This is a genomic window from Diplocloster hominis, assembly GCF_032380655.1.
Taxonomy (GTDB): Bacteria; Bacillota; Clostridia; order Lachnospirales; family Lachnospiraceae; genus Diplocloster; species Diplocloster hominis.
Window position 1 is genome coordinate 1 of sequence record NZ_JAWDIY010000012.1, and the last position, 57,671, is coordinate 57,671.

47 protein-coding genes, 1 tRNA gene and 2 pseudogenes (1 of these 50 running past the window's edge) are annotated in these 57,671 nt (G+C 47.9%); 34 read left to right on the top strand and 16 right to left on the bottom strand.

Annotation, left to right across the window (positions count from 1 at the left end):
- Positions 1 to 779: 779 nt before the first annotated feature.
- The 4 genes from uvrC (at position 780) to proC (ending at position 5,457) form a co-directional block, all read left to right on the top strand.
- Positions 780 to 2,636, top strand: a complete 1,857-nt coding sequence (gene uvrC / locus ABC831_RS12530; protein WP_343248469.1) for an excinuclease ABC subunit UvrC — start codon at positions 780 to 782, stop codon at positions 2,634 to 2,636.
- A gap of 66 nt (positions 2,637 to 2,702) precedes the next feature.
- The gene (hprK, locus tag ABC831_RS12535; protein ID WP_158351472.1) at positions 2,703 to 3,635 is read left to right on the top strand and encodes an HPr(Ser) kinase/phosphatase; all 933 of its coding nucleotides are present in this window, start codon (positions 2,703 to 2,705) and stop codon (positions 3,633 to 3,635) included.
- A 27-nt stretch (positions 3,636 to 3,662) separates the two neighbouring features.
- Positions 3,663 to 4,610 carry an ROK family glucokinase gene (locus ABC831_RS12540; RefSeq protein WP_343248470.1) on the top strand — a complete coding sequence of 316 codons (948 nt, stop codon included), beginning with the start codon at positions 3,663 to 3,665 and terminating at the stop codon, positions 4,608 to 4,610.
- A 52-nt stretch (positions 4,611 to 4,662) separates the two neighbouring features.
- Entirely contained in the window at positions 4,663 to 5,457 is a 795-nt protein-coding gene (proC, locus tag ABC831_RS12545) for a pyrroline-5-carboxylate reductase (RefSeq protein WP_343248471.1), read from the top strand.
- A gap of 82 nt (positions 5,458 to 5,539) precedes the next feature.
- On the opposite strand, the gene ABC831_RS12550 is transcribed toward proC, so the two are convergent.
- The 3 genes from ABC831_RS12550 to ABC831_RS12560 are packed head-to-tail and all read right to left on the bottom strand — an operon-like array spanning position 5,540 to position 10,068.
- The gene (locus ABC831_RS12550; RefSeq protein ID WP_343248472.1) at positions 5,540 to 6,967 is read right to left on the bottom strand and encodes a HAMP domain-containing sensor histidine kinase; all 1,428 of its coding nucleotides are present in this window, start codon (positions 6,965 to 6,967) and stop codon (positions 5,540 to 5,542) included.
- The gene (locus ABC831_RS12555) at positions 6,964 to 7,665 is read right to left on the bottom strand and encodes a response regulator transcription factor (protein ID WP_158341939.1); all 702 of its coding nucleotides are present in this window, start codon (positions 7,663 to 7,665) and stop codon (positions 6,964 to 6,966) included. The genes ABC831_RS12550 and ABC831_RS12555 overlap by 4 nt, the downstream gene beginning before the upstream one ends.
- 27 nt (positions 7,666 to 7,692) lie before the next feature.
- Positions 7,693 to 10,068 (bottom strand): endonuclease MutS2, encoded by a 2,376-nt coding sequence (locus ABC831_RS12560; protein ID WP_343248473.1) that lies wholly within the window; start codon positions 10,066 to 10,068, stop codon positions 7,693 to 7,695.
- Positions 10,069 to 10,259: 191 nt separating this feature from the next.
- Between ABC831_RS12560 and ABC831_RS12565 the strand changes: the two genes are divergently transcribed.
- From ABC831_RS12565 to ABC831_RS12580, 4 genes are all read left to right on the top strand, one after another.
- Positions 10,260 to 11,549, top strand: coding sequence for a S1C family serine protease (locus ABC831_RS12565; protein ID WP_343248474.1), 1,290 nt, complete (start codon positions 10,260 to 10,262; stop codon positions 11,547 to 11,549).
- A gap of 66 nt (positions 11,550 to 11,615) precedes the next feature.
- Positions 11,616 to 12,560, top strand: a complete 945-nt coding sequence (locus ABC831_RS12570) for a 3'-5' exoribonuclease YhaM family protein (protein WP_343248475.1) — start codon at positions 11,616 to 11,618, stop codon at positions 12,558 to 12,560.
- Between the two features lie 176 nt (positions 12,561 to 12,736).
- Positions 12,737 to 14,098 carry a 23S rRNA (uracil(1939)-C(5))-methyltransferase RlmD gene (gene rlmD / locus ABC831_RS12575; protein WP_343248476.1) on the top strand — a complete coding sequence of 454 codons (1,362 nt, stop codon included), beginning with the start codon at positions 12,737 to 12,739 and terminating at the stop codon, positions 14,096 to 14,098.
- A gap of 291 nt (positions 14,099 to 14,389) precedes the next feature.
- Positions 14,390 to 16,252 (top strand): N-6 DNA methylase, encoded by a 1,863-nt coding sequence (locus tag ABC831_RS12580; protein WP_343248477.1) that lies wholly within the window; start codon positions 14,390 to 14,392, stop codon positions 16,250 to 16,252.
- Here ABC831_RS12580 and ABC831_RS12585 read toward each other — a convergent pair.
- Together ABC831_RS12585 and ABC831_RS12590 are read right to left on the bottom strand one after the other, a co-directional pair.
- Positions 16,247 to 16,930: a hypothetical protein gene (locus ABC831_RS12585; RefSeq protein WP_343248478.1), complete on the bottom strand. Its 684-nt coding sequence runs from the start codon at positions 16,928 to 16,930 to the stop codon at positions 16,247 to 16,249. The two genes, ABC831_RS12580 and ABC831_RS12585, sit on opposite strands and share 6 nt — an antisense overlap.
- Positions 16,931 to 16,933: 3 nt before the next feature.
- Positions 16,934 to 17,173, bottom strand: coding sequence for a helix-turn-helix domain-containing protein (locus ABC831_RS12590; protein WP_343248479.1), 240 nt, complete (start codon positions 17,171 to 17,173; stop codon positions 16,934 to 16,936).
- Positions 17,174 to 17,569: 396 nt separating this feature from the next.
- Here ABC831_RS12590 and ABC831_RS12595 point away from each other — a divergent pair, with 396 nt between their 5' ends.
- From ABC831_RS12595 to ABC831_RS12610, 4 genes are all read left to right on the top strand, one after another.
- Positions 17,570 to 17,716: a hypothetical protein gene (locus ABC831_RS12595; RefSeq protein ID WP_343248480.1), complete on the top strand. Its 147-nt coding sequence runs from the start codon at positions 17,570 to 17,572 to the stop codon at positions 17,714 to 17,716.
- Positions 17,717 to 17,847: 131 nt separating this feature from the next.
- Positions 17,848 to 18,057: a DUF1016 N-terminal domain-containing protein gene (locus ABC831_RS12600; RefSeq protein WP_343248481.1), complete on the top strand. Its 210-nt coding sequence runs from the start codon at positions 17,848 to 17,850 to the stop codon at positions 18,055 to 18,057.
- A 78-nt stretch (positions 18,058 to 18,135) separates the two neighbouring features.
- Positions 18,136 to 18,645, top strand: a complete 510-nt coding sequence (locus ABC831_RS12605) for a PDDEXK nuclease domain-containing protein (protein ID WP_343248482.1) — start codon at positions 18,136 to 18,138, stop codon at positions 18,643 to 18,645.
- Between the two features lie 426 nt (positions 18,646 to 19,071).
- A complete protein-coding gene (locus tag ABC831_RS12610; protein ID WP_343248483.1) occupies positions 19,072 to 19,998 on the top strand; it encodes a DUF4268 domain-containing protein in 927 nt (308 codons plus the stop codon).
- A gap of 102 nt (positions 19,999 to 20,100) precedes the next feature.
- Here the strand turns inward: ABC831_RS12610 and ABC831_RS12615 are convergent, their stop codons facing one another.
- Entirely contained in the window at positions 20,101 to 20,505 is a 405-nt protein-coding gene (locus ABC831_RS12615; protein ID WP_343248484.1) for a hypothetical protein, read from the bottom strand.
- Positions 20,506 to 20,509: 4 nt separating this feature from the next.
- Positions 20,510 to 21,196 (bottom strand): hypothetical protein, encoded by a 687-nt coding sequence (locus ABC831_RS12620; protein WP_343248485.1) that lies wholly within the window; start codon positions 21,194 to 21,196, stop codon positions 20,510 to 20,512.
- Between the two features lie 439 nt (positions 21,197 to 21,635).
- On the opposite strand from ABC831_RS12620, the gene ABC831_RS12625 reads away from it, so the two are divergent.
- From ABC831_RS12625 to mnmM, 10 genes and pseudogenes are all read left to right on the top strand, one after another.
- The gene (locus ABC831_RS12625; RefSeq protein ID WP_343248486.1) at positions 21,636 to 21,827 is read left to right on the top strand and encodes a hypothetical protein; all 192 of its coding nucleotides are present in this window, start codon (positions 21,636 to 21,638) and stop codon (positions 21,825 to 21,827) included.
- A 69-nt stretch (positions 21,828 to 21,896) separates the two neighbouring features.
- Positions 21,897 to 22,328 (top strand): DUF3795 domain-containing protein, encoded by a 432-nt coding sequence (locus ABC831_RS12630; protein ID WP_343248487.1) that lies wholly within the window; start codon positions 21,897 to 21,899, stop codon positions 22,326 to 22,328.
- 43 nt (positions 22,329 to 22,371) lie between these two features.
- Positions 22,372 to 22,556: pseudogene (locus ABC831_RS26520) on the top strand (YdeI/OmpD-associated family protein); the annotation flags it as partial.
- Positions 22,556 to 23,497: pseudogene (locus ABC831_RS12635) on the top strand (virulence RhuM family protein). The pseudogenes ABC831_RS26520 and ABC831_RS12635, both read left to right, overlap by 1 nt.
- A gap of 484 nt (positions 23,498 to 23,981) precedes the next feature.
- The gene (locus ABC831_RS12640; protein ID WP_343248488.1) at positions 23,982 to 24,584 is read left to right on the top strand and encodes a sugar O-acetyltransferase; all 603 of its coding nucleotides are present in this window, start codon (positions 23,982 to 23,984) and stop codon (positions 24,582 to 24,584) included.
- Between the two features lie 87 nt (positions 24,585 to 24,671).
- Positions 24,672 to 25,076, top strand: coding sequence for a bacteriohemerythrin (locus tag ABC831_RS12645; protein ID WP_343248489.1), 405 nt, complete (start codon positions 24,672 to 24,674; stop codon positions 25,074 to 25,076).
- Between the two features lie 191 nt (positions 25,077 to 25,267).
- Positions 25,268 to 25,753: an amidase domain-containing protein gene (locus tag ABC831_RS12650; RefSeq protein ID WP_343248490.1), complete on the top strand. Its 486-nt coding sequence runs from the start codon at positions 25,268 to 25,270 to the stop codon at positions 25,751 to 25,753.
- Positions 25,754 to 26,308: 555 nt separating this feature from the next.
- Complete coding sequence (locus ABC831_RS12655; RefSeq protein ID WP_343248491.1) at positions 26,309 to 26,917, top strand: uracil-DNA glycosylase family protein; 609 nt, start codon at positions 26,309 to 26,311, stop codon at positions 26,915 to 26,917.
- A 162-nt stretch (positions 26,918 to 27,079) separates the two neighbouring features.
- Positions 27,080 to 32,413 (top strand): diguanylate cyclase domain-containing protein, encoded by a 5,334-nt coding sequence (locus ABC831_RS12660; RefSeq protein WP_343248492.1) that lies wholly within the window; start codon positions 27,080 to 27,082, stop codon positions 32,411 to 32,413.
- A gap of 87 nt (positions 32,414 to 32,500) precedes the next feature.
- Complete coding sequence (gene mnmM / locus ABC831_RS12665) at positions 32,501 to 33,067, top strand: tRNA 5-(aminomethyl)-2-thiouridylate-methyltransferase MnmM (RefSeq protein ID WP_343248493.1); 567 nt, start codon at positions 32,501 to 32,503, stop codon at positions 33,065 to 33,067.
- A gap of 30 nt (positions 33,068 to 33,097) precedes the next feature.
- Here mnmM and ABC831_RS12670 read toward each other — a convergent pair whose 3' ends face one another.
- The 6 genes from ABC831_RS12670 to ABC831_RS12695 all read right to left on the bottom strand — a co-directional run bounded on the left by ABC831_RS12670 (position 33,098) and on the right by ABC831_RS12695 (position 37,329).
- Positions 33,098 to 34,291 carry a M23 family metallopeptidase gene (locus ABC831_RS12670; protein ID WP_343248494.1) on the bottom strand — a complete coding sequence of 398 codons (1,194 nt, stop codon included), beginning with the start codon at positions 34,289 to 34,291 and terminating at the stop codon, positions 33,098 to 33,100.
- A 179-nt stretch (positions 34,292 to 34,470) separates the two neighbouring features.
- Positions 34,471 to 34,544 (bottom strand) — tRNA-Arg (locus tag ABC831_RS12675).
- Between the two features lie 77 nt (positions 34,545 to 34,621).
- The gene (locus ABC831_RS12680) at positions 34,622 to 35,473 is read right to left on the bottom strand and encodes a DegV family protein (RefSeq protein ID WP_343248495.1); all 852 of its coding nucleotides are present in this window, start codon (positions 35,471 to 35,473) and stop codon (positions 34,622 to 34,624) included.
- Positions 35,474 to 35,594: 121 nt separating this feature from the next.
- On the bottom strand, positions 35,595 to 36,104 hold the full coding sequence (locus ABC831_RS12685; RefSeq protein ID WP_425524587.1) for an O-acetyl-ADP-ribose deacetylase: 510 nt from the start codon (positions 36,102 to 36,104) through the stop codon (positions 35,595 to 35,597).
- On the bottom strand, positions 36,101 to 36,820 hold the full coding sequence (locus ABC831_RS12690; RefSeq protein WP_343248497.1) for a M48 family metallopeptidase: 720 nt from the start codon (positions 36,818 to 36,820) through the stop codon (positions 36,101 to 36,103). The genes ABC831_RS12685 and ABC831_RS12690 overlap by 4 nt, the downstream gene beginning before the upstream one ends.
- Before the next feature lie 38 nt (positions 36,821 to 36,858).
- Entirely contained in the window at positions 36,859 to 37,329 is a 471-nt protein-coding gene (locus tag ABC831_RS12695) for a hypothetical protein (protein WP_343248498.1), read from the bottom strand.
- A 397-nt stretch (positions 37,330 to 37,726) separates the two neighbouring features.
- Between ABC831_RS12695 and ABC831_RS12700 the strand changes: the two genes are divergently transcribed.
- The 8 genes from ABC831_RS12700 (at position 37,727) to ABC831_RS12735 (ending at position 46,120) form a co-directional block, all read left to right on the top strand.
- Positions 37,727 to 38,821, top strand: a complete 1,095-nt coding sequence (locus tag ABC831_RS12700; protein WP_343248499.1) for a 2-oxoacid:acceptor oxidoreductase family protein — start codon at positions 37,727 to 37,729, stop codon at positions 38,819 to 38,821.
- Positions 38,821 to 41,049, top strand: a complete 2,229-nt coding sequence (locus ABC831_RS12705; protein WP_343248500.1) for a thiamine pyrophosphate-dependent enzyme — start codon at positions 38,821 to 38,823, stop codon at positions 41,047 to 41,049. The genes ABC831_RS12700 and ABC831_RS12705 overlap by 1 nt, the downstream gene beginning before the upstream one ends.
- 82 nt (positions 41,050 to 41,131) lie before the next feature.
- Positions 41,132 to 41,728: a rubrerythrin gene (gene rbr / locus ABC831_RS12710; RefSeq protein ID WP_343248501.1), complete on the top strand. Its 597-nt coding sequence runs from the start codon at positions 41,132 to 41,134 to the stop codon at positions 41,726 to 41,728.
- Between the two features lie 81 nt (positions 41,729 to 41,809).
- Entirely contained in the window at positions 41,810 to 42,325 is a 516-nt protein-coding gene (locus tag ABC831_RS12715; RefSeq protein WP_343248502.1) for a DUF4358 domain-containing protein, read from the top strand.
- Between the two features lie 6 nt (positions 42,326 to 42,331).
- Complete coding sequence (locus ABC831_RS12720) at positions 42,332 to 43,789, top strand: MBOAT family O-acyltransferase (protein WP_343248503.1); 1,458 nt, start codon at positions 42,332 to 42,334, stop codon at positions 43,787 to 43,789.
- 14 nt (positions 43,790 to 43,803) lie between these two features.
- Positions 43,804 to 44,964 (top strand): DHHW family protein, encoded by a 1,161-nt coding sequence (locus tag ABC831_RS12725; RefSeq protein ID WP_343248504.1) that lies wholly within the window; start codon positions 43,804 to 43,806, stop codon positions 44,962 to 44,964.
- Between the two features lie 155 nt (positions 44,965 to 45,119).
- Positions 45,120 to 45,563, top strand: a complete 444-nt coding sequence (locus ABC831_RS12730; protein WP_343248505.1) for a hypothetical protein — start codon at positions 45,120 to 45,122, stop codon at positions 45,561 to 45,563.
- A 62-nt stretch (positions 45,564 to 45,625) separates the two neighbouring features.
- Complete coding sequence (locus ABC831_RS12735) at positions 45,626 to 46,120, top strand: DNA-deoxyinosine glycosylase (RefSeq protein WP_343248506.1); 495 nt, start codon at positions 45,626 to 45,628, stop codon at positions 46,118 to 46,120.
- 16 nt (positions 46,121 to 46,136) lie between these two features.
- Here the strand turns inward: ABC831_RS12735 and ABC831_RS12740 are convergent, their stop codons facing one another.
- The 3 genes from ABC831_RS12740 to ABC831_RS12750 are packed head-to-tail and all read right to left on the bottom strand — an operon-like array spanning position 46,137 to position 49,709.
- Positions 46,137 to 47,351, bottom strand: coding sequence for a D-alanine--D-alanine ligase family protein (locus ABC831_RS12740; protein ID WP_343248507.1), 1,215 nt, complete (start codon positions 47,349 to 47,351; stop codon positions 46,137 to 46,139).
- Positions 47,352 to 47,369: 18 nt separating this feature from the next.
- Positions 47,370 to 48,932, bottom strand: coding sequence for a UDP-N-acetylmuramoyl-tripeptide--D-alanyl-D-alanine ligase (locus ABC831_RS12745; protein WP_343248508.1), 1,563 nt, complete (start codon positions 48,930 to 48,932; stop codon positions 47,370 to 47,372).
- A gap of 3 nt (positions 48,933 to 48,935) precedes the next feature.
- Positions 48,936 to 49,709: an alpha/beta fold hydrolase gene (locus tag ABC831_RS12750; protein WP_343248509.1), complete on the bottom strand. Its 774-nt coding sequence runs from the start codon at positions 49,707 to 49,709 to the stop codon at positions 48,936 to 48,938.
- A gap of 1,196 nt (positions 49,710 to 50,905) precedes the next feature.
- Here ABC831_RS12750 and ABC831_RS12755 point away from each other — a divergent pair.
- From ABC831_RS12755 to ABC831_RS12770, 4 genes are all read left to right on the top strand, one after another.
- A complete protein-coding gene (locus ABC831_RS12755; protein ID WP_343248510.1) occupies positions 50,906 to 51,928 on the top strand; it encodes a PLP-dependent cysteine synthase family protein in 1,023 nt (340 codons plus the stop codon).
- A gap of 466 nt (positions 51,929 to 52,394) precedes the next feature.
- On the top strand, positions 52,395 to 53,750 hold the full coding sequence (locus tag ABC831_RS12760) for an MATE family efflux transporter (protein ID WP_343248511.1): 1,356 nt from the start codon (positions 52,395 to 52,397) through the stop codon (positions 53,748 to 53,750).
- Positions 53,751 to 54,008: 258 nt separating this feature from the next.
- Positions 54,009 to 57,083, top strand: a complete 3,075-nt coding sequence (locus ABC831_RS12765; RefSeq protein ID WP_343248512.1) for a PAS domain-containing hybrid sensor histidine kinase/response regulator — start codon at positions 54,009 to 54,011, stop codon at positions 57,081 to 57,083.
- 152 nt (positions 57,084 to 57,235) lie between these two features.
- Positions 57,236 to 57,671 carry the 5' portion of a TetR/AcrR family transcriptional regulator gene (locus ABC831_RS12770; RefSeq protein ID WP_343248513.1) on the top strand. 179 nt of this gene lie beyond the right edge of the window, so 436 of the gene's 615 nt are visible here — the first part of the coding sequence; it begins with the start codon at positions 57,236 to 57,238; its stop codon lies off the right edge, out of view.

The window sequence follows — 57,671 nt, forward strand, 5'->3', positions numbered from 1 at the left end:
CCGAAAGACTGCAGGGAACGCAGTCTTTCGCCACAAACCTGCCGGCCCGATTTCATTAAGATTTCACACGGGCGCCTTATGTGAGGAAGAGGACCATAGACACCGCACCGCGCCCCCTGCCGGACTCCCGGGATACGTCCGTACTGGGCGGCCTCCTGGCGGGGGCACCCTGGTTATCGGACAGGTTCCCGCTTCTTTTGCCCCTCTCCCGAACCGGCCGGCTTCCGGCCCCCACGCTCCCTTTTCTAATATGAGCTAATAATAGGCTAAACGCTATGTTCTATAGAGAATGGTGAAGGATATGTGAATCGCATGTTTGACGATTATATTATGCTTATGATTCACGATCTGTTAAGTAAGCTATATGCCTTCTCAAAGATTTTGTGGATGAAGCTATATCGTAAACAGTTTCCCTGATGTTTTTATAATCGCTGATGACAGAAGAAAAGTGTTTAATGATACATCCACAGCCAGTAATTTTCCAGTAAACATACAGTCGGCACTATCATTTTGGAATTAGCCGCTGTCATCAGTCGATGATAAATCGCAATGCTGCCTTATCGGACATGCAGAGTGACCAAATATTCAACACGACAGTATGATTATAGTTTTGCTGTTTCATCAGCACATGGAACGAAAACATAATTAAAGCAGGGACGGGGTGCCGGGGGAGCGGGGAGCGGCGCCAGTTACTGTGGGCCCCCGCCGCCGCTCCCCGCTCCCCCGGCACCCCGTCCCGGCCCCAAAAAATAAAGTAATCAATCTGCGAGGAAAAGCAAATGTTCGACATCGAGGAAGAATTAAAAAAACTTCCGGGGAAGCCCGGGGTATATATTATGCATGATGATCGGGACGAGATCATCTACGTGGGAAAGGCAGTCAGTCTGAAAAACCGGGTGCGCCAGTATTTTCAGAGCAGCCGGAATAAGGGCGTGAAGATCGAGCAGATGGTCACCCATATCGCCCGGTTTGAATATATTGTCACGGACTCGGAACTGGAGGCTCTGGTTCTGGAGTGTAATCTGATCAAGGAACACCGCCCGAAATATAATACTATGCTGAAGGATGACAAGACCTATCCTTTTATTAAAGTGACGGTACATGAAGACTATCCCAGAATCCTGTTTTCCAGGAGGATGAAGAAGGATAAGAATAAGTATTTTGGCCCGTACAGCAGTGCGGGAGCGGTTAAGGATACTATAGAACTGATCCGGAAGATCTATAAGATCAGAACCTGCAGCCGGAGCCTTCCCCGGGATATCGGGAAGGAGAGACCGTGCCTTTATTACCATATCAAGCAGTGTGATGCGCCCTGTCAGGAGTATATCAGCAAAGAGGATTACCGTGCCAATATCGACGAGGCGATCGAATTCCTGAACGGGAACTATACGCCGGTCTTAAAAATGCTGGAGGAACGGATGATGGCTGCCTCCGAGGCCATGGAGTTCGAGCAGGCTATCGAATACCGGGAGCTTTTAAACAGTGTAAAAAAAGTGGCCCAAAAACAGAAGATCACCAACAGCGTGGGAGAGGAAAAAGATATTATCGCGCTGGCGATCGACGAGCGGGATGCGGTGGCACAGGTGTTTTTTGTCCGGGAAGGCAAGCTGATCGGCAGGGATCATTTTTATCTGACGGTGGCGGTTTCCGACACAAGGGCGCAGGTGCTGAGCAGTTTCCTGAAACAGTTTTATGCCGGGACCCCTTTTATCCCAAAGGAACTATTGATTCAGGATGAGATCGAGGACGCCGCCATCATTGAAGAATGGCTGTCGGGTAAGAAGGGACAGCGGGTACATATCCGGGTACCGAAAAAAGGGACAAAGGAGAAAATGGTGGAGCTGGCCGCGCAGAATGCGCAGCTGGTTCTGAGCCAGGACCGGGAGAGGATCAAACGCGAAGAAGGGCGTACGATCGGCGCCCAGAAGGAGGTGGCCGGCTGGCTGGGATTAAGAGATGTGGTCCGGATCGAGGCCTTCGATATTTCCAATATCAGCGGCTATGATTCCGTGGGTTCCATGATTGTCTATGAAAAAGGCAGACCGAAGCGCAGTGATTACCGAAAGTTTAAGATCAAATGGGTGAAGGGCGCAGATGATTATTCCAGTATGGCGGAGGTACTGACCAGACGTTTTACCCACGGCCTGGAAGAAGAGCGGGAGCTGCAGGAGAAGAACCTGGCCAGTGAACTGGGGAGTTTTACCAAATTTCCGGACCTGATCATGATGGACGGGGGAAAAGGCCAGGTAAATGTGGCGAAACAGGTATTGGACGAACTGGGTCTTACTATTCCTGTCTGCGGCATGGTAAAAGATGATAATCACCGGACCAGAGGGTTATACTATGAAAATGTGGAAATACCCATCGACCGCTCTTCCGAGGGATTCCGGCTGATCACCAGGATACAGGATGAGGCGCACCGTTTCGCTATCGAATATCACCGGATGCTGCGGAGCAAAGGGCAGGTTCACTCGATTCTGGACGATATCGAGGGGATCGGGCCGGCCAGGAGGAAAGCGCTGATGAAACATTATCAGTCTCTGGATGAGATCAAAGCCGCAGAACCGGATGATCTGGCCAAAGTTCCGTCGATGAATGAGGCGGCTGCCCGGAAAGTGTACGAGTTTTTTCATTGATGTTCCAAAGTTGCTATGCTAGAATGATAGATAGTAGTGAATACTGATAAAAAAGGAGCGTCTGCTATGCACAGTGTAAAGCTTACAAAACTGGTAGAGAAAATGAACCTGAAAAACATGACGCCGGATATCGATATGACAGAAATCAAGGTTCATCAACCGGATATCAACCGCCCGGCCCTGCAGCTGACCGGATATTTTGACCATTTCGATTCCGAACGGGTACAGATCATCGGGTATGTGGAATATACCTATCTGCTGTCTCTTAAGACGGAGCGAAAGAAAGAGGTGTACCGCAAACTGTTATCCGCGCAGATCCCGTGCGTCGTATTCTGCCGGGAGTTGCCGCCTGACCAGGAGATCCTGGATGCGGCGAATGAACTGGGGATTCCCATTTTTATGACGGAAAAATCCACCTCCTCCTTTATGGCTGAGGTAATCCGCTGGCTGAACGTAGAGCTGGCGCCTATGATATCCATTCATGGCGTGCTGGTGGATGTATACGGCGAAGGTGTGCTGATTATGGGCGAGAGCGGGATTGGAAAAAGTGAGGCTGCTCTGGAACTGATCAAGCGGGGCCACCGTCTGGTCACCGACGATGTGGTGGAGATCCGCAAAGTAAGCGATGAGACGCTGATTGGTACGGCTCCGGACATTACCAGGCATTTTATAGAACTGAGGGGAATCGGCATCATCGATGTCAAGACCCTGTTCGGTGTGGAGAGTGTCAAGGAAACCCAGTCTATCGATCTGGTAATCAAACTGGAAGAGTGGGAAAAGGATAAAGAATACGACCGTCTGGGGCTGGAGGAGGAATACACGGAATTCCTGGGAAATAAGGTAGTCTGCCATTCCCTGCCGATCCGTCCCGGCCGGAATCTGGCCATTATCGTAGAATCCGCGGCGGTAAACCACCGTCAGAAGAAGATGGGCTATAATGCTGCTCAGGAACTGTACAAGCGGGTACAGAAAAGCCTGGCAAAAAACAGCGAAAAATAAAAGAATAGTGGTTAAAGGAGAAAAGAGATGTTTTGTTTCGGAGTAGATATAGGCGGCACCACAATTAAGCTGGGATTATTTGACCTTCAGGGGGAGGTGTTGGACAAGTGGGAAATCACCACCCGCAAAGAGGACGGAGGAAAAAACATCCTGCCTGATGCGGCAAGGGCCGTACTGAGCAAAATGAACGAAAGATCCCTTTCAAAAGAAGACGTCGCCGGCATTGGAGTCGGCGTTCCTGGTCCTGTGAAAGAGGACGGAACCGTGGAAACAGCGGTGAACCTCGGATGGGACTATATGGATGTACAGGGTACCATGCAAAAAGAGACCGGACTTCCGGTGAAGGTAAGCAACGATGCCAACGTGGCCGCTCTCGGGGAGGCCTGGGTCGGCGGGGCGAAAGGATGTAAAGATGTAATTCTGGCAACTCTGGGAACCGGAGTGGGCGGCGGGCTGATCACCAATGGAAAGATCATAACCGGGGCTCATGGAGCCGGCGGTGAGATCGGGCATATGCATCTGATCGATGATTTCCCCCGTGCCTGTAATTGCGGGAATTATGGATGCCTGGAACAGGTGGCCTCAGCGACCGGAATAACCTACCTGGCCGAGCAGGTTCTGGCAGCCAGCCAGGAGGCTTCTGTGCTGCGGGACAAAAAAGTGTCGGCGAAAGCTGTGTTTGACGCGGTGAAAGAAAATGACGCGCTGGCTATCGAGATCGCGGAGCGGTTTGGAAAATATCTGGGAAAAGCGCTGGCTATGGTTGCAGCTGTGACAGACCCGGAAGTAATTGTAATCGGTGGAGGGGTATCAAAAGCCGGAACAGTCCTGTTGGATTTCGTGGAAAAGAATTATCAGATTTATGCGTTTACGTCGTGCCGTAAAGCTACCTTTGCATTGGCGGAATTAGGGAATGATGCCGGCATATTCGGAGCGGCAAAAATGGCGTTGGATGCCTATGCATCCAGAATATGATTATGATCGGACAGAGGATAAAATTAAGGAAATAAATCAGGAGATGATGGCAATGAAGTTAGGATTTATCGGATGCGGAAATATGGCCTCCGCTATAATGGGAGGAGTGATCCGCAACGGAATCATCCGGCCGGAAGAGATTATTGGGGCGGATTCCTATCAGACCGCCCTGGATAAGGTTTCGGAGACGCTGGGTATACAGGTTACCACAGATAACCGCAAGGTGGCGGAGGAATCCGAGGTGCTGGTGCTCTCGGTGAAGCCGCAGTTCTATGAGGAAGTGATAGCCCAGATCCGAAGCGTTGTGGATGAGAATAAAATTATTATTACCATAGCGCCCGGGAAAACACTGGAATGGCTGGGGCAGAAATTCGAAAAACCGGTGAAGATCGTCCGCACGATGCCGAATACACCTGCCTTAGTGGGAGCGGGAATCACAGCGGCCTGCGCGAATGTCCAGGTGTCGGAGGAAGAATTAGCGTATGTGTGTTCAATCCTCAGGGGATTTGGGGAAGTGGAAGTGATTCCGGAACATCTGATGGACGTGGTTGTGTCTGTCAGCGGAAGTTCTCCGGCCTATGTTTTTATGATGATAGAGGCCATGGCGGACGCTGCCGTGGCGGATGGGATGGCGAGAGCCCAGGCCTATCGATTCGCGTCCCAGGCCGTCATGGGAAGCGCGAAAATGGTTCTGGAAACCGGAAAGCATCCCGGTGAGCTGAAGGACATGGTGTGCTCGCCAGGAGGAACCACCATAGAGGCTGTCCGGGTTCTGGAGGAGAAAGGATTCCGAAGCAGCCTGTTCGAAGCCATGAAAGCCTGCGCCCAAAAAGCGCGGGATATGTAAAAATGGGAGGGGACAGGCACCTTTCTCTACGTAGTTTCTAAAAATCCCCGCTTTACAACCGAAAGGAGCCAGTCCCCTCCCATTATTCTATGTCCGCAGACTTTATATTCCTGGATCTGGGCAATGAGAATATAAATTCCGTCCCAACGCCTTCCGTGCTGATCACATTAATATTTTCTTTGTGAGCCTGTATGATCTCTTTTGTGATCGAGAGTCCCAAACCTGTCCCCTTCTTATCTTTTCCTCTGGAAAGATCCGTCTTATAAAAGCGTTCCCATACCTTCTTCACACTCTCCTTCGGAATTCCGATACCGGTATCCTTTACGGATACGAACACTTTTTCATGCTTTTCGGTGGTCTCCACATAAATGACCGAATCCGGATTGCTGAACTTGATGGCGTTGTCGATCAGATTGTAGAGCACCTGCTGTATTTTCCCCATATCAGCGGAAACATAGAGAACCTTTGAGGAAAAAATCAGCTCTATGGATATGCGCCTGGTAGTACAGGTCCCCTCAAAGGTAGCTGCCGTCTTCTTGATAATACTGTTGATATCAAAATCCGTGATATCCAGCAGCGTCCCCCTGCGGTCAAAATCATTCAGCGTGAGCAGGCCGCTGGTCAGCTTATTCAGACGCTCCGTTTCAAAGAGTACGATATTCAGATATTTTTCCTGCATCTCCGGAGGGATCGTACCGTCCAGGATCGCTTCCACATATCCCTTGATCGAAGTCAGGGGGGAACGGAAATCGTGAGAGATATTGGACACGAATTTTTTCTGATATTCCTCCATCTTAGACAGCTCGGTGGACATATAGTTCAGGGTCGCTGAGAGACGTCCCATCTCATCATCGGTGGTCACAGGCAGCTCATATTTCAGATTTCCGGCCGCATACTGGTTGGCGGCGAAGGTGATCCGCTTTAACGGTTTGGACACCAGGAACGTAAACGCAGCCAGAATCAGCAGGGACAGGAGAAAAATGCCGATCAGGGTGATATAAGAGACGTTCAGCAGCTGATCCCTTTCCTGGCTGATCGCGCTGACCGGATAATGAATCAGCACATACCCTCTGGTTTTGAGATTGAGGGTGATCGGCGAGATGACGCTTAGGACTTCCTCCTGATAACAGTCATAAAAATTACTGATACAATAATATTGATTGCCGGTAAAGGTAGGGTCGAAGTCCTCGATTACCTTCGGACTCTCCAGATTCACCTTTTCCCGGGAATTCAGCAGAATCGTGCCGTCCGTGTCTATGATCCAGACCGGAGCGGACACATAGGTATCCACCGCTTTTAACTGAGTCTGCAGTTCCTCCAGGGACAGCGCCTCCGTGTAATAGTTCTTGGCATAGGTGGAAGCTACAAAGATGGCTTCCCGGTATAAATTATCCGCTTTTTCTTCTTCCAGCTGGTTCAGGGTCAGAGACGAAGTCAGCGTGGCGATAAGAAAAAAACTCAGAAAGCCAAAAATCACATAAGCGATAATAAATTTGGCATAGAGCTTCATTGCTTCACCTCGAATTTATAACCGATCCCCCATACGGTGGACAGACTCCAGGCCTCATGGTCCTTGATCTTCTCCCGGAGACGTTTGATATGTACGTCAACCGTTCGGGTATCCCCGATGTACTCGTATCCCCAGATATGGTCCAGAAGCTGTTCCCGGGTGAATACCTGATTCGGTGAGGAAGCCAGAAAGTACAGAAGCTCCAGTTCCTTGGGCGGCATATCCACAGGCTCCCCGTTGTAGATGACGGAATAGTTGGTCAGATTGATAATCAGATCCGGGTACTCCACATATTTTGCGTCCGGGGTGGGAGCGGCCGGCTTTTCCGGCTGGAACCGGCGCAGAACGGCTTTGACACGGGCCACTAATTCTTTGGAATCAAAGGGCTTGATGATATAGTCATCGGCTCCCAGTTCCAGACCCAGCACTTTGTCGAAGATCTCACCCTTTGCGGAGAGCATGATGATCGGTACGGAAGATTTGTGACGGATCTCACGGCAGACCTGATAGCCGTCGATGCCCGGGAGCATCAGATCCAGCAGGATCAGATTCGGCCGGAAGGTATCGAATATAGTCAGGGCCTCCTCGCCGTCATGGACCATCATGGTTTCGAAACACTCTTTGGTCAGATAAAGTGAGATGAGTTCCGCTATATTTACATCATCATCAACGATTAATATTTTTTGTTTTGCAGCCATATGAATGCCTCCTATTATTTACAGTAATTATTTAAATTCGACGATTGTCACACCGGTCTCGCCCTCACCGAACGCTCCGAGACGGTAAGATTTTACATAACGGGTCCGCTTCAGATGATTATGAACAGCGGTCCGCAGGGCTCCTGTCCCTTTGCCGTGCACGATCCGGACCTGGGGGAGATGGGCCAGATAAGCGTCGTCCAGATATTTGTCCAACGCGCCCATGGCCTCGTCCACCGTCATGCCCAGCAGCTTGATCTCAGGGCTTACCGTGGCGGATTTGGACATTTTGATTTTTCCGGAGCCTGTTTTCTGAAGGTTCGGGCCTGTGATCACCGGTTCATCCACCAGCTCCAGATCTTTGATGTTGACCTGGGACCTTAGGATGCCCATCTGCACGAAAAGGTCTCCCTTGGCGTTGGGCAGCGTACTGACGGTGCCTTTCAGATTCAGGCTTAATACCCTGACGGTATCTCCGATCCTGAAGTCGGCAGGCTTATTGGCCTTGCCGGATTTCTGTTTGGGCTGAATGGTCATGTTCTTCTCTAAACCGGACATCTGATCCCGCAGTTTGGTACGCTCCTGCTCCATCTGTTTCATGGAGATATTGCCCTGGCCGTACTTGTTGAAATTGGAGATCGTCTGATCGGCGACTTCCTTAGCCTCCCGGAGAATGGCATGGGCCTTTTCGTTGGCTTCCCGCAGGATATCGTCCCGGCGCTGGTCCAGTTTATCGTATTTTTGTTCCAGCCGGGTCTTTAAGGACTCGATTTCTTCTTTGTAACGGGTGATTTCCACCTGTTCTTTCTCAATGGTAACCTTGCTGTTTTCCAGATCGGTGATCAGATCTTCGAAATTCTCTTTCGTCTCACTGATCCGGCTTCTGGCGTCGTCGATGATATAATCCGGAAGCCCCAGCTTGGAGGATATCGCGAAGGCATTACTCTTTCCCGGGATTCCGATCAGCAGACGGTACGTGGGACGCAGTGTCTCGATATCAAATTCGCAGCAGGCATTTTCCACACCCTGCGTGGACAGCGCGTATACTTTCAGTTCACTGTAGTGGGTGGTGGCCATGGTGCGGATGTCCCTCTGATGCAGCCAGGAGAGAATCGACATGGCAAGCGCAGCGCCCTCGGTAGGGTCTGTTCCGGCGCCCAGTTCATCGAACAGAACCAGAGACCGGCTGTCGACCTCCTCCAGGATTTTCACAATATTCGTCATATGAGAAGAAAATGTACTGAGCGACTGTTCTATGCTCTGTTCATCTCCGATATCCGCATAAACCTCGTGAAATAGCGCCAGTTCCGACCGGTCGAGGGTGGGAATATGCAGTCCGGCCTGCCCCATCAGGGTCAGAAGGCCGACGGTTTTCAGGGATACGGTTTTTCCGCCGGTATTAGGTCCGGTGACGATCAGCTGGGAAAATTCTTTGCCCAGGTAAATATCGATGGGAACCACCTGCCTGGAATCCAGCAGCGGATGCCGGGCCTTGCGCAGATGCACATATCCCTGTGTGTTGAACACAGGGGCGGTGCCGTTATAGTCCTGAGCCAGTTTGGCACGGGCAAAGATAAAATCCAGCTCGGTCAGAAGTTCAAAATCACTGTGCACTGCCTGGGTTTCTTCCGCTACAAGGGTACTTAGGTTCGCTAAGATTACTTCGATCTCGGCCTGTTCTTTTAAGACCAGCTCCTTGATATCATTGTTCAGACGTACCACGGCCATGGGTTCGATAAAGACTGTGGAGCCGCTGGAGGACTGGTCGTGGATCATACCGGACACCTGGCTGCGGTATTCCGCTTTTACCGGCAGGCAGTAACGGCCGTCCCGCATGGTGATCACTGCGTCCTGCAGATAAGTGCGCACGGAACCATTTACCATGGAATTCAACTGGGTGTGAATCCGGTCGTTGGCGAGCTTAATACCCCGGCGGATCTGGCGGAGCGTACTGCTGGCCTCATCGCTGATCTCTTCCTCGGACAGGATGCACCTGCGGATCTCTGCGGAAATCGCGGAGAGAGGAATGAGACCGTCAAAATAGTCGTCCAGAGAGTCGCGGGTCAGATCGGCATTATCTTTACGGCCATAGGACTTCGCCCGGGCGGCTGTCTCCAGCAGGGTACAGACCGCCAGAAGTTCGATGGCGTTTAAGGAGCTGCCGATTTCCAGCCGTTTCAGGGAACCGCGGACATCCTTGATTCCGCCGAAGGAAGGACTGCCCTTTTTTAGTATACGGCTGAAGGCATCCGATGTCTGAGACTGGAGCAGCCGGATCCGGGACAGGTCATCAGACGGGGTCAGATGACGGCACAGGTCCTTACCGGACTGGGATGCGGCGTGTTCGGTCAGCCGGTCGATAATTTTGTGAAATTCCAATGTATGCAAAGCTTTCGCGTTCATGTTGATCCTCCGTATTGCAGGCAATGCTGAAAATTGTTGTTTACTATCTTTTCATTTTACAATATAATAAGATAAATGAAAAGCTCAATTCCGAGACTTTCTTATGTTTACATTACCTTCATAGATTGTTCATATGTCTTTGCTAAAATTAAAATATTATGGGGTTCCGCTGTACTTAAAGGAGAAGGTTTATGTCAGAGGAAAAAGATAAAGAAGAATTTTCTTTTATGAAGGAAAAAATCAAAGCGAAGCCAATCAACAAGAAAAAGCTGTTGCTTAAGGTGGCTGGTACGATGGTACTGGCTGTCCTTTTTGGGGTTGTGGCTTCTTTTACGTTCGTCATTACCAGTCCCATTGCCGAGAAGAAGTACGGGGAGAAGGAAGAGATCCCCTCTGTCACGATCCCCCGGGATGATGAGGCGGAACAGAATCCGGCGCCTGAGACTACGCCCACACCCACACCGGTACCCTCGAATCCTCCGGCGGTGATCCAGCAGACCGTAGGCATTGAGGTGGATGATTACAGAAAGCTGTATAATAAGCTCTACGAGGTGGCTGTGGGATTGGACAAATCCCTCGTGACCGTAACGGCTGTGAGCAATAACGTGGACTGGTTTAATATCCCCTATACGAATCAGGGAAAAGGTTCCGGTATCATTGTGGCGGAAAATGGGATTGAATATATGATCCTGACGGATGAACGGGTTCTGGAAGGTGCCGAGCAGATTATGGTGACCTTTGCGGATGATGCCCAGGTGGAAGCCACGGTCAAAAAGATCGATCACAATACGGAAATGGCCATTCTAAGCGTGCGGATGGATACGTTGGAAGAAGATACCAGGAACGCGGTGGAAGTGGCTGTACTGGGGAATTCTTTCCAGGTGAGAAAAGGAACGCCGGTGATCGCTGTCGGCAGTCCGTTAGGCTATCCGGATTCCATGTCCATCGGTATGGTGACTTCCGCAGGCAATCAGATCGCCACCTGGGATGCCAATTATACATTGTTTACGACGGATATCCTGGGCAATACCGAGGGAAGCGGTGTCCTGATTAATCTGGACGGCGACGTAATCGGGGTGATCACCCAGGAAAGCAATGATAATTCCAGTGAAAATGTGGTGACTGCTTATTCTATATCAGAGCTGAAAAGTGTGATCGAGCATTTATCGAATGGACTGGATCTGGCGTACATGGGAATCAAGGGAACTCCGGTAACAGACGAGAAGGCCGAGGATGACGGGATGCCGCAGGGGATCTATATTGTCGAGACAGCCCTGGATTCGCCTGCCATGAATATCGGAATCCAAAATGGGGATATTCTGGTTAAGCTGGGCACGGAAGAAGTGAGGGACATGAAGGATGTGCAGAATGTGCTGCTGAATCTTTCCCCCAACCAGTTGGTGACGGCAGTCGTGATGCGTCCGGGAAAAGACGGATATAAGGAACTGACGTATCAGGTTACGCTGGGCGTGAGGGAGTAGTTAGTGGACGGTCCATACAGAGGGCAGAGAAAAAATACAGGTATTAGATAGTTGGAAGGAGACAGCATGAGATACATAGAGACGCTGCGGGATGGAGACAGAATCACAGGGATCTATCTTTGTAAGCACAAGCAGGCAGCATTGACAAAGAACGGGAAGTCCTATGAGAATGTAATTCTGCAGGATAAGACAGGAACGATTGATTCGAAGATTTGGGAGCCGAATTCTCCGGGAATCGGGGATTTTGAGGCGATGGACTATGTGGAGATCGCCGGTGATGTGGTGAGCTACCAGGGCGCGCTGCAATTGAGTATCAAGCGGTCCAGAAAGGCCATGGACGGCAGTTATGACCCGAAGGACTATGTGCCGGTCAGCGAAAAGGACATTGAGGAAATGTACCGTGAGCTGCTGGGATTCATCGGGGGGCTTAAGGACCCTTATCTGAAACGGCTGGCGGCCAGTTTTTTTGTGGAGGATCAGGATTTTGTAAGCAGATTTAAATTTCACTCTGCGGCAAAGAATGTACATCATGGTTTCGTGGGAGGACTGCTGGAGCATACGTTAAGCGTGGCGAAGCTGTGCGATTTTTACTGCGGGGCGTATCCGGTTCTGAACAAAGACCTGTTGATTACAGCTGCGATTTTCCATGATATCGGTAAATTAGATGAGCTGGCCGCATTTCCGGCCAATGACTATACGGATGACGGACAGCTTCTGGGGCATATCGTGATGGGCTGCGAGGAGGTCGGAGCCAGGATTCGGACGATCAGCGGGTTTCCGCCGAAGCTGGCCAGTGAGCTGAAGCATTGTATTCTGGCGCATCATGGAGAGCTGGAGTTCGGATCGCCGAAGAAGCCGGCCTTGGTGGAGGCTGTGGCGCTGAATTTTGCGGATAATACGGATGCGAAGCTGCAGACCATGACAGAGGCTTTTAAGGCGGCGGGAAATAATGACGACTGGCTGGGGTATAACCGGTTGTTTGAATCCAATATCCGGAAAACCAGTAAATAGTCAGACATTTGCGGTATGCCAGAATTGTTGTGGGTGCAGGCTGAGAACAGGTGGTTTTGGATCTGGAAGTATTGGAACAGGCAGATATAGATAAGTTAGTATGGGAACGGGCAGTTTGAGAAAAGATAAACGGGATGTTGGTGGCGCAGCATTCCGTTTTTGTATGAGGTGACAGTATGGTTAAGAAAAATGAAATTTATCAGATCAGATTCGAAGATATGACAACCGAAGGAGACGGAATCGGGAAGGTGGATGGATATCCGCTGTTCGTGAAGGGCGCTCTGACCGGTGATTTGGCTGAGGTGAAAGTGATTAAGGCCAAGAAAACGTATGGGTATGGACGGCTGGTCCGGGTGCTGGAGCCTTCTGCGTTCCGGGTAACTCCGGAATGTGAAGCGGCGGGACCCTGCGGGGGGTGCCAGCTGCAGGCGATGAGCTATGAGGAGCAGCTGAGGTTTAAAGAAAATAAAGTGCGGAATAATCTGCTGCGGATCGGGAAGCTGGAAGAGGTGCCGATGCTGCCCATGATCGGGATGGAGAATCCGTTCCGGTACCGGAATAAGGCACAGTTTCCGATCGGGACGGATAAAGAGGGGAATCCGGTGGCGGGATTCTATGCAGGGAGAACGCATTCTATTATTCCCGTCAGGGATTGCCTGTTAGGTGTTAAGGAAAACCAGGAGATTCTGGATGTGATACTGGGATTTATGAAGGAGTATGGGGTTCCTGCCTATGAGGAGGAGAAAGGGACCGGGCTGGTGCGTCATGTTCTGATCCGGTATGGATTCCATACGGGGGAGATTATGGTCTGTATTGTTATGAATGGGAATCGGCTGCCGCATGGGGAGGTGCTGGCGGACAGGCTTCGGAAGATCGGTGGGATGACCAGTATCTCTTTGAATGTGAATCAGAAGAGAACAAATGTGATACTGGGGACGGAGATGGTGTATCTGTGGGGAGCGGAGTATATTACGGATTATATCGGGGATGTGAAGTTCCGGATCTCACCGCTGTCATTTTATCAGGTGAATCCGGTCCAGACGCGGAAGCTGTATGAGAAGGCACTGGAATTCGCCGGGTTGACCGGCGGGGAGACGGTGTGGGATCTGTATTGCGGAATCGGGACGATTTCACTGTTCCTGGCTCAGATGGCTGGGAAAGTGTACGGTGTGGAGATCGTGCCGGAGGCGATAGCGGACGCCAGGATGAATGCGAAGATGAATGGGATAGAGAATGCGGAGTTTTTCGTGGGGAAGGCGGAAGAGGTGCTGCCGGCATACTATGAGAGGAGCGGGGGGACTGCGGATGTCGTGGTCGTGGACCCGCCCAGGAAGGGATGCGATCGGGCGGTGCTGGATACGATTGCCCGGATGAAGGTGGGACGGGTGGTGTATGTGAGCTGTGATTCGGCTACGCTTGCCAGGGATGTGGCGTATATGAGGGAGTATGGGTATCAGGTGGAGAGGGTGCAGGGGTGTGATATGTTTCCGTTTACGGTGCATGTTGAGACCGTCGTTCTTCTATCACGGAAAGGTTGATTTTATGCGGGTTTGAGAGTGTTTTGGTAAAATCTTCATCTGCGCTTTAACCGGATTTGAGGTGCTGATAGCCTGATTTTGCTGGGGATGGGGTTACGTTAAAATGTATGAAATAAGGCTTTTGCCAAAAGGTATGGTTTCGCTGAAAAGTGTTGTACATTTTGGCAGAATCCTTAATCTTTTAATAAAAGAAGCTCTAGCTAACAAATTTGTGAGTGGTAAATCACAAATTTAGTTGACACGATGTGATGTGATACGTATAATATTCATATAAAAACTAGGAGGCATTACATGAATCAACAAGGAACATTTGATTATCAAGAATGTTTTAAAAATATTTATTATTATTTATATTCTAATGGAAATTCCAGTAGAGCTGAACGAATTGTATCTGATATTACCAAGGTTTTGTTATGTAAATTAATGCTTGAAACTAAATATGAACAGGATATTGAAAAATTAGAAGTAAAAGAGCTATTAAAATCTTTAAAGGAAACATATCCATCTGCATTTGATCAATTTGATGATTTTGCTATGACAGATGAAGATTTAAAGACTGTACTTACAATGCTAAGTAATATTTCATTGTCTAATGCTCCATCACATATTATGGGAGATGCTTTCCAAGCAATTATAGGACCAACAATTAGAGGTGATAAAGGTCAGTTCTTTACGCCAAAATCCTTAGTAAAATGTATGATTAAAATTATTGATCCCAAAGATGGGGAGGTAATTATGGATCCAGCGTGTGGAACAGGTGGATTCTTAACAGAGTCATTTGTATATCAATATAGTAACAATAAGAAAAAAAAGTGCAATAGTACATATATAGGAATTGACAAGGATAAAGATATGTCTGACCTATCTATGGCGGTAACAGAGATTATTACTTGTGGAAGGGCAAAAGTATATAATCAAAATTCTCTAGAAATATTGTGTGATAATAAAAAAAATAGCAATTTGCTCGGAAATGTAGATGTGATATTAACGAACCCTCCATTTGGTTCTAAAATAGGAATTACAGATAAGAGTTTATTAGAGAAATATGAATTTGGATATTCATGGGCATACTCTGACAAAGATAAGACTTGGTACAAAATGAGTAATATTGTAAAAAGTCAAGATCCACAGATTCTATTTGTTGAATTGTGTGTTAAGCTATTAAAAGATGGTGGAAGAATGGCAATTGTTCTTCCAGAAGGAGTGTTTGGAAATAAATCACAGGGATATATTTGGGCATTTTTAAAAGAGTATGGAAATATTGTTGCAATGATAGACTGTCCTAGAAATACGTTTCAACCATCGACAGATACAAAGACAAACGTATTAATATTTGAAAAAAAGAATAAAAGAATAAATAAAGTAAAGATTGCTGTTGCAAAGAATTGTGGTCATGATAGAAGAGGAAGAATTACAAATTCCAATAATGAGCCTTTGCCAGATGATTTTATTTTGATTGGTGATGAATATAGAAAAAAAGAAAGCAAATGGTGGAAAAAAGTAAATTTAAGAGGGATGTATTTTGTGCCTAGATATTTTGAAAATGAAGTAATTCTTTCTCAATATAAAGAAAGCGAAAAATTCATTTCTATTGGAGAGATGGTGGAAAAAGGCTATTTAAATATTCATAGTGGACATGAAGTAGGAAGTGAAGCTTATGGAACGGGGAATGTACCATTTATAAGAACATCAGATTTGATTAATTTTGAATTAGCGTCAGATCCTACCAATTCAGTTAGTGAGGAAATATACGAACAGTATTCCAAACAACAGAGATTAAAAGAAGGTGATATTCTATTTATAGCAGATGGCAGATATAGAATAGGGAAAACGGCAATACTTTGCAAATATAATATTAAATGTATTATTCAAAGTCACATTGATATATTTTCGCTTAGTGAAGAGGCTCCGATAAAGCCGTACGAGTTTGTTTATCTAATTAATTCGCAAATTGTACAAGAGCAAATAAGAAATTTAGTGTTTATTCAGTCAACTTTGGGCACTTTAGGAAATAGAATAAAAGAAATACAAATTCCTTTACCGGTAAGAGATGAAGAGTGGAATAAAAAAATACACGTATTCCAAGAAAATATTGAAACACGTGCAAAAATATTATCACAGTTGAATGAAATTCAGCATTCTTATGAGCTATGATTCAGAGTGAACTCTAGTGGTTATTCCATCTATCCAAGAATAGAATTCTTCAATAGATTTGTTGCCTTGAGCAATGTTACATTCTCTATGACCAAAACCAACATTATCAGAATTATGTATTCTTGGATTTTTATGGCAGGTTTCAATTGCCGCTTTGCCACGAGCTGCTAATTCGAAGAGTCTGAAGTCCAATGGTAATCTGCAAATAACACAAAGAGTAGAATTAGGCTTCATTTTTCCAAACAATTCTTCTAAGTAGTTTTGGATATGGGGTGGTGGTGTAGGGGCATTTTCCATTTGGTATACAAGCCAAGTAAGTTTTGCAGCAACTAAAACACATGAATCATAATCTGCTGCTTTTTCACGAAGTTTTGCAATTACACCAGGTTTTAGTTTAGACATGTCAAGTCCATATTTTAAAAGGGTTTCATCATCCAACATCATAACCCACCTTAAAATACGGTTTGGACCTGCATCTTCACTTTTCCATGCAGCCCCAGTGGTCATAGTTGCATCTCGTTTGATCTTGTTTGCGACAGAAGGAGTAACGGTTTTTAAATGATCTAGAAAAGGAAATTCGGTACATTTTCCTGTATGCCCTTTTGGACAGTGACACTTATGGTTAGCAACTTCTGCATATTGAGAACGTGTGGCTATTGTCTTGTTACAAAAAATCATGATTTATACTTCCTCCTTTGGAATTTGTATTTTTCTTTCAAATTTTAATAATTCAGATGGGGGAACATTAAGTGCTTGGGCAACCTTAACAATATTGTTTAGGCTGACATTGCGGTCACCACGTTCCATAGCACCGATATATGTTCTATGTAAATTACATAACTCTGCTAATTGCTCCTGTGTGATTTGGCGTTCAATCCTCAACGAACGTATATTTTCGCCTAATATTTTTTGATAATCCATATCGCTTTTCCTCCGATGATACGTATACTCATCATTATACATTGCCTAGTTGCAATTGTATGCAGATTATAAGTAGCAATTGCTTCTAGAGTGATCTAATTACAACTGTACCTGTTTTTGTGAAATTTAGCAGAATTAACCGAGGATAGGTAGACTGGCAGCTGAATGATGAAGGATTATAAATATCATGCATGTATTTTTAGGGGTATAGCCATGATTTGTGTGGTGAATATTCTAATATCCACAATAAATTGTCTGCACCCCTCTACCCATCTGCTCACAAAACTATTGCAAATAATTTCGCCATGTAGTATAAGGAATAACTTACACCGCATTGTGAGGTTTGTGTCGAATTATGTCGAAAATAATAGATTGTTCTCGATAGGAGAGTGAATAATGGATGAACGAAAAAGAATGGGAAGAGAAAAAGTAAATGTAATATTCCCAGTAGCATCTAATCACTCGGAGATGAGTGATACGTATATGAAATTTATTGAAGAGATAAAAGAAAAAATATGCAGCAAAGAATATCGGTTGTATTGAAAGCAAATGCGAGTATGATTTGCCTATACTGGAATATTGGCAATGCAATTTTGCAAAGGCAGCGGGAAGAAGGATAGGGAACAAAAATAATTAATCGAATTTCTCAGGATATCAAAGATGTATTTCCAGATATGAAAGGCTTTTCACCAAGAAATATAAAATACATGAGAAAATTTGCTGACACATGGAGAGACTTTGAAATTGTGCAACAGGTTGCTGCACAAATTCCCTGGCGGAGCAATATTGTGTTACTTGATAAATTATCCGACCAGGATAGTCGAATCTGGTATGCAAAAAAGGCATTAGAATATGGCTGGAGCAGTAATATTTTGGATTTATAGATTCAAGGCAAGTTAATAAAGAGAAACGGTAAAAGTGTTAATAACTTTGATACCGCGTTACCGCCGACAGATTCAGATATGGCAAATCATATCTTTAAAGATCCGTATTTATTCGATTTTTTAGGAACAGATATTCCGCGCCGGGAAATTGAGATAGAAAGAAAACTGACAGAACATATTCAAAAATTCCTGCTGGAATTGGGACAGGGATTTGCATTTGTAGGGCGACAGGTTCATTTGGAAGTAGGCGGGCAGGATTTTTATCTGGACTTATTATTTTATCATTTAAAGCTGCGTTGTTATGTCGTTATTGAACTTAAAGCCTGTGATTTTGAACCGGGATTTGTGAGTCAGCTCAATATGTATCAGAATGTCGTGAATGATATTCTGAGGCATCCAGATGATAAGCCGACAATTGGACTTCTTCTTGTGAAGGGGAAGAATAAAACAGTGGTGGAATATTCGTTGCCTGGTTATCAGAGTCCTATTGGGGTTGCTGACTGGCAGGAACAGTTGACGAAGGAATTACCCGATGATTTGCAAAGTAGCCTTCCATTGATTGAGGAAATCGAAAAAGAAATTGGATAGATTTGTGCAACACATTGTTGCACAAATTGAAATATTCGGGTAAACATAGAAGTATACGACAAGGATAAATTGCGTCTTTCGGGTATCCGAATCACCACCTCTACCCATGTTGAGTGCGTTTGTTTAATGACGAGAAATGCGAAGTAAAAGTGCCGAAAAAGCCGATAAAATGGGCATTCTTCGGAAGCGGGCTTTCAGCGTGAGTGAACAGAAAATTTGGAAAATAGGACGAGGTTTCAATAATGCCTTGATGAGATTTTGAAATCTGCCCTATGACTTATTATTCGATATTGGCTTGGTGAGTGCTTAGGACTGCTGGCATAGTGGGAGTGTGTGGGATTATTGACAGCAATCGGAGACACTGAAAGGTAAGCAGAATAGCTGTTGTTTGATATTGATGTCAAAGTGGGCAAGGAGGGATTTGGAGTGATAAATTTAGGGCAGCTTAAAGAGATAAAGGACTTAAGAAAAGTGTGGCCGCACGAAGCATTGGATTTCACACCGTGGCTTGCAGAGGAGGATAATCTTTCTCTGCTGTCAGATGCTGTGGGATTGGAGATTACCGTGGACGAAGCGGAATCAAGTGTCGGCGATTATAATGTGGATATTTATGCGACTGAGACTGGGACGGACAGAAAGATTATTATTGAAAATCAACTGGAAGATACCAACCATGACCATCTTGGCAAGTTGATTACATATGCATCAGGGAAAGCAGCGGATATTGTGATTTGGGTTGTAAAGCGCGCTCGTGAAGAGCACAGGGCGGCAATCGAATGGCTGAATAACCATACGGATGAAAATATTGCATTTTTCCTTTTGGAGGTTAAGTTATTTCAAATCGGCGATTCAGATATTGCTGTAAAATTTGAAGTCATTGAGAAACCCAATGACTGGGCGAAGGAAATTAAGCGTCAAACAAGCAGTTCTCCCACATTGCAGGCGAGATATGATTATTGGGCTGCCTTTAACGAATATGCTTTTCATAATGCGGCGTTTGCTAAGGCCTTTAGCAGAAGAAAAGCCAGCACTGACCATTGGATGACTTTAAGTGTTGGTTCTTCTGCCTGTCATATTGATTTGCTGCAAGTGAGGAAGGACAACAACATTACCGTTGAATGGTATATCACTGACGATAAGGAACTTTATCAGAAATTTTATTCCCACAAGGCGGACATTGAATCGGACATGGGAATGGCACTGGATTGGAGAGAATTGCCGGATAAAAAGGCAAGCAGGATTTTGGTAATTCATGAGGCGGATTTTGATAATAAGGATAAATGGCCAGAGCAGTTTGAATGGATGATGGATGCTGCGATGAAGATGAAAAAGGCGTTTAAGAAGTATTTGTAGAGTATCATTCAGACAGAATATAAAAAATTAGAGAATTAAAGGAGCGCCAACCAATAGGGTGTATGCTCCTTTACTGTCTTGGTTGGACTGTCTAAATGGTATTTAGATGCCACCCTCGATATCAACTTCAAATTTGTCATACATAAAGTCTAGCAGTTCTGCTGCTGTAGGGATATCTCCCGCTTTTTTTATGCGTTCCCAATATCGCTTGTCTTCAGAAATCAGCCCGTCTGCTATATATTCATCAAATACTTTGGAAAGATTATTTTCTGTCATGCCGCAGCGTGCAGCCATATGCCGTAGGACGGTCTTTCCATTAAATTTTATTCCCCATATATGCGAGTTGCTGTATGCCAGACGGATTGACCGGAGAGCCTTTTCTTTGATTCGTTTTACCTTATCAGTGGTTAGATTTTCTGTTTCAGCAACTCTTGTGTATTTCTTTAAATAATAGCATTTCAGAAGGATATTGATTTGTTCTTTGGTTAAAGGCTCATAATTTTCCATAAGTCTATACCATTTCTGTATCTGACGGTATTATATCCAGAAGAAGCTGGAACATCTGCCTGCTGGTTTCAATGTCACGATAGGTTAGTTTATAGAGTAATTCATCCGTAAATCCCTGTGCAAACAAAGCTGAAGCTGGTGCGATAATAAATCGCTGCTTTATCCGTTGGTTTAATTCTTCCAGCATCGATTCGCCAGCTATGTGGGAAATTTGGTCATAAACTTCCTGCACTCGTATGATATCCAACGAGCCGCCAATGTTAGTCACCTGCTCTTTTATAAACTTTCCTGTGGAGTCCACCATTGCTTCGTCTGCCAAAAAGAAAAGCAGTATGCAAAGATTAGTGTAGTGTTCTTGGAAAATCAGTTTGTCTGCATATTGTTCGTAAAGTTCTTTCATTCGTGGGTAGAGCGGATGCTCATGCTGTGGTTCTGTTCCATCCAGAACATGAAACAGCAGACCCTGCAAGTCACCTCCTATTCGGAACCCCTCATCCGCAGATTCGAAGGCAAGTTGGCCGCCGCTCATTCCTTCAAAAATCATGGAGAGGTAGTGCTCCAGCAAATACCCTTGTTTGCCAAGCCGCAGACGAATCTGCTTTGCCAGTTTAAAAATTGACAACAGGGAGTCTTCGGCGACTCTGTTGTCGGTACAGCTAAAGAAGCTGTCTGTGTGATGAAAAATGTTCATGTTATCCCGACCTTTCATTTATAGGGTCGGGTATTTCCCGTATCTTCAAAAGCGCATGCAAAGGCGGAGGACGGAATCCTATTTTCCCATGCACACGCTGTTATTTTGCTTATTGTGCGGCTGTAGCAAATGCGATATAATAGCTTTGTCGTGGTGCCGCTTTTGCGGTTGTGCTGGGTGGTGCAATCACCTTAGTGCAGGACTGATGTGTTGGTAGCACATCAGTCTGCCATGACGTTTTTTATTGTCGGGGAAAACCCGCCGTTGTTATATAAACTCTAAAAAGCCGGATTGTCAAGTCACAGTTTTCTATGGGAAGGGAAATCTTTAATAGTATAAGAGTATAGATATTCCGTGGCTAGACGGTAAGCAGGAACATTCTGAAACTTCAAAATATACACCGCTTGGTGGAATCGAATAACGAAATAGCATTATAAAAATGCACCATAAAAGTAATTACTTTTATGGTGCTAAACAAGAGGATATGATAATTCTTACGTATATTGATGATATAAGAAGAAAGTGGATTTTTACAGAGATTGAGGAGAATCATTTTCATTGGCAGAATGTTACTGTGAAAAATAATGGAGAATGGCATATCAATGCAGAAATGTATGCTGAGCGTATCTAGTAAGTATAGTTCATGGTGAGAAAACTTACCATTTACTGGAACATTAAAATCAGAAAGGGACAATAATCTATGAAAATGCCAGCAGAAAAAATCGATATGATTATGTTCGCCCCCTGTGGAATGAATTGTAAGGTATGCTATAAACATTGCTATCATAAAAAGCCATGTGCCGGATGCCTAAACAGTGATAAAGGAAAACCAGAGCATTGCCGTAAATGCAAGATAAAAGACTGTATTAAAGACAAAGGATTATCCTATTGCTTTGAGTGTTCCGACTATCCGTGCAAGTTGATAAAAAATCTTGAAAAAAGTTATAACAAGAGATATCAAGCAAGCCTTATGGAAAATAGTGAGTTTGTGCGGCAGCATGGGTTAGAAGCGTTTATGGAACAGCAGAAAGAAAAATATACCTGTTCAAAATGCGGCGGTATTATTTCCATTCATGACAGGGAATGCAGCGAGTGTCAAGAAAAGATGGATGATGAAACGTCTGGTTTATAAGATTTGAAAAATGAATGAAGTAAACGATAAGGAGAGATATATCATGAGCGAAACAATGGAATTCCCCAACAGAGAAGAATTTCGTGAATGGCTCCGCGAGCATTGTGCATCAAATGATGGGATTTGGCTTTTGTTCGGCAAGGCTGGTGGGCCAAAAATTTAAAAGCGGGAGAAGCTCTCGAAGAAGCACTCTGTTTTGGCTGGATTGACGGACAACAGAAGATGGTTTGGCAAAGATAGATACAACTTTTGATGGAGATACGGTCTGGCTGTCAATTGATCAGATGGCGGAGTTGTTTTAAAGAGATAGAAGCGTAATAGGTAAGCAAGTGAGAAATGTTTTTAAAGAAGGAGAATTGTCCAAAGAATCAGTATGGGCAAAATTTGCCTATACTGCTGCTGATGGAAAAGTTTATGATGTAGATTATTATAATCTTGACGTGATTATTTCGGTCGGTTATCGTGTGAAGTCAAAGCGCGGCACACAATTTAGAATATGGGCAACAGGCATTTTAAAAGAATATATGAGAAAAGGTTTTGCGCTGGACGATGAGCGGCTGAAGAATTTGGGTGGTGGAGGCTACTTCAAAGAATTACTCGAACGTATTAGAGATATACGTGCTTCTGAGAAGGTATTTTACAGGCAAGTCTTAGAAATATATGCTACAAGTATTGATTATGATCCGAAAGCTGAAATATCCATTCAGTTCTTTAAAAAGGTTTAGAATAAGATTCATTATGCGATTCATGGACAAACTGCAGCAGAAGTTATTTATACCAGAACGGATGCTGAAAAAGAGTTTATGGGACTTATGACATTTGCAGGAAACCAGCCAACATTAAAGGAGGTTGTCATTGCTAAAAACTATCTGATTGAAAAAGAGCTTCGGGCGATGGGATAACTTGTTTCAGGGTATCTTGATTTTGCGGAACGTCAGGCAGAGCGGGAACAGGTAATGACTATGAGCGATTGGGCAGCGCATTTGGATCGTATCCTTACAATGAGTGGCGAACAGTTACTTCAAGGAAACGGAAGTGTTACTCATAAACAAGCAGTTGATAAAGCAACGAGTGAATACAGAAAATATAAAACCAGAACCCTCAGTGATGTGGAGAAGGATTATTTGGATTCGATAAAAATATTGGAACATAAAATGGATAAGAGTTGAAAAGGTGATATTATTCACGAATTAATAAAATTAGATAAGCGGAACTCCGCCAGGGGTGAGCCGCGCCTTTCAGACATCATTATTATCCACTCATCACATGTGGAAACCGCGGTGCTTCTCGTGCGGAAACCTTGATTCCAGGCGTGTTTGCGGGATTATTTGGAGAAAATGGAGTTGTGTTTTTGCGGAAGGTGAGAGGGATAAGTTTCCGCAGATACCTTACCTCCATTCTACTCATCTGTTACTTGGTATAAGTATAGAATTTTCTGCCAGAACATTCAGTACTCCTCAGAACAAATAATCTGCAATAGTCAGCAAAAATCAGTATTCCTGTCTGAAAGGAATAAATTCGTATATATGGGTTGCGTGTAGGAATAACTCGTCATATAATCAAGCCATAGTGTTGTACACTAAGCATAGGAACACTTAGAAACCGGAAACAGACACAACAGCCTGAATGAGTAAAAGAAAAGGAGTTAAAAATATGACAGAAAAAGAAAAAGCCGCCGCCGGCTATCTGTACGATGCCAACTATGACCAGGAAATTATCGAATCCCGTACGGCCTGCATGGACATGTGCCATGATTATAACCAGCTCCGTCCCTCCCAGGTAGAAGAACAGAAAAAGATGATCAAAAAAATACTGGCAAAAACAACAGACAGATTCTGCATCGTAGCTCCGTTCCACTGTGATTTGGGTTATAATGTGGAGATCGGGGATAACTTTTACGCCAATTACAATTGTATTATCCTCGATGGGGCAAAAGTGGTCTTTGGAGACAATGTGTTTATTGCGCCTAACTGCTGTTTCTCCACAGCGGGCCATGCGTTGGATGTGGAACAGAGAAATCGGGGACTGGAATTTGCCTATCCGATCACGGTTGGGAATAACGTGTGGATCGGAGCCAATGTATCGGTTCTGCCGGGGGTGACCATAGGGGATAATACGGTGATCGGCGCTGGAAGCGTAGTGACCAAAGATATACCGTCCGGTGTGATCGCGGTGGGAAATCCATGCAGGCCGGTACGTGAAATCACAGAAGCGGACAAAGATAAATACCCCAGATATGAGGATGGTTCGCTGTGAGATTATGAAATGCCAGACATCTGCATATAATAAAAATATCTGAGTACTGGATTTGAAAAACTGCGTGTGATAAGGAGGATGTAACAAATGAACATAGAATTTAATAAGAGTCTGATCACGGGGAATGAATTAATCGATACACAGCATCGGGAGCTGATTGAAAGGGTTAATAAGCTTACCGGTGAATGCGCGGCCGGAAGGGAGAAGAACTCCGCGATCCAAACGCTGGATTTCCTGATGGATTATGTGGATTTTCATTTTTCTGCGGAGGAAGGACTTCAGGCAGAGAACGGATACCCTCTTTTGGAAGCTCATAAAAAGCAGCATGCGCATTTTGCAGCGGCTGTGGATTCCCTGCGGGAGATGCTGGAGGAGGAAGAGGGGCCCAGCGACGCCTTTGTGGCTGCAGTAAAGAAAAATGTGGTTGACTGGCTCTTAAACCATATCCAGATCTGGGATAAACAGGTCGCAGAATATATAAGGAGCCTGTAGCGCAAATAACTCCGAGCAAAACAGCGCAAGTCCGGACGGCTCAGAGGAAGTCTGGACGGTCCGGCAGAATTGTCCCTACAGCTCTCCATGGAGCAGACGGAACATTTCATCGGTGAATATCCGTATCTGGTATTGGATTCCCTGGCATCCGCATAGAATACTAAAAATGGGTATCAGGGAATGAGTTCAGAATGAAAGAAAAAACTTACGATCGGGAAGCGGCTGTAGAATACGCACGGGTCTGGGCATTTAAGAGAAATCCGGCCTACCTGGATTTTGAAAAGCTGGGAGGTGACTGCACCAACTATGCGTCCCAGTGTCTCTATGCCGGAAGTAAAACTATGAATCCTGAGAAAACCTTCGGATGGTACTATTATTCCGCCAGCAATCGTACCCCATCCTGGACCGGTGTAAGGTATCTCTATAATTTTCTTACAAAAAATAAGGGAGTTGGGCCCTATGCGTACGAGACTGACAGAAATAAGGTAAGTCCGGGCGATATCGTACAGTTAGGACGGGCGGACGGGACGTTCTATCACAGTCCGGTCATCGTGGCGGTTACAGAGGAAGACATCTTTGTAGCTGCGCACAGCTATGACGCCTATATGCGCCCGCTAGGCAGCTACACTTACGACAGAGCCCGGTTTCTGCATATAGCCGGGGTGCGGACCTGGTAACGATTAATCCGCTGGTGACATCTTCCACGGAGTCCAGGCAGTTTTTTATACGCAGATAAATTTCTGTGCAGACCAGAAGCTCTGCGGGGCCGGTGACGTGGAATACAGGCTGCGGATGTCGTCGGTATACAGCGCGTCCCCCTCATTTTTTATGGAATAACCCTCAATGATCAGCCATGGAGTTTTGCCGGTTTTTTAAAGCGGCAGAACTCCTTTATTACGCTTCTGATGGTATCACAGCAGGACAGTAACAGTTCCGCGAATTTTAAAGTGAGAAGTACCTTCTGAAGATATCTGGCTGATTGATAGGAGCATTTGGAGAGATCTTCCAGGACTTAAAAGTAATCATACTTCTTGCTTTTTTCAAAATCAATCCCTCTTAAAATATGTACAGGAACAACCTCGTGATAAGACAGGCCATCAGGCCGCATCCCGGAAATGTAGAATTCAGGTAATGTGGGGGAATAACTGGGTTTCCGAAGCGGATATGGCAGGGGATTTTGGAGATTAATAATAAAAGGACAGATTGGAGAAATGGAAAGAGGGAATACAGTGATGGAAAAACAGGATAGGGATAAAAGTGACTGGGAGTTGCTGCGAGATGAGATCAGGAGCTGCCGGTTATGCCGGGAACGATTTGGATTTGAACCAAAGCCTATTGTCTGGGGGAGCGCAGATTCCAAAATTATGCAGATCAGCCAGGCGCCCAGCAAAAGCGTGCATGAGACCCGGATTCCCTTTCATGATCTGAGCGGGCAGAAGCTCAGAAGAGAGTGGTATGAGATTACGGATGAACAGTTTTATGATGTCAATAATTTTTATATCGTATCGGTGGGACACTGTTATCCTGGAAAAAACGCTTCTGGAGGTGACCGTCTGCCGCCGGCCTTATGCGCCAAAACCTGGCTTGACAGGGAGATCAGGCTGGTAAACAATGAAATATACCTGCTGGTAGGAGGAGCCGCAGCTAAATTCTTTTTCCCCAACCGGAGTTTTACCGGTCTGGTATTCGAGAACCTGAAACTAAGGGGAAAACCGGCCTATGTACTCCCCCATCCCTCCCCGCTGAACATAAAATGGTTTCGTGACAATCCGGACTTCCTTACGTACAGACTAAAAGAAATCCGCCGGATCATCCATCAGGTTCTGAACCTGCCGGGATAGATCTGATAACATCGTTCCTCCTTCAAAAAGGGTTCCCCTACTCTCAAAAGGCAAAAGTTTTCTATACATTTTCCGGCTGATGTTATACAATAAAAACGGTGAAGTAGCAGTACAGAAGCGTGAGCGGCGTTGGAGGAAACGCCGGACTAAGGAGGAAATGATTTGAGGGATCAGGACAGGACAAATTTCAGGATGACTCCTGGTGGGATTTTTCAGTGCAGATATGATCCCGGCTGGACCGTAATATATGCGAATGATGGGGTGTTTCAGTTTCTGGAATACACGCGGGAGGAATTCCGGGAATTATTTGACAATCAGCTGGCGGGCGTCATTTATCCGGAAGATCTGGAACCTATGTACAGAACCGTGAGTGAACAGCTGAAGAAGGGGAACGTGGTTGAAAATGAGAATCGGCTGGTCTGCAAGAGCGGTGCGGTAAAATGGATCTGGATCAGCTGCGAGTTCGTTGCCCGGGAGGGCGAGGAGCCGTATTTTTATTGCATGTTTCACGATATTACCCGGCAGAAACAGGCCCAGTCCAGAATGGAGATCAGTGAACGGCGTTATGATCTCATTCTGTCTATGACGCAGGATGTTATTTATGAATGGAACTATGAGACCGGGGAGATTTATTATGCTCCTACTTTTGAAAAGAAATTCGGGTATGTGCCGCCTACGGATAATTTCCCGTATACGGTATTGGAGATGGGGATCATTTATCCCGATGATGAAGAACTGTTCCGCAGCCATTTTCAGAAGATCGCGGATGGTGAGGCCGAAGCGGTCGGCGAGTACCGGATTATGAAAGCGGATGAAAGCTTTATCTGGTGCAGGATTACGGCGTCTGCGATACGGGATGAGAACGCAAAGCTTCAAAAGGTGATCGGGATGATCTCCGATATCGATGAGCAGAAGCGGAAGGTTTTCTTCGCGCAGGAGCAGGCCATGCGGGATACTCTGACCGGGCTGTATAACCGGGGAGCGACGGAGAGGCTGATCAATGAATATCTGAATGGTTATGATGGGATGGCTGCGTTCCTGGTGATTGACGTGGATAATTTTAAGGGCGTGAATGACACTCTGGGACATGTGTACGGAGATGCCGTGCTGGGGGATATGGGTTATCATCTGAAGAAGATGTCCAGGTCCGGGGATATCATCGGACGGGTAGGCGGCGATGAATTTGTGGTATTCCTGACCGAGCTTCCCAATGCGCAGACCGCCCTGCATGTCGCGAACCGGATCGGGAGGATTTTTCACCGGTCTATTGAGGAGTCCCATATCCAGTATGAGATAACCGGAAGTATCGGCATTGCGTTTTACCCGAAAGATGGGCAGGATTATCTAAGCCTGTTCTCCAGGGCCGATACGGCTATGTATTATGCCAAACACAGTGGGAAAAACCAACTGGCTGTCTATGACGAGAAAGAGGCTTCGGAGCTTCCGTTAAACAGAAAAGAGGAACCCGATGAGGAAAAGGCGGGGATTCAGAAGAATTTCCGGGATAACATCATCGAGTATGTGTTCCGTATTTTTTATGAAAACGAAGATGTGGATAAAGCGCTGCCGGTGCTGATGGATTTAATCGGGAAAATATTCGATGAGAGCCGGCTGTACATTCTGGAAATCGCGGGGAGTACGGGACTGGCCCGCAATACCTTCGAGTGGTGTAATATCGGGATTCCTTCCATGAAGGGTGGACAGGATGTGTTTGAATATCTAAAGAGCCCGATGGAGTTCGATCAGAATCAGATTTATTCCTGCGAGGATGTGGAGGCTTTACCGGAAGGTGAGTTTAAAGAGTGGCTGGTCAAACGGGGAGTGGTCTCGACACTGATCTGCAAACTGATTGAAGACCACAGGGTGGTCGCTGTGATTGGATTCGAGGACTGCCGTAAGAAAAGGCGGGCGTCTCTGGAAGAGAAGGATGCGCTGTCATTGATCTCGCAGACGATCAGTCTGTTCCTGATGAGAGCCAGACGGCAGGAAGAGATCCGCAGGCAGCAGGCGTTCTCCCAGCGCCTGCTCAAACGGGTAACTACCTGTATCTACAGTATTGATCCGGAAACCTATCAGCTTATATTCGTCAACAGTAATATGGCCTGCTCTTTGAAAGGATTGAAGGTAGGAGAGCTATGCTACCGGTCCATAAGGGGAATGGACCGCCCGTGTCTGGACTGCCCCATGGCGGAGCTCAGCCAGGAACACAATAGTGTGACGAAAGAGCTGTATCATCCGAATATGAAAAAGTGGACGGAAACCACGGCTGCTTTTATGCGCTGGTCAGACGGCAGAACAGTATGTCTGGTCAACAGCTATGATATAACCAGATACAAGGAGAAAAAAGAATCCAATCCCGGCAGTGAAGTCCGGTATATGAATGCTGCGCGCCATACAAGACTGAATGTATGGGAATATGACATCCAGAAAGATGTACTGATCCTGGCTGAGAGTACGAAAGGACAGGAGGACAGGCAGAGGTGTCTGGAGCAGATACCGGAATCTTTGATCGATACGGGGATGATTCATCCGGAGAGTGTGGAAACGGTCCGGAAGCTGTATGATGAGCTGAAGGAAGGCAAACGGGCGGTACAGCAGGAGATCAGAACCCGCACAGCCGATGGTCCGGAATGGCAGTGGGTGAGAATCCGGTATCTTACCATATTCGATGAGGTGGGCAGACCTGTCCGGGCGATCGGTGTCGGCGTGAATATCACACAGCTGAAGGAAGCGGAGATCAATTACCAGAAAGAACTTCGGGCGATGCATACCTTATCGGACGGAGTGGTCTGGGTCAGCCGGGTGAATCTGACGGAGAACCGGGTAGAATATCTGAAAAGTGAACAGTATCCGGATTATAAAATCCGGGGAGATATGCCATATGAGGAAATGCTGCAGCAGGTGTCCAGAGAGATCGTGAATCAGGATGACCGGAAGCGGTTCTTAGGCACTATGTCCAGAGGAGCTTTAAGAACCGCCTATGCCAGTGACCACACCACGGTATCCATGGATTACCGGTTTAAAAATTCCAAGGGCAGAATGTATTGGGTAAATTACCATGTAAAATTGGTGCCGGATGCGATTTCCAGAGATCTGTATGCCTACGGTATGGTGCGGAATATAGACGCACAGAAAAATATGGAACTGTCCCTAACCAAAAAGGCCCAGAAAGATCCGGCCACCGGGGTATATAATAAAGAAACTGCCATGGTCATGATGAAAGAGGCCATTCGAAAAGCGGCGGAAGTAAAAAAGCGCCAGCTGCTGCTGATCTTCCGTCTGGATACCTACGGAGAGCTGGTCAGAAGAGGCGGCTACCTCATGGCGGACGATGTGATGAAAGAGCTCAGCAGTCAGTTGAAGCTGGTGTTTGGTTCGCCCCAGGTTATGGGGAGATTCAATATGGACGAGCTGGATATCCTGCTGATCGGGGAAAAAGCCGGGCAGGATATTATGGATCTGGTCAGGGAGGTCCGAAGGACGATCAAGACGCCCTATCTGTTTGCGAAAATACCAATCGAAGCCATGATAACCACTGGGATCGCATACACAGATGGGACCTGTACAGACGGAGAGCATACAGACCTGGACAATCTGTATCAGAGAGCCAGAATTGCCCTGGAAGCCGCTGAAAAAGAGCATTCCAGATGCCAGATTTATTCTGAAAAGCTGTCTGTGAAAGACTGGAAGATCAAACCGGCAAAAGACTGGGAGGACAACCGGGTTACTTTTTATGAAAACAGAGATATGCAGGAGGTGCTGTTAAGGTGTGCGTTCTCACTGATGACCTCCAAGGATTTCGAACGGGCGATTGACAATGTATTAAGGCAGATAGCCGGCTATTACGGCGCAGACCGCGCTTTTCTGGTAGAATTCAAATCGGGGGAGGATGAATGTAAGCAGTACTATATTTCCGATTCCGGCCAAAATCAGATGATAAAGAAACAACCGGCTCCAGACAAAGTGAGTGCCTGGCGCAAGGGCTTCATGAAAAATAAAAAACTGGCTCTTAAGAATATCGAAGAAATCCGGAAAAAATATCCGGAGGATTATAAGAGGCTTGAGAGAAACGGTATCCGTTCCGTTCAGGCGGTGGCGCTGGAGGCGGATAATGAGATCACCGGCTGCCTGGGAATTGAGAATCCTGCTAAGAACCTGATGGACTTTGATCTGCTGGATTCCGTGAAGCATTTTGTGATAAATGAGATGGTAAAGCGGGATATGCAGCGGGAGCAGGATTATCTGGGATACCATGATGTGCTGACCAATCTGTTGAACCGGAACAGTTATATCCAATACAACGCTTCCCTGAAAGAAGACACGCTGCTCTCTCTGGGAGTACTGTCCGCGGATATCAACGGACTTAAGAAAGTCAATATAGCCTATGGGCATGAGGCGGGTGACCATCTGGTGAAACTGACGGCGGATATTCTGAAAAGCCAGTTTTATGACAGCCGGGTCTTTCGTTTCGCGGGCGATGAATTCTTGGTGGTGGCGGAAAACCTCACAAGGGATGTATTTCGTGAGCGGATCGAGTTGGTGCGCATGAAATTGACCGAAAGCTACGCCATGGGGGTTTCCATCGGCTATGCCTGGGCGGATACCGAGATCCGTCTGGATCGTCTGGTTGCCCACGCGGATGAGCGCATGGTGATAGCTAAGCAGAATTTCTATAAAAGAGAAGAGCGGGAAAGCGGCCGCTACAATCCCCACAGACTGGAAGGGTTAAAGCAGGTCATCAAACAGGGGCTTTTTAAAATGTATCTGCAGCCAAAAGCAGAGATCCAAAGCGGAAGCATCTGCGGTGCGGAAGCCCTGGTGCGCTTCGATGACAAGCGGTTTGGCGTGATCGGTCCGGATAAATTTATCCCGCAGCTGGAGCGGGAGGGTATGATTTATGCGGTAGATCTTCACATGTTCGGAAGGGTCTGCGAGACTCTCAGGGATTGGCAGGATCGGGAAATTCCTCTGATTATGATCTCGGTAAATTTTTCCAGGTCTACCCTGTTAGAGGAGAACCTGATGGAGCAGGTCGAAGAGATCTGGGAAAAATACCAGGTGCCCAAGGAGTACATAGAGATAGAGATCACAGAAAGTTTCGGCGAGATGGAACGGGAAACGCTGGTACAGATCGGACAGCGGATCATAGAACACGGCTTCCGTCTGTCCCTGGATGATTTCGGCGCCCAGTACAGCAATATAGCGATCCTCTCAGTTCTCCCGTTACACGAGTTAAAGCTGGATAAAAGCCTGACACACGACCTGTTTTCCAGCAACAATACCAGGGTAGTGGTCAAGCATTTCCTGAATCTGTGCAAAGAACTGGGAATCTTAAGTGTGGCGGAGGGCGTGGAGTCCAGCGAACAGCTGGACATCCTGCGGGAACTGGGCTGCGATTATATCCAGGGTTATTATCTGAATAAGCCGATCCCTCTGACAGAGTTCGAACAGATGTATATGCTGGGGAGGATATCTCCTCCCACATCAGCACATTAATGCGGATTCCCAACAAATCTGCTTGAAAATTATGGACAGATTGGATATACTGAAAAAATAACGAATACATATGCAGGGAAAATTAGGATGAAACGTCATACGATTGTAGAGTACACACATGATTTTTTGAGGAAGTATATCGGGGAGGGGAATGTCTGTATCGATGCCACTGCTGGAAATGGAAATGACACCGAATTTCTGTGCGGGCTGGTAGGCAGCGAGGGCAAAGTGTTCGCCTTTGATATCCAGGAGGATGCGGTGAATACGACCAGAAGCCTTCTGGAGATGTTCGGGCTGGACGAGATCGCAGAGGTTTACCTGGATTCCCATGAGAACATGGATTCCTACGTGGAGCCGGACTCGGTGGACGGGATCGTGTTCAATCTGGGGTATCTGCCCGGAGGAGACCATTCCATATGCACCTGTCCCAAGACCACGATCACCGCCATAAAAAAAGGGCTGACGCTGCTGAAACCGGACGGTGTGATGTCGGTAAGTGTTTACAGCGGCAAAGACAGCGGCTTCGAGGAGAGGGATGCCGTGCTGTCTTTTCTGGAATCGCTGGATTCCAAGGATTATACTGTAATTAAGAACGAATTCATCAATAAACCGAATCATCCGCCGATACCGGTGTTTATCTTTAAAAACTATTGATCCCCGATGAATGTCCTTGTATTATTAGCCTCAAAACGATTTACCGGATGTGGTTTTCTCAGAGGCAGAGGCGTTGGGGTGATGAGTGGAGGCGTATTCCTGTACGGAGGGATCTTTGATTTCATAGATTCGGAACCATTCTTTGGTGGACTCGTCTTTGGTCGTCTCCGAGCGGTTCTTGTACAGGAAACGGACCAGGCTGTAACAGTCCACCCAGATCTCGGAGGCGCCTTCTTTCTGGGATTCGTCGAAGATCAGTTGAAGTCCGAAATGCAGATGCGTGGTGTCGATGTTATTGACATTCTCCGTGGTACTGTATCCGGTATGGCCCATATAGCCGATGACATCACCGGCCTGTACGATGCTGCCTTCCTTTAAGGATTTTACGTAGGGAAAATTCTGGCGAAGGTGCGCATAATAGTAATACCGCTTCTGGTCAAAACTGCGGATGCCCAGGCGCCAGCCGCCGTACTGGTTCCAGCCTAAGGCCTCCACATAGCCGGATTCCACGGCGATGATGGGAGTTCCCGTCTGCCCCATCATATCGTGTCCCAGATGCTGCCGCTGATACCCATAGGAGCGGGATACCCCAAAATCATCATAATCGCTGTATTCAAAGCCTTTCGCAATGGGGTGGAAGGCTTTCAGACCATATTTTTTTACCCACACCAATTGGGACGGGTCTGATTCGGAGGGCTGCTGAATATCGTACTCCCCTACAAAACCGCCCAGTATGGCTGTGTAGGCTTCCAGATAATAATTATAATATTTCATATCCTTCGTGGCTTCTGCCATGGTAATCTCTTTGTTTTGCAGCTTTTCCGCCAGGGCGGACATATCTTTTAACGCGCTTTTGGGAAAATCACCGCCGTTTTTTGCTGCCGTATAGGCCAGTAATTCAATCCAGTCCAGATGCACGGGTTGGGACTGGGTGTCCACATCATAGTGATAGGCGGCGTCCAGGGCTTCATAGGAAGCTTTGAAGTCCACCCATTTGATAAAATCCTTCTGGGCATCCTGTGTCTCGGTATCTGTCGTGCCGGCCGGGTCTGCGGCGTTATCCGCGGATTCTTTCGTGGTGCCTGCGGAATCTTCCCGGCTGTTCGAGGCTGTGTAAACGGTACTTCCGGTAGCCTTCTGATACGAGAAGATACAAATAAATAAGAACAGTAAAATCAATTCACAATAAATGCTTCTCTGAATCCTCTTTTTATATCTTTTCATGTTATCCCCTCAATCGCATTTGGTTCTACGGTAAAAACCTTGCTTTGCAGCTCTTATCTCTTTATGAAACATTTTATGAAGGGGAAATGGACAATATGCCGTTATGTTGTATTCATACAGGGACATGAAAAAACCGTTCCATATCTGAATTCAGTTATGGAACGGCAGATCATTAACACTGTACCCGATGCGATTCGAACGCACGGCCTTTGGAGTCGGAGTCCAACGCTCTATCCAGCTGAGCTACGGGTACATAGTTCGCTGTGGAAACCTTCCCTATTGTACCGCTAAAACGGGACGAATGTCAATAGAAAATTGTCCTTTTTTCTATTACTCTGTCTCAAGCAGGATACCCAGGGTATTAGGGCCGCAGTGGCAGGAGATCGTGCAGCTGGCTCTTGTCACGTAGACCGCGTCAAAGTCCATACTTTCCCGAATCGTCTCTTTCACCAGGTCTATATAGGCTTCATCAATGCCGGAATGGGTGATAAAGATCCGGTTTTTTCTGATATCGGGATAGGAAGCCAGTTTATCTCTTGTATACTTAACCAGCACTTTATCCAGGTTTCCCCTGTATTTTTTTCCGACTCCCATGGCCCCGGAAGTATTGTCCACTTCTATACAAGGCTTCAGATTCAGTAAATTGGCCCCCAGAGCGGTGACGGAGGAACAGCGGCCTCCCGCGTGCATAAATTCCAGGGTGTCCAGAATAAAGCTGGCGTGGCACTTTCCGGTTCTGGCCTTCAGGGCCTTGCTGATTTGCGCCGCCGGCATCCCCTGACTGATCATCTCAGCGGCATCCAATACAAGATGCCCCATACCGGTAGAAAGATTACAGGAATCTACAGGATAAATACCGTCCATCTCCCCGGCAGCCAGGCAGCAATTCTGATATGAACTGGAAAGGGCGCTGCCCAGATTCAGATGTACCACCTCATATCCCGCGCTGACCCAGGGTTTAAAGTACTGTTTATATTCCTCCACATTGATCGCGGCCGTTTTGGGCAGAATCCGCCTGGTCCGGTATGCATCATAGATCACGTCCGGGGTAATATCCACATTATCCATATAATCTTTGCCGTCCAGAATGATATGATAAGGATAATAATTCACCTGATACCGCTCTTTTAACTCCTGTCCCAGATCACACGTACTGTCCGCGCTTAAAATTACTTTCTTCATATAAACCCTCACACCTCTTCATCCATCATTATAAAACTCAGTCTATAAAACAAACCAAACAGTATAATATCACAAATTCCCAGTTTCGAATAGCCCTTAACAAGAATCAAATACTGCGGCCTCAAATACTGCGTTCCAGTATCCGGTCATAGATTCCCTTCGTCTTCTGGTCATAGAGCACGAACAAAACCAGATCCAGCTCAGACGGCTGCGTGTGCAGGAATTCCACTACCGTATCAACAGCGATGCGGGCCGCTTCCTCCGCCGGATAGCTGTAGATTCCGGTGGATATCGCCGGAAACGCAATGGAGTGCAAGTTGTGCTGAACGGCCAAATGCAGGGAATTCCGATAACAGGAAGCCAAAAGCTGCGCTTCGTTCCTGTGGCCGCCCCGCCAGACTGGGCCCGGCGTGTGGATAATATAGCGGCAGGGCAGCAGATACCCCTGGGTTATTTTCGCTTCCCCCGTGTCACAGCCATTTAACAGACGGCATTCCTCCAGAAGCTTTGGCCCGGCGGCCCGGTGGACCGCCCCGTCCACGCCGCCTCCCCCCAGAAGCGATGTGTTTGCCGCATTTACGATGGCATCTACCCTGACTTTTGTGATATCTCCCTGTAATGTCTGTATCATCCCCATATCCCCTCACTGTTTAAGATTGACCGGGCTTTCCGCCATTCCGGATCATATTGCTCCACATATCCCCAGAACACAGGATTGTGCCCTTTTTCCAATAGATGTACCAGTTCATGTATAATAACGTATTCCAGGCACTGCACAGGGTATTTCACCAGATGCAGATTCAGACTGATCCTCCTGTCCCGGACATTACAGGAACCCCACCGTGATTTCATCTTTCTGATCGTCAGGTGGGTGATGGATACTCCGATTTCCCTCTGCCATTTTTCCAACAGCGGGACTGCTGTCTCCTGAAGCCGGTCCGCATACCAGCGGTACAGCCTCTTTTCCGCCTCTTCGGCGGTCTGGCCTTCCCAATGAGGGAAGAGCAGGCACCGGCCATTCCGCTTTACCGTGTCCCTTCGGCTGCCCGGTATGGTCTGGATGAGATATGTTTGCCCAAAGAATAAAACCTGGTCGCCCGTTTTATAATCATGGATGGGCCGGGGCGGTTTTTGGAGCATCTTTTTTCGATGGGCAACGATCCAGGGGAGGCGCTTCTCGATGGCTTCCCTGATCAGATGGTCGGGCATCCTTTTGGGAGCCGATATCTGAACCCTGCCGTCAGGCGGAACAACCCGGATATATAGATTCTTGATATTCTTGCGCTGTATCTGAAGCGGAAATGGATAACCCATCTGATCTTTCCTATCATCCGCCTGATCTTTCATATTGTCCCCCCCGCTGTATGTTAATGTCCTGCTTCTGCTCATATCAGGCCGCAGTATTGAAACTTCGTGCGCTTATCCTTAAAAAACACCGGATAGCGCAGCTCATAATTTCCCCAGACCGTACATGGAAATCTGGTAAAATAAAATGTCGAGAAAAGGACCTCCCGGGCCGTTATGTCCGACAAAAAACGAATCATGGACCGGGTCAAAGGATAGTAGACTTCTTCCCTGGTAATCCGTATATTCATCAGCATAGTCAACTGGTCCTCGGACAAGCTGTGGCGGAATCCTCTCTGCTCTTCTTTTGACAGGCTTCCATAATAAAAATCACAGTAAGCATCCGCCCTTCCGTTTATCTGGAGCATCACCTCCAGCATATGCCGGTATTCCGGCTCTGTTCTTTCCAGGATCACATGTTCATATCTGGAAAAGCCCTCTTCTATTTCTGGAAAAAGAAGCGCCCCCTTTTCCTTCAGGACCCTTTCCGGCACCGGATATATTTCAGCCATCTGTGTCCCCTCCTCCATCTCACCTGATCTGTCTTAATAACTGCTTTCGTATCTGCTTCCATTATAATGAATTTTTATCGCTGAATCAATAAACGAATTAGCTGGCGGTTGGAAGAAGGAATTAATAAATGAATCAACAAATGAAACAACAAGTAAAACAACAAGTAAAACAATAAATGAATCAACAAATAAACAACAAATGAAACAACAGACCGGGGCTGGCAGATATCAAAATAGCAGTGCCCGAAAGGGCATCACTGACTATTTTCATGCATCGCACGTAAGCGGCTAATATACAGCCTTTAATTGCTCATAGCCAAAAAAAATTAAGCAGATATGAATATTTTACCATTATTACCAGCATACTACCATTGATTATGGATAAGGAGGAAATGTCATGTCTAAGAGTGCTGCATTGCCTGTTGCCAATGAGAGAGGGTATTATGAGATACGCCTGGAGAGTATCGGCGGTCTGGGAGCGAATCTTTGCGGGAAGATGCTGGGCGAGCTGGGGGCGAATTATCTGGGTCTTAACTCGGCCAGTTTTTCAAGCTATGGGTCGGAGAAAAGAGGTTCACCGGTAAAGGCGTTTATCCGGTGGTGTGAGAAGGAACGGGATATTTATGTGAATAGTCCGGTGGAGAAACCTCATATTCTGGGGCTGTTTCATGAGGCTATGGCCGGAAAAATGCCGGTGACGGCGGGCGTGGATGCGAACACGAAGATCGTGATGAACACGCCGGCGGGACCCGGGGAGATCCGGGAGAAGTTAAAGCTGTGTTCCGGGGAGATCTTTTGTATCGATGCACTGAAGATCGCTATGGAGAATAAGAGCAGGATCAATATGGTGATGCTGGGAGCGGTCGCGAAGGCATCGGGATTCATTCCGCTGGAGGCCGTGATCGAACTGGCCAGGGACACAGTGGGGAAAAAGTATCCAAAACTGCTGGAGAATAATATCATCGGGATTCAAAAGGGGTATGAACTTACGAAGTCCATGATGTTTGAGGACGATGAAAAATATCCTTATGTGCCTTATAAGGAGACGCAGAATGAATGGGGTTATGAGACGGCTCCTCCAGGAGGCGTGAATCCCAGATTCGGGAGTACGGTGTCCAATGATCTGTCAGCTTCCCGGGAAGGGTATCTTCCCCTTTTTCTGCAGGATAAGTGCATTAATTGCGGGCTGTGTGACAGTACCTGCCCGGATATGGTGTTCCAGTTCCGGCCGGGAGAGTACAAAGGCAGGGAAATGATGGTCAATACGGGGTTAGACTACCACCACTGCAAGGGATGCCTGCGCTGTGTGGATGTGTGCCCGACCAATGCCCTGGTCCGGGGACTGGAGAGAGAACATCCGGAGCCGAAGTGGTTCGTAAGGAATAAGGACCTGATTGTGGATCATCTGGAATTCGAAGATGTGGGCGCGAATTCCTGGGTGACCAGCGAAGCCTATCTGGAAGAAAAAAGAGTGGACGGAGGTCTGGTGTGATGGAAAAACAAAAAGTGCTCTTTGAAAGCGGTAATGAACTGGCGGCCTATGCGGCCAAACAGATTAATTATCATGTGATGGGGTATTATCCGATCACGCCGTCTACGCAGATCGCGGAATTTTTGGATTTGATGAAAGCAGAAGGGGAACATGATATTTCCCTGATCGCTGCCGAGGGAGAACACAGCGCGGCAGGGATCTGCTACGGAGCTTCCACGGCGGGAGGCCGGGTGTTTAACGCGACCAGCGCCAACGGGCTTTTGTACGCGCTGGAACAGCTGCCGGTGCAGTCCGGTACCAGATTCCCCATGGTAATGAATGTAGCCTGCCGTACCGTATCAGGTCCGCTCTCCATTAAGGGTGATCACAGCGATATTATGTATACACTGAATACGGGATGGATCATTTTATACGCGAATACACCCCAGGCAGTCTATGATATGAACCTGTGCGCGCTGAAGATCGCGGAGCGGGTCAAGCTTCCGGTTATTGTGGCATTTGACGGGTTCTTTACCAGCCATCAGAAGAGACGGTGCATGGTATTTGAAGAGGACCGTACCGTCCAGGAATTTTTGGGGAAATATGATGCGGACTATTCCTGCCTGGATCTGGAGCATCCTGTTTCCATCGGTTCCTATATGAATGAACCGGATACCCTGAATAATAAATACCAGCTGCATCTGGCCATGGAAGAGGCCCGGGAGGTAATCCCGGAGATATTTGGTGAGTACGGGAAGCTTTCCGGAAGAAGCTATACGGAAACGGAAGGGTACCGCACGGAGGACGCCGAGTTCCTGCTCTTCCTGCTGGGCTCCAGTTATCATACGGCGAAACTGGCTGTGGATGAAATGCGGGAGCATGGCTGCAAGGCAGGCGTATTTACCACGAATATCCTGCGGCCGTTCCCGGCAGATGAGTTATATGAACACTGCAGGAATGCCAAAGTGATATTGGTCTGTGACCGGCAGGACAGCTACGGGGCCCATGGAGGAAATATGACGCTGGAGATCAAGGCGATGCTCCAGGAGCATGAGAAGACGGCCCACGTGCTGAGCAGGATCTACGGCCTGGGCGGCAGGGATTTTTATGTGGAGGACGCGCTTAAGCTTTTTAAAGAGTGCGTGACGGATGATCCCGTGCGCTTTGATTACTATGGAAAATATCCGGGAACGAAGTCCTATGACGGCTCACAGTATTTTAAACCCATTACCGCCGCCGAGGCATCTCCTGGGCTGACGGTCTGTGAAAAGGATGAAAAGACCAACAAACTGACCGTAAAAGGTGCTAAAGTCGGTGATACCACCGCGATGCCGAAGAGACTGGCACCGGGACATGGAGCCTGCCCGGGCTGCGGGATTCCGGTGAATGTGAACCTGCTGCTGCGCGGAATCGAGGGAAATGTGGTACTTCTGTTCCATACGGGCTGCGGCATGGTGGTGACGACCAACTACCCGAAAACTGCGTTCAAGGTTCCCTATGTACACAACCTGTTCCAGAATGGGCCGGCCACCCTGACCGGAATTCTGGAGATGTACCATCAGCGCCAGAAGAGAGGGGAATATCCGGACGAGGAGATTACGTTCGTTATGGTCAGCGGTGACGGAGGCATGGACATTGGCCTGGGTTCCGCGCTGGGAGCCGCTCTGAGAAATAATAAGCTGATCCTCTTTGAATACGACAACGGCGGCTATATGAATACCGGATACCAGCTGTCCTACTCCACACCGATGGGGGCCAAGAGCTCCACTTCCCATGTGGGAGCCCAGCAATACGGCAAGAATTTTTTCCATAAGGATACCCCTATGATTATGGCGGCTTCACACATTCCCTACGTGGCGACGGTGGCGGAATCGAATCCGGCGGACTTTATCAAGAAGGCTGCCAAGGCCCAGTATTATGCGAACCGATCCGGCATGGCTTATGTCAAAACCCTGTCCGCCTGTCCGCTGAACTGGAGTGACCGCCCCGATACGGAGCGCAAAGTAATCGCGGCTGGCGTGGACTGCTGTTACTTCCCGCTGTATGAGATCGAGGAGGGAGTGACGAATATCAACTATAATCCGGAAAAGGGAAATAAAAAGATACCGGTTCTGGATTGGCTGACGATGATGGGCAGAACCAAGCATCTGGGAAAAGAGGAATACGCCTCAGTGGTGGAAAATATTCAAAGAGAGACGGACCGCCGCTGGGAAAGACTGAAAGCGAGAGCGGAAAATCCGCTGCTGTAGAAGTGAGCTAGAAATTACCGATCGGATAGAAAGATTCAGTATCAGAACCCAAATCATTTTAGGAAAACAGGAGGAATACCAAATGTCAACAGAATTCAAAAACAGCCAGACGAAAGATAATTTAATGAGAGCTTTTGCCGGGGAATCCCAGGCCAGAAACCGTTATACTTTTGCAGCGTCTCAGGCCAAGAGCCAGAACCTGTACGTGATCCAGAGTATTTTCCAGTTTACAGCCGACCAGGAGAAGGAACACGCGGAGATTTATTACAATCATCTGACGGAACTGGCGGGAGAGAGCATCCATGTGGATGGAGGGTATCCGGTGGATATCAGCAGCCGTGTCGTGGATCTGCTCAAATTCGCGCAGCATAATGAATATGAGGAATGGCAGGATGTCTATAAGAAATTCGGCGATATCGCGAAAGAAGAAGGTTTCCACAAAGTAGCCAGCTCTTTCCACATGATCGCTGAAATTGAAAAGACCCATGGTGACCGGTTTGGAAAATTTGCCGAAATGATGGAGCAGGATAAATTATTCGTATCCGATGTAAAGACAGGCTGGATGTGCCTGAACTGCGGATATATTTACACAGGGACACAGGCGCCAGCGGTATGTCCGGTATGCAGCCATAATCAGGGATATTTTATCCGTCTGGAGCTGGCGCCTTACCAGAAATAGCAGGTTGAAACAGGAAGGGACGTAAAAGGTGAGAGTGGAATGAGCCTGAAAAAAGCAGGAATCTGGGGCATAATGCTTCTAATGACGACAACAGCGCTGTGGGGATGCTCCAGACCGGAAGAAAACAAGGGAGACACACCGGTAACGGATGTGGCGCTGGCAGATATTGAAAAAGCGGTGGCGGCGGTATATGGGGACAACTATATCCCCAATACGGAATACGATACGAGTGCGATAGAATCCGAATTCGGGGTGAAACAGGAGTGGTATGAGAACGCCATTGCCAAAGGCCCTATGATCAGCACACAGGTAGATACCTTCGTAGGAATAGAATCGAAAAAGGATCACGCGCAGGAAGTAGAGGACGCGTTACAGGCATACCGAAAACGCCTGCTGGAAGATACGATGCAATATCCCATGAACCAGATCAAGATCCAGGCTTCCCAGGTGGTCCGGTATGGAAATTACGTTTTCTTCCTGATGCTGGGTGAAGTATCTATGGAAGAAATGGAGCGGGGAGATCAGGCGGCTCTCGAGGCGGCACAGGCAGAGAATCAAAAAGCTGTCGATGTCGTGGAAGAGATGTTGTACGAGTAGACGGGTATGGTATTCAGCAGCTTTGTGTTTCTATTCCGTTTTCTTCCTGCTGTCCTGCTGGTGTATTATCTGGTCCCCCGGAACTGTAAAAACCTGGTGCTTTTTCTGGCCAGTCTGATTTTCTACGCATGGGGCGAGCCTGTCTATGTGGGACTCATGATTTTTTCCACCGTGACTGATTATGTTCATGGAAAACTGGTGGATTCCTATCTCAACCGGAACCGGCGGCTGGCAGCGAAATGCACAGTCGCCTCTTCTGTTGTGATCAATGTCCTGCTGTTAGGCATTTTTAAATACTCGGATTTACTGATCCAATGGATCAACCTGGCTGCACACACGCAGATTCCCCTGCCTGAACTGCCGCTGCCTGTGGGGATATCATTCTATACGTTCCAGACGATGTCCTATACCATTGATATTTACCGCAGGGAGGCCAGACCGGCCAGGAACATCATCGATTTCGGAGCTTTCGTGGCGCTGTTTCCCCAGCTGGTGGCCGGTCCTATTATCCGTTATGAGACTACAGATCTGCAGCTGAGAAAACGGGAAATCAACCGGGAAAAATTAGTCCGGGGTACCCTGCGTCTGGTCATCGGACTCGGGAAAAAAGTATTGCTGGCCAATAACATCGGGGTCCTTTGGCAGACGGTGTCAGCGATCCCGATGGATGAAATGACCCTGTTAAAGGCGTGGCTTGGAACGGCAGCGTTCGCGTTTCAGATCTACTTTGATTTTTCCGGTTATTCCGACATGGCCATCGGCCTGGGCTATCTGTTCGGCTTTATTTATCCGGAAAATTTCCGTTATCCCTATATGGCCGACAGCATCACGGATTTCTGGAGACGGTGGCATATCACCCTGAGTACCTGGTTTAAGGAATACGTCTACTTTCCTCTGGGCGGGAGTAAAAGAGGAAAAGGCATGCAGATACGAAACCTGCTGATCGTATGGGGACTTACCGGTATCTGGCACGGAGCGTCTGTGAATTTTTTGATTTGGGGCCTGTATTTTGCTGTTTTGCTGATCAATGAAAAGCTTTGGCTGCTGAAAACGCTGGAAAAATGCCATAGGGCTGTCCGGCATCTCTATGCTCTGTTCTTTGTTATGATCGGCTGGGTAATCTTCGCGTTCGACCGTATCCAGGATGGAATCCGCTATATGTCTGCCATGTTCGGGATCAGCGGACTTCCGGCTGCGGACAGGGAAAGCCTGTATCTGCTGTCCGAATACGGCCTTCTGCTGGTCCTGCTGGCTTTTGGCTGTACCAGGCTGCCCTCCGATGGGATCAGAGCTCTGGTTTCAGGAAAATTCAGAAACGCCGCCAACAGCGATACTGCCGGCGGCGTTATCCGGCGTGTTGGGATCTATTGTATCGTCTGCATCGGCACCGTATGTATCCTGCTGTTATCCATTGCCTATCTGGTTAATGCTTCCTATAATCCATTTTTGTATTTCCGCTTCTAGAAAGGAGCAGTTCAATGAAAAGCAACCTATGGCTGGTTATCGCCGTATCAGCAGTGATTGCCGGCTTCAGCCTTCTGAGCCTGGTACGGCCTCCGGCTTATTATTCCGAACATGAACGACGCTTTCTGGCCCAGCAGCCGCAATGGAATAGGACAAATGTGCTCTCCGGAGACTTTGCAGGTGATTACGAGACCTATCTGTCCGATCAGTTTCCTTTCCGGGACACCTGGATCTCCTTGAGAACCACCGCGGAACGTGTTCTCGGAAAGAAAGAGAGCAACGGAGTATATCTGGCTGACGGCGGATATCTGATCGAGCGGCATACCAGAGAAGATATCGATGAAACGATATTCCGGGAAAATATCGGGCGGACCACCCGTTTTGTAAAGCAGGCGGAGGAGATCACCGGAGAAGGAAAAGTAAAAATCATGCTGATCCCTTCCGCGGACAGTATCCTGACCGACCGGCTGCCCGCGTTCGCGGTGGGGCTGGATCAATCCGAATTATTAAGACAGGTGCGTCAGGCGCTGCCGGATCAATATGTGGATGCGGAGTCAATCCTCCGGGAGCATAAGGAGGAGGAGATCTATTACCATACCGATCATCACTGGACCACCCTGGGGGCCTGGTACGGCTATCAGGCATGGGCGCGGGAAGCAGGAGTTTCAGCCTGGGCAGCGCAGGACTGGTATGTGGAAGAACCAGACTATGACTTTTACGGAACCGTATATTCCAAAGTCCATGTGAAGGTTCCGCCGGACAGGATACAGATCTATACCCCGGCGGAAGAAATGTCCTACCAGGTAAATTATAACGATGGAGAGCGGATTACCGACAGCCTGTACGCGTACGATAAACTGAGTACCCGAGATGGCTACGAAGTGTTTTTGAATGGCAACCAGCCATTGGTGAAAATAACGCGGTGTGAGGACCGGGGGAATGGAGTGAAACCCGGCGGAACAGGAAATCTGCTGGTGATAAAAGACTCCTATGCCAACTGTATGATTCCCTTTCTGGTAAATCATTTCGACGAGACCCACATCATGGACCTGCGCTATCTGTGGCCCGACATACCGGCCTATATGCGGGCGAATCAAATCACGGACATTCTGATTCTGTACCAGACTATCCAATTCTCCAGCAGCAGCCTGTACAGGCTGGAACATGGAAAATAGCCGGGATTTATCCAGCCGGTATTTTTAAGGCTGCCGTTACCGGACAATCAGGCGACGGATTCCGGACAGAACAACTTTACAACAGAATCATTACACACTATAATAGCAGAAGATTACATGATAAATAAGACCGTACACAAGAAAGAGAGGATTCCATGAAATATTTCAAAGAGTGCCAATACATCTGGAAAAACTATGTACCAGCAAAAGGACAGTCTGCCGTTCTCCAGGGAGAGCTGCTGCGTCAGATTGAGAAGCTTCGATTTGAAGCACAGAACAACGGAAACATCAATTGGGATGAAGATTTTGAATATTTCTGCGATTTCCTGACCCGGGCGCTGTGTTCAAGTGACGCTCTGTCCAGGCAGGAAAAAGCGCAGGTGCAGGACGCGCTGCATAAAATGAAATCAGCGGGCCAGACTGCCTTGCGGTACAACAACGGCCAGATCAGCGACGAGGAACTGGAAGCCAAATATCACGGCGAGCTGGCCTGCACCCAGGACGAGCTCTACGACCTGGTAAACGATGCGATCGGAGCCCTCTACATAAAATATCCGGCCCCGATCCCCTACAATCCGAACCCATCTGTCCGCCGTTAGTGTAAACAGCCGTTCATGATAACTCAAAAATCACAAATGGAAACAAATTTGAGGTCCTGACTATGTCCGAATATATAACCCATGCCTTTTTGCCCATATATGACAGAGAATCCCGTATTTTAATACTGGGTACCATGCCTTCCCCGAAATCCCGTGAAAACGGCTTCTACTACGGACATCCGCGCAACCGTTTCTGGAAGGTGCTGTCAGATATCCTGTCCCAGCCCCTTCCGGAAACGAATGAGGCCAAGATCTGCTTTCTGCATCAGAACCACATAGCGTTGTGGGATGTCCTGGCTTCCTGCGAGATCCACAGGGCCGACGACAGCAGTATACGCAACCCGGTCCCAAACGACCTGGCCCCAATCCTGGCAGCCGCCCCGATCCGTACCATTTTCACCACCGGAACCAAAGCCGCAGCCCTCTATAAACGCTATTGCTATCCTCAGACCCTGATGCCGGCCGCTTTGCTGCCCTCCACAAGCCCGGCCAACTGCGCGGTATCTTACGAACAGTTAAAATCCGCCTATGCGGCAGTGGGGGAAGCCCTGCAATAAAAAGGGTTCCAGCGCCTCAGCGCTTGGAACCCTTACTTCCCCCGAGGGTAACCCCGGCCAGAAGATTCGTGTCGAAGGAAAAATGCAGTTCTTCACTTTCGCGTTCCCGCTTCAGGGCCAGCCGGATCATGCGGTCCAGAAGTTCGGAATAGGGTACGCCCAGCGGTTCCCAGAGATAGAACGAGAGAGAACCCGGAATCGTGTTAATCTCATTTACATAGACCTGGTGGTTATCCTGATCGATCATGAAATCAATACGGGCGACTCCGCTGCAGCCCAGAGCCTGAAAGGTATCCACAGCCATGCTGCGGATCAGCTGCCGGACTTCTGCGCTGATCTCGGCGGGCAGTTTCCGCTTCAGGCTGGACATGCCGCCTTTCGCGCCGCCCGTGGAAGCGGTTTTCGATCCGGACTTGGAACCGCCTCCGGACATATATTTATCCTCATAACTTAAGATCTCATCGGAATTGACCGGCTCCTCACACTCAGAAGCCTCAGCCGATTCATAATCCCCTAAAACGGAGCAGTTGATCTCCTTCAGATTCGTGATGGCTTTTTCCACCAGAACCCTGGAGGAAAATTCGAAAGCGTAATCCAGTGCGTCCAGTAACTCGTCGTGGTCGTGGGCGATCCGGATGCCGACACTGGAACCCAGATTGACAGGCTTGACGATCACCGGGTAGGAAAGGCGGGCTTCCACACGGGCCAGATGCTGCTCCGTATCCGCATTATATTCCCTGATATTCAGCACGACGCAGTCCAGTACCGGTATATCATGGTCTTTTAACACCGCTTTCATAACATATTTATCCATACCCACCGCGGAGGAGAGGACGTCACAGCCCACATACGGAACATTCAGAAAGTGAAGATAACCGGCCAGAGTGCCGTCCTCCACGTTCGTCCCGTGGACAGCGGGAAACGCCACATCTATATAATCGTACACGTTATTTCCGAACTTCTTCATCGGATATTTCATCAGGCACAGTTTATTCCCTTCTTTTACCGGGAGAACGCGCTGGCTCTTCTTCAGAAGTTCGGGAATGTTGCGGTATTCTTCGATCACTCCGGCGTATTCTCCGGTATACATCTGATTCTCTTTGGTAATGTAGAGGGGGACCACCTCGTATTTGTTCCGGTCGAAGGCATAACAGGCCTGAATTCCGGTGATCACGGAGACTTCATGCTCCACGCTCATTCCGCCAAACATAACGCCAACTTTGATTTTCATAACACTGACTCCTTTATTTTAATAATTATCCGGCAGGTCATTTTCCAACAGGACCACCTTCATAACTCCGTGAGCGTTGATACCGTCCACCTTCTGTAACCCTTCCTGCAGATCATTGACTACATAGAACTGCTCCGCAGGATAATCCGCTTCCGCCAGACCATCCTGGATCGGCTTTGTCTGCTTGGGCCCCACCAGGATTACATAATCACAGACGGCTGCTGCCTGCTGCCCGAATGTTTTATTGCATTGGTACTGCTGATCGCCCAGCTCCACCATTCCCGGCGTAACCAGGATCTTTACGCCATCGAACTGGTTCAGGGTATCTAAAGCTGCTTTGGCTCCGCTGGGATTCGAATTATAAGCGTCATCGATGATCAGTCTTGTGGGACCAGGAATCAGCTGTAACCGGTGAGGCACCCCGTCAAGCTTGCGGATCTGGGTTACAATATCCTGCATGGGGACGCCCAGTTCCCAGGCCACCGCTATGGCGCCAGCGATATTTACTACATTATGGATACCGATCAGTTTGGTGGAGAATTCATACGTATGCCCATCAGGAGCATCCAGCTTAAAGGAGGAACCCTTCCTGGAAACTGTAATATCATAGGGATGGAAATCGCAGTCGGGATTCCCGGCCCCGTAAGTGACCACAGGTTTATCCAGCTGTTTCTGGCGGATATATTCATTGTCGTAATTCAGAAATACTTTTCCGGCAGGCGGGATCGAATCGGCCAGCTCAAATTTCGTTTTTATCACATTCTCAATCGAGAGAAAACTCTCCAGATGCTGCGGCCCGATGGAAGTAATCACACCATAATCCGGATGCACCAGATCACAGATCTCCTTGATTTCCCCGACGGTCTTGGCGCCCATCTCACAGACAAAGACCTCATGGGTAGCCTTTAGATGCTCCCTGACCGTCTTCACCACCCCCAGCGTTGTATTAAAATTACCAGGAGTAACCAGAACATTATATTTGGCAGATAACAATTTACCCAGATAAAACTTCACACTGGTTTTCCCGTAACTGCCGGTGACACCGATAATGGTCAGATTAGGCATATCTTTCAGAATATCCTCGGCCTCCCGGATAAAGTGCCGGTTGACGGATTTCTCCACAGGCCGGTTGATCAGGTTGGCCAGGAGAATGAGAAAAGGAGCCAGGATACCAGCGGCGGGAAGCACCAGTAAAAAAGCCGGATGCAGGAACCGGTACAGCAAAATGCCGCCGCCGCACAAAACCAGGAACAAGATCCCGGAAGTCACGAACATGCGAATGACCCGTTTGGTATAAACCAAAGGCTTCTTCGCCTTTTTCGGGCGGTTCCCCACAAGGGTGAGCAGATTACAAACGACAGCCAGTACCTGGCAGACCGGATGCGGGATCAGCAGCAGAACCATACTGACCAGCAGGGCCAGAACACGGCCGGTCATACTGCCCAGATGCTCCTTTAACCAGTGTACATGCGGCCCCGGCTTGTAGGAATTCAGCTGGAACATGTGCATGTGATAAATGGACAGCACCACAAAAGCAGCCGCAAAGGAAACTGCATAGAGACCCAATATAAGATTATTCATAGATTACTCCTTAATATTCAAAAATGAACCGATCACTTTGTGAACCAGATAGCTGGATTCCAGGAAAGAGTAATGCCCGGCCCCTTTGACCGTCACCAGGCCGGCGCCCGGAATCAATTTTTCCATGAGCTGACCGTCGGTAAGCGGCGTAGCCGTATCCATTTCCCCCCATATCAGCAGGGTGGGAGAAGGAATCGAAGCAAGAAGCGGGGTCAGATCCTCGTTCACCACCTTAACCAGAACCTGCCGCATCAGCGGGGACGCCGCATTATAATCCGCAGATCCGCTCTTGGCGCGCATCCTCTCCAGGGCATCGGGATAAAGTTTTTTCACGATACCAATATTCAATATCTTCTTTCCTAATTTATATATTCGTATTTTGCATTTTTGTTTCAAAGTTTTTTTCGGAAGAATCCCGGCGCTGTCGATCAAAATCAGCTTAGGAAACGTCACAGGCAGGTTCCTGCGCGTCACCATTTTGATAATCACCCTGCCCCCAAAGGAATGCCCGATCAGAATGACGGAACGGATTCCCATTTCCCGGATAAAGTCCAGTACAAAGTCCACATAATGATCCACATCCCAGGCTGCCGGAGGTTCCGGTGTCTCCCCAAACCCAGGCATATCCAAAGCATAGACCCTGTAATGCGGCGCCAGATAAGCTGCCATCTGATTGTGCAGAGTAAGATTCGAGCCCCATCCGTGCAGGATCAGGACGTCCTCCCCTTCACCGGTTACCATATAATTGGTGCGAATATTCTGAACCGTAATATTCAATAAAATCATCCTTTAACATATAATAATAGAGATCATTTCATTATAGTGCGAGACGAGCTCCTTTGTCAAGAAAACTGAGGCGGGAATTCAGGGGGGGACCGCCGGGGGGGCCGCCGGGGGGGCCGGGGCTGCCGGGGCCGGGATGCGCAGGGATCGTCCGGCTGTGGGCTAAGTTTCCCCGCCCGTCCGCGCCGGATTACTTATGGCGGAAAAAAGCAACCTCATAAGCAGTTCCGGGAGCCTCTGAAAGCAGGGAAAATGCCGGCAGGGGGCCGTCATTTTCCCTTGAGTCTCCCTCCACTATTCGGCCATGCTTTTTTCCGCCATAAGTGATCCGGCACGGACGGGCGGGGAAACTTAGCCCGCAGCCGGACGATCCCTGCGCATCCCGGCCCCGGCAGCCCCTACCCTGATTCCGGCCAGTGCGGAGCGGTTTAACGGCTATGCTATAATTAATTATACTTAGATCAGTACCAGGGCGCAGATGCAGCTGCTTAGCGGCGTAACGCTATGTTATGAATTATGGGGTGATTCAGCAGAAAGGGTATTCCCTTTGTATGATCAGGCATGTGGCCAATTAACAGGTTGAATGGCATACGCAGAGATTATGAAGCAAAAATTATGAAGCAAAGATTATGAAGCAGAGATACCTAGAGATTATGAAATTGAGATACTAATCACGGCTGACTGCGGCCAACATATGTTAGAATATAAGATAATCAACCTGTCAGAACGTGCAAAAAGGCTTTTGGTAAAGCAGGGAAGAGAGGGAACCTGCGGGGGCTTGGAACCGGGCGGCTCATCTCGTGGGGCCAAATCACTTGAGGCCGGGCCTTAGAACGGCTTACGCAGGAGGCGGGAGAACCTCGCAGGGCCTGGAACACTGTCCGAGCCGTTTTTTGGGCGAGTTTGTTCCGGGCCCTGCCAATAAGAGGTTCTCCCGCCTTCGGAGTTAGCCGTTCTTAGGTCCGGTCGAAGTGATTTGGCCCCACGAGATGAGCCGCCCGGTTCCAAGCCCCCGCAGGTTCTCTCTCTTCCCGGCCCTAAGTCCCAAATCCCTATTTTTCAATTCCGCCGTAAAAGCAACAGCAGTAGGGTTAGGGAGTTTGGGTAAGGGGATAAAAATGTGCGCATTGACAGGGGAAAACGAAAGGGTTATGATGAAAAAAGTGAATTTAATAAGGAGCGTAATGGAAATGGATTTGGAAAAAATGAAATTGTTTGATCGGATAGAACCGATGATCGGCAGGACGCCGTTGTTGGAGATTCAGTTTAAATTTAAGGGGACCAGGAGACGGATTTTTGCGAAAATGGAATCTTATAACCTCACCGGTAATATAAAGGACCGGGTGGCTTTTTATATAATGAAGAAAGCCTATCAGGAGGGGAGCATTCATCCGGAGGATAAGATCGTGGAGGCGACCAGCGGGAATACTGGGATCGCTTTTTCTGCCCTGGGCAGTTATCTGGGGCATGAGGTGGTTATCTATATGCCGGACTGGATGAGCAGTGAGCGTGTGAATCTGATGAAGAGCTATGGGGCCAATGTACGTCTGGTTTCCAGGGAAGAGGGCGGCTTCCTGGGTTCGATCCGGATGACCGAGGAACTGGCGGAAAAAGGGAATGTATTCCTGCCCCGCCAATTCTCCAACGAGGACAATACAAAAGCACATTATGAGACAACCGGCCCGGAGATTGTAGCTCAGCTGGAAGAAATGGGACTAAAAGCGGACGGTTTTGTGGCCGGCGTGGGAACCGGCGGCACCGTTATGGGAGTGGGCCATGCACTCAAGGACAGGAATCCTTCCTGCAAAGCTTATCCCCTGGAGCCCCTGAACTCCCCCACGCTTTCCACCGGATATAAAGTCGGAAAACATAGAATCCAGGGAATCTCAGATGAATTTATACCGGACCTGCTGAAACTACCGGCACTGGATGAGGTGGTCTCCGTAGACGACGGTGATTCCATCATTATGGCCAGAATGCTGTCCGAGCGGCTGGGCTTAGGCGTCGGCGTATCTTCAGGAGCGAACTTCATCGGCTGTGTAATGAAGCAGGAAGAGCTGGGGCAGGACAGCGTGTTTGTCACCACCTTCGCAGACGACAATAAAAAATACCTCTCGACAGATTACTCCGAACCACAGGAAATGAAAGACACCTATATAACCAAAGAACTGGAGCTTCTAAGTGTGACAGCACATCCCTGTCCGGCCAGATAACAGATCCCATCCCTATCCATCAAGCTAAAAATCAGAGCACATGAGACTAAAACTCTCACCAAACAAGGAGCGGGCCGGGGCAGGAAGGGGCTTGCAGGGACGGACACAGCGGAAAAAGGGAACCGAATCCGGGGCGGTGGCCCAAACGTCACAGGCGGAAAATCGCTTGAGGCCGGATCTTAGAATGGGTTACGGAGAAGGGAACGGAACCTTGCAGGTTCGGGCCACTGTTTGAGCCGTATTTTGGCGAGTTTGGCCCGGACCTGCGAATAAAAGGTTCCGTTCCCTTCGGAGTTACCCATTCTTAGATCCGGCCGAAGCGATTTTCCGCCTGTGACGTTTGGGCCACCGCCCCGGATTCGGTTCCCTTTTTCCGCTGCGCCCGTCCCTGCAAGCCCCTTCCTGCCCCAGCCCGCTCCGCCCCTTAGCAGAATAAATAGCAGCAAACCCAAACAGGAGGATGACTATGCAAGAAGTACAACAGGAAAATAAGATGGGCGTTATGCCGATCAACAGATTATTGATAACGATGTCCCTGCCGATGGTGATATCCATGCTGGTGCAGGCTTTATATAATGTAGTGGACAGTATGTTCGTGGCTATGATCGGGGAGAATGCACTGACTGCGGTTTCTCTGGCTTTTCCGATCCAGAGCCTGATGATCGCGGTGTCTACAGGTACCGGCGTCGGGATCAATGCGCTGCTGAGCAGAAGCCTGGGGGAAAAGAATTTTAAAGAGGCGAACCGCGCGGCGAATAACGGGGTCTTTCTGGGCGTTTTGAGCTACCTTGCGTTTGCCTTGTTCGGCGTTTTCTTTTCGAGGTTCTTTTTTGAAACACAGACCAATGATGCACAGATTATTCAATATGGAACAGAATACCTGATGATCTGTACCATATTTTCACTTGGCATTTTTATGCAGATTACGTTTGAAAGGCTGATGCAGTCGACCGGACGAACGATTTATAATATGATCACCCAGGGTACCGGCGCTGTGATTAATATTGTGCTGGATCCGATTCTGATCTTCGGACTTTTGGGGTTCCCGAAAATGGGAGTCGCCGGGGCTGCCGCGGCAACCGTAATTGGACAGACAGTGTCCATGCTTATGAGCTTTTATTTCAATGAAAAGAAGAACGTGGAGATCAAACTGAAGGTCCGGGGATTCCGGCCGAATGCAAAGACGGTCCGGAACATTTACGCAGTGGGATTTCCCTCTATTATTATGCAGTCCATTTCTTCCGTGATGACGTTCGGGGTAAATAAAATCCTGCTGATGTTTTCCTCCACGGCCGTTTCCGTATTTGGGGTTTATTTTAAACTGCAGAGTTTTATTTTTATGCCGATCTTTGGCCTGAATAATGGAATGGTTCCGATCGTGGCTTATAACTATGGGGCCAGGAACAGAAAACGGATTATGGATACTGTGAAATTGAGTACCGTACTGGCTGTGGGGATTATGCTGGTGGGAGTATTTATCTTTGAGGTTTTCCCGGAACAGCTGCTGAAGCTGTTCAATGCTTCCGGGCAGATGCTTAAGATCGGCGTGCCGGCTCTTCGCATCATCAGCTTAAGTTTTGTATTTGCCGGTGTAAGCATTACGGTTGTATCCGTGTTTCAGGCACTGGGGAATGGGGTATACAGCCTGATTATTTCCATCGTCCGTCAGCTGGTTATTATCCTGCCGGTGGCTTACCTGTTTGCTGTCACCATCGGCCTTGATGCGGTATGGTTTGCATTTCCCATCTCGGAGATCGCCTCCATTGTCATGACGTTACTGATGTTCCGCCACATGTATAGACAGAAACTGGCCGATCTGTGACCCGGTCTGTGGACAGCCGGTGTTCTTTCGTGCCCGCGGCTTCTGCATGGACTGGCGGCATGGATGACAGAACCGACCATATCTGACAAAATAAGACAGTATCAGGAGGCGCAAAGATCATTGTGAAATAGAATAGAATCAAGTATAATTAGATTCTAGGGGATATGCGCTTCACGCAGCAGGAAACACCAGCACGGGACTGGAATGACGCCGCCTTCGGCGAGAGGGATATGCTGTGCATAAAGGAGGAAATGTGGGATGATGGACGGAGCGGGGACTGAGAGTTTAAGTAAAATACTCAATCATATGGGAAACACTGCTGTTTATGTAATAAAACGGGATACCCATGAACTACTCTTTTTTAATGATAAAGTCAAAGAGGTTACACCGGATATTTCAATTGGAAAAATCTGCCATGAAGTGTGGAAGGGCAGCTGCGCAAACTGCCCGCTGCTTACGATGGGGGACCAGGAGACGGAAACCAGGGTCAGTTATGGAGATCCTTTCGGGAAGGTCGTGGACATTTCAGCCACGAAGTTCAACTGGGGGGATGAAAATATCCCTGCATATCTGATCTCTGTCACACCACATGTGTCCAGCCTGGAAGAGCAGAAGCTGGAACGGGAACGAGAAAAACTGGTGATCGTGGCGGGAAAAGAGTATCCGGTGATCTACTCGGTAAACCTGACGAAAAATACATACGTAAAATTGAACCGGGAAGCATCCCAGGCAGTTCTTCCGCCGCCTTCCGGGACCTTTGATGATCTGCCGCTGAAGGCGTCTGAGACGGTGCATCCTGACTACCGGGAACGCTATCTGGAGATGTTCAGCCGGCAGAATCTGCTGGCTTGCTATGAGGCTGGCCAGGAGGAGGTGGAACTGGAATTTCCGCAGCTTTATCAGGATGGAAATTATAAATGGGTGCTCGTTAGGGTCGTATTTCTGGAGAGAATGACGGAGCAAGGGGATGTGATGGAGATCACTCTCTGTAAAAATATAGATGTTCATAAGAAGATGAAGGATCAGCTGGAGCTGGAGCGGCAGACCGCATTTGACAGTATTCCGGGCGGAGTGATCAAATGTCTGGCGGATGAGCAGTTTACCATATTGGAAATCAGCCGTAACTGCCGGGAGATGCTGCATATCACCGGGGCGGTTCCAGGCGGCGGACTGCGTTTCTTCAAAAGTGAAAAAAATTTAGAATACTGCAGGACCAGTTCCGCCAGGGGACTTCCGGTAAATTTCGACGGGCGGGTCAGGGGAGAACAGGGCCAGATCCAGTGGTTCCATATCGAGGGAAAGAAAACCGGAGAGCAGAACGGCATCGCGGAGTATACCCTGGTGATGCTGGATATTACGAAACGAAAAGAAGCGGAGGCAGAACTGGAGCAGGAAAAGCTCAAATACCGGATAGCTGTGGAGAATTCCGCGGATATCATTTTTGAATATTATCCTGAAGAGGATCTGTTCCTGAGCCAGGAGAATGCACAGATGGGCGGGAAGGCTGTCCGTATGGAAAAGTATCATGAGAAGATGGCCAGTTTCCTATATCCGCCGGACCTGCCTCTTATAGAACAGCTGATTCTCGGGGAATCACACCAGGCGGAAGTGCGCATGATCCCGTATCAGGGCCGGGATTATCACTGGTATCTGATCCAGGCGGATTACCTGCGCGGTAAGAATGGTGTTATGCGTCTGATCGGGACGATGCGGGACATTAACCGTCTTAAGATGACGGAAGAAGAATACCGTTCCAAGGAAAAACTGTTGGTTGACAGTGTAATGACTCTCTTTGGAGAATTTATCGTGTTGAATCTGGATACCGGCAAATTCATTTCTTACAAATCGGATGAGCTTATGAGCGCCATAAAAGAACAGGAGAATTTTCAGGCGTTCAATAAAGAATACGGAGAGACCATTGTCCATCCGGACGACCGGGAGAGATTCTTTGAGTTTTATAAGCTGGATCATATCCGTCAAAGAATAGGGAAGAAAGACAGGAGGATTACACTGGAAGTGCGCCGGCTGAATGCCGGCGGCGAGTACCGGTGGTGTGAAATGATCGGCACACTGCTGGAAGGACGAGAGGATAATCTGGTCCTTCTGACTTACCGTGACATCCACGAGCTGCACCTGGTGCTGCAGGATGCCCTTAAGATGGCGGAACAGGCAAATAGTGCCAAAAGTGATTTCCTGTCCCGTATGTCCCATGATATCCGGACGCCGATGAACGCTATTATGGGAATGACATCCATTGCCTCCGCGAATCTGGATAACCGCACGAAGATCGAGGACTGCCTGGCGAAAATAGGTCTGTCTGCAAAGTTTTTGCTTTCCCTGCTGAACGATGTTTTGGACATGTCCAGAATTGAGAGCGGGAAGATTAATATTGTCCATGAGCCATTTCAGATCCAGGAAGTGATCCGGAACGTTATCCTGCTGATTGAAGGGCAGACCAAGGTGAAAGGCCAGGAGCTCCAGGTGAGGATAGACGACAGGATCAAGGGGACTTATATAGGAGATTCCCTGCGCGTTCATCAGATCCTGATGAACCTGCTCACAAACGCGGTAAAATATACCGATGAAGCCGGACAGGTGTCGTTGTGTATCACACCAATCCGCCAGGTTCAGGATGTTATGTGGACCCGTATCGTGGTAAAAGACAATGGGATCGGCATGTCGAAAGAGTTTCAGCAAAAGATCTTCGAACCGTTTGAGCAGGAAAGACAAAACGGAGGAAGGGTCTTTGAGGGAAGCGGGCTGGGGCTTGCCATTGTGCAGAATCTGATACATATGATGGGAGGCAGCATCTCAGTGGAGAGCAGTCAGGGTGAGGGCAGCTGTTTCACCGTGATCTTGCCCATGCAAAAAGCGGAGTCCCCCCAGGAAAAGGAAGTTTTATTCGAGGAGGACAGCCTGCCCGTTACCGGGAATTATCAGGGGGAACAGGTGCTGCTGGTGGAAGACAGTGATCTGAACCGGGAGATCGCGCAGACGATTCTGGAAATGCGCGGCCTTAAGGTGGATACCGCTGAAAATGGAAAGAGGGCTGTGGATAAATTTAACCGGTCGTCCCCGGGAACCTACCGGGCCATTCTCATGGATATCCGGATGCCGGTTATGGACGGCCTCCAGGCCACGAAGATGATCCGGGAAGGGATGCATCCGGAGGCTGAGAGTATACCGATTATAGCGATGACGGCCAACGCGTTTGAAAATGAGAGACAGGAGGCCGAGCAGATGGGAGTGGACGAATACCTCACGAAACCGATAGACCAGGATCAGTTGTTTTTTACACTGAATAAAGTGCTGCGGGGCAGGGATGGAAAATAAGATGCGAAGCAGCAGTGGAGTACCCTTTTTATATTTAACAGGAAAATGAAGAGAATTGAAAATATAATATAGACCGACCAGTCTGTTTGTGATATACTATTAAACAGACTGGCCGGTCTGCTTTTTGGCTCCGGCAAAGAAGGAGTGAAGATATGACCCGGGAGGAACAGAATGTTAAAAGTAAGGAGGCCATCATTACCGCAGCCATCGCAGAGTTTGGCAGGCATGGGTACGAAGGCTCGTCCCTGAATACCGCGCTTAATGAGGCTGGTATTTCAAAAGGAAAAATTTATCATTATTTTGAAAGTAAGGACCAGGTGTACCTTGCATGTGTCAGTGCCTGCTTTGACCAGCTCATGGAAAGGCTGCAGGGAGAAAAGGACAAAGATGTGCGCACGCTTCCGGATTATTTCCGGATCAGGTGGGAATTTTTTGAAGCATACCCCTCATTCGCACAAATATTTTTCGAGGCGGTTGAACGTCCGCCGGAACATTTAAGAGAAGAGATACAGCAGAGGAAAGCCCGTTTTGATGAGTTCAATCTGTCCGTGTTCCGCGCGCAGCTTGTGGGATTAAAGCTGCGCAGTG

Excerpts from the sequence above, each read along its gene's own strand:
- ABC831_RS12580 (WP_343248477.1), top strand. The coding sequence starts at position 14,390 with ATGAATCAACAAGGAACATTTGATTATCAAGAATGTTTTAAAAATATT.
- ABC831_RS12625 (WP_343248486.1), top strand. The coding sequence starts at position 21,636 with ATGCACCATAAAAGTAATTACTTTTATGGTGCTAAACAAGAGGATATG.
- ABC831_RS12620 (WP_343248485.1), bottom strand. The coding sequence starts at position 21,196 with ATGAACATTTTTCATCACACAGACAGCTTCTTTAGCTGTACCGACAAC.
- ABC831_RS12670 (WP_343248494.1), bottom strand. The coding sequence starts at position 34,291 with ATGAAAAGATATAAAAAGAGGATTCAGAGAAGCATTTATTGTGAATTG.
- ABC831_RS12590 (WP_343248479.1), bottom strand. The coding sequence starts at position 17,173 with ATGGATTATCAAAAAATATTAGGCGAAAATATACGTTCGTTGAGGATT.
- uvrC (WP_343248469.1), top strand. The coding sequence starts at position 780 with ATGTTCGACATCGAGGAAGAATTAAAAAAACTTCCGGGGAAGCCCGGG.
- proC (WP_343248471.1), top strand. The coding sequence starts at position 4,663 with ATGAAGTTAGGATTTATCGGATGCGGAAATATGGCCTCCGCTATAATG.
- ABC831_RS12720 (WP_343248503.1), top strand. The coding sequence starts at position 42,332 with ATGGTATTCAGCAGCTTTGTGTTTCTATTCCGTTTTCTTCCTGCTGTC.
- ABC831_RS12615 (WP_343248484.1), bottom strand. The coding sequence starts at position 20,505 with ATGGAAAATTATGAGCCTTTAACCAAAGAACAAATCAATATCCTTCTG.
- ABC831_RS12740 (WP_343248507.1), bottom strand. The coding sequence starts at position 47,351 with ATGAAAATCAAAGTTGGCGTTATGTTTGGCGGAATGAGCGTGGAGCAT.
- ABC831_RS12650 (WP_343248490.1), top strand. The coding sequence starts at position 25,268 with ATGAAAGAAAAAACTTACGATCGGGAAGCGGCTGTAGAATACGCACGG.
- hprK (WP_158351472.1), top strand. The coding sequence starts at position 2,703 with ATGCACAGTGTAAAGCTTACAAAACTGGTAGAGAAAATGAACCTGAAA.
- ABC831_RS12585 (WP_343248478.1), bottom strand. The coding sequence starts at position 16,930 with ATGATTTTTTGTAACAAGACAATAGCCACACGTTCTCAATATGCAGAA.
- ABC831_RS12540 (WP_343248470.1), top strand. The coding sequence starts at position 3,663 with ATGTTTTGTTTCGGAGTAGATATAGGCGGCACCACAATTAAGCTGGGA.
- ABC831_RS12645 (WP_343248489.1), top strand. The coding sequence starts at position 24,672 with ATGAACATAGAATTTAATAAGAGTCTGATCACGGGGAATGAATTAATC.
- ABC831_RS12560 (WP_343248473.1), bottom strand. The coding sequence starts at position 10,068 with ATGAACGCGAAAGCTTTGCATACATTGGAATTTCACAAAATTATCGAC.
- ABC831_RS12555 (WP_158341939.1), bottom strand. The coding sequence starts at position 7,665 with ATGGCTGCAAAACAAAAAATATTAATCGTTGATGATGATGTAAATATA.
- ABC831_RS12705 (WP_343248500.1), top strand. The coding sequence starts at position 38,821 with ATGGAAAAACAAAAAGTGCTCTTTGAAAGCGGTAATGAACTGGCGGCC.
- ABC831_RS12730 (WP_343248505.1), top strand. The coding sequence starts at position 45,120 with ATGAAATATTTCAAAGAGTGCCAATACATCTGGAAAAACTATGTACCA.
- ABC831_RS12725 (WP_343248504.1), top strand. The coding sequence starts at position 43,804 with ATGAAAAGCAACCTATGGCTGGTTATCGCCGTATCAGCAGTGATTGCC.
- ABC831_RS12565 (WP_343248474.1), top strand. The coding sequence starts at position 10,260 with ATGTCAGAGGAAAAAGATAAAGAAGAATTTTCTTTTATGAAGGAAAAA.
- ABC831_RS12755 (WP_343248510.1), top strand. The coding sequence starts at position 50,906 with ATGGATTTGGAAAAAATGAAATTGTTTGATCGGATAGAACCGATGATC.
- ABC831_RS12640 (WP_343248488.1), top strand. The coding sequence starts at position 23,982 with ATGACAGAAAAAGAAAAAGCCGCCGCCGGCTATCTGTACGATGCCAAC.
- ABC831_RS12690 (WP_343248497.1), bottom strand. The coding sequence starts at position 36,820 with ATGAAAGATCAGGCGGATGATAGGAAAGATCAGATGGGTTATCCATTT.
- ABC831_RS12745 (WP_343248508.1), bottom strand. The coding sequence starts at position 48,932 with ATGAATAATCTTATATTGGGTCTCTATGCAGTTTCCTTTGCGGCTGCT.
- rlmD (WP_343248476.1), top strand. The coding sequence starts at position 12,737 with ATGGTTAAGAAAAATGAAATTTATCAGATCAGATTCGAAGATATGACA.
- ABC831_RS12735 (WP_343248506.1), top strand. The coding sequence starts at position 45,626 with ATGTCCGAATATATAACCCATGCCTTTTTGCCCATATATGACAGAGAA.
- ABC831_RS12685 (WP_425524587.1), bottom strand. The coding sequence starts at position 36,104 with ATGATACAGACATTACAGGGAGATATCACAAAAGTCAGGGTAGATGCC.
- ABC831_RS12630 (WP_343248487.1), top strand. The coding sequence starts at position 21,897 with ATGAAAATGCCAGCAGAAAAAATCGATATGATTATGTTCGCCCCCTGT.
- ABC831_RS12655 (WP_343248491.1), top strand. The coding sequence starts at position 26,309 with ATGGAAAAACAGGATAGGGATAAAAGTGACTGGGAGTTGCTGCGAGAT.
- ABC831_RS12605 (WP_343248482.1), top strand. The coding sequence starts at position 18,136 with ATGGCAAATCATATCTTTAAAGATCCGTATTTATTCGATTTTTTAGGA.
- ABC831_RS12550 (WP_343248472.1), bottom strand. The coding sequence starts at position 6,967 with ATGAAGCTCTATGCCAAATTTATTATCGCTTATGTGATTTTTGGCTTT.
- ABC831_RS12765 (WP_343248512.1), top strand. The coding sequence starts at position 54,009 with ATGATGGACGGAGCGGGGACTGAGAGTTTAAGTAAAATACTCAATCAT.
- ABC831_RS12570 (WP_343248475.1), top strand. The coding sequence starts at position 11,616 with ATGAGATACATAGAGACGCTGCGGGATGGAGACAGAATCACAGGGATC.
- mnmM (WP_343248493.1), top strand. The coding sequence starts at position 32,501 with ATGAAACGTCATACGATTGTAGAGTACACACATGATTTTTTGAGGAAG.
- ABC831_RS12700 (WP_343248499.1), top strand. The coding sequence starts at position 37,727 with ATGTCTAAGAGTGCTGCATTGCCTGTTGCCAATGAGAGAGGGTATTAT.
- ABC831_RS12695 (WP_343248498.1), bottom strand. The coding sequence starts at position 37,329 with ATGGCTGAAATATATCCGGTGCCGGAAAGGGTCCTGAAGGAAAAGGGG.
- ABC831_RS12595 (WP_343248480.1), top strand. The coding sequence starts at position 17,570 with ATGGATGAACGAAAAAGAATGGGAAGAGAAAAAGTAAATGTAATATTC.
- rbr (WP_343248501.1), top strand. The coding sequence starts at position 41,132 with ATGTCAACAGAATTCAAAAACAGCCAGACGAAAGATAATTTAATGAGA.
- ABC831_RS12715 (WP_343248502.1), top strand. The coding sequence starts at position 41,810 with ATGACGACAACAGCGCTGTGGGGATGCTCCAGACCGGAAGAAAACAAG.
- ABC831_RS12760 (WP_343248511.1), top strand. The coding sequence starts at position 52,395 with ATGCAAGAAGTACAACAGGAAAATAAGATGGGCGTTATGCCGATCAAC.
- ABC831_RS12680 (WP_343248495.1), bottom strand. The coding sequence starts at position 35,473 with ATGAAGAAAGTAATTTTAAGCGCGGACAGTACGTGTGATCTGGGACAG.
- ABC831_RS12600 (WP_343248481.1), top strand. The coding sequence starts at position 17,848 with ATGAAAGGCTTTTCACCAAGAAATATAAAATACATGAGAAAATTTGCT.